Source organism: uncultured Acinetobacter sp. (assembly GCF_947626835.1).
GTDB lineage: Bacteria > Pseudomonadota > Gammaproteobacteria > Pseudomonadales > Moraxellaceae > Acinetobacter.
In genome coordinates this window covers 229,225-286,895 of the sequence record NZ_CANQTS010000001.1, presented here as the reverse complement: position 1 = coordinate 286,895, position 57,671 = coordinate 229,225, and the positions used below count along the sequence as shown (strand labels likewise).

The 57,671-nt window shown below is 41.9% G+C and carries 54 protein-coding genes (2 of these 54 only partly in view); 26 read left to right on the top strand and 28 right to left on the bottom strand.

The annotated features are described in order from the left end of the window. The 10 genes from Q0Z55_RS01450 to Q0Z55_RS01405 all read right to left on the bottom strand — a co-directional run. A protein-coding gene (locus tag Q0Z55_RS01450) for a hypothetical protein (protein ID WP_297423203.1) crosses the window boundary here: on the bottom strand, nucleotides 1–124 show its 5' end (the start). It extends 518 nt beyond the left edge of the window; 124 of the gene's 642 nt are visible here — the first part of the coding sequence; it begins with the start codon at nucleotides 122–124; its stop codon lies beyond the left edge, outside the window. Between the two features lie 96 nt (nucleotides 125–220). Continuing rightward, entirely contained in the window at nucleotides 221–2,110 is a 1,890-nt protein-coding gene (locus tag Q0Z55_RS01445) for a peptidase M48 (protein WP_297423200.1), read from the bottom strand. A gap of 88 nt (nucleotides 2,111–2,198) precedes the next feature. Further along, the gene (purF, locus tag Q0Z55_RS01440; protein WP_297423197.1) at nucleotides 2,199–3,737 is read right to left on the bottom strand and encodes an amidophosphoribosyltransferase; all 1,539 of its coding nucleotides are present in this window, start codon (nucleotides 3,735–3,737) and stop codon (nucleotides 2,199–2,201) included. 24 nt (nucleotides 3,738–3,761) lie between these two features. Further along, on the bottom strand, nucleotides 3,762–4,316 hold the full coding sequence (locus Q0Z55_RS01435) for a CvpA family protein (protein WP_297423194.1): 555 nt from the start codon (nucleotides 4,314–4,316) through the stop codon (nucleotides 3,762–3,764). Nucleotides 4,317–4,322: 6 nt separating this feature from the next. Further along, nucleotides 4,323–5,324, bottom strand: coding sequence for a quinone-dependent dihydroorotate dehydrogenase (locus Q0Z55_RS01430; RefSeq protein ID WP_297423191.1), 1,002 nt, complete (start codon nucleotides 5,322–5,324; stop codon nucleotides 4,323–4,325). 89 nt (nucleotides 5,325–5,413) lie between these two features. Next, nucleotides 5,414–5,872, bottom strand: coding sequence for a type II secretion system protein GspM (gene gspM, locus Q0Z55_RS01425; RefSeq protein WP_297423188.1), 459 nt, complete (start codon nucleotides 5,870–5,872; stop codon nucleotides 5,414–5,416). Next, entirely contained in the window at nucleotides 5,872–7,011 is a 1,140-nt protein-coding gene (gene gspL / locus Q0Z55_RS01420) for a type II secretion system protein GspL (RefSeq protein ID WP_297423185.1), read from the bottom strand. Before gspL ends, gspM begins: the two co-directional genes overlap by 1 nt. A 10-nt stretch (nucleotides 7,012–7,021) precedes the next feature. Continuing rightward, nucleotides 7,022–7,477, bottom strand: a complete 456-nt coding sequence (locus tag Q0Z55_RS01415; protein ID WP_297423183.1) for a phosphoglycerate mutase family protein — start codon at nucleotides 7,475–7,477, stop codon at nucleotides 7,022–7,024. Nucleotides 7,478–7,537: 60 nt separating this feature from the next. Beyond that, complete coding sequence (locus tag Q0Z55_RS01410; protein ID WP_297423180.1) at nucleotides 7,538–8,611, bottom strand: NAD(P)H-dependent glycerol-3-phosphate dehydrogenase; 1,074 nt, start codon at nucleotides 8,609–8,611, stop codon at nucleotides 7,538–7,540. A gap of 9 nt (nucleotides 8,612–8,620) precedes the next feature. Next, entirely contained in the window at nucleotides 8,621–9,199 is a 579-nt protein-coding gene (locus Q0Z55_RS01405) for a nitroreductase family protein (protein ID WP_297423178.1), read from the bottom strand. A gap of 182 nt (nucleotides 9,200–9,381) precedes the next feature. On the opposite strand from Q0Z55_RS01405, the gene Q0Z55_RS01400 reads away from it, so the two are divergent. Then, nucleotides 9,382–9,756: a hypothetical protein gene (locus Q0Z55_RS01400; protein WP_297423175.1), complete on the top strand. Its 375-nt coding sequence runs from the start codon at nucleotides 9,382–9,384 to the stop codon at nucleotides 9,754–9,756. 47 nt (nucleotides 9,757–9,803) lie between these two features. Here Q0Z55_RS01400 and rhlB read toward each other — a convergent pair whose 3' ends face one another. Together rhlB and Q0Z55_RS01390 are read right to left on the bottom strand one after the other, a co-directional pair. Next, nucleotides 9,804–10,955, bottom strand: a complete 1,152-nt coding sequence (gene rhlB / locus Q0Z55_RS01395) for an ATP-dependent RNA helicase RhlB (RefSeq protein ID WP_297423172.1) — start codon at nucleotides 10,953–10,955, stop codon at nucleotides 9,804–9,806. A 95-nt stretch (nucleotides 10,956–11,050) separates the two neighbouring features. Then, nucleotides 11,051–11,263 (bottom strand): cold-shock protein, encoded by a 213-nt coding sequence (locus Q0Z55_RS01390; RefSeq protein ID WP_004648643.1) that lies wholly within the window; start codon nucleotides 11,261–11,263, stop codon nucleotides 11,051–11,053. 363 nt (nucleotides 11,264–11,626) lie between these two features. Between Q0Z55_RS01390 and Q0Z55_RS01385 the strand changes: the two genes are divergently transcribed. From Q0Z55_RS01385 to Q0Z55_RS01375, 3 genes are all read left to right on the top strand, one after another. Continuing rightward, nucleotides 11,627–11,851 carry a sulfurtransferase TusA family protein gene (locus Q0Z55_RS01385; protein ID WP_297423157.1) on the top strand — a complete coding sequence of 75 codons (225 nt, stop codon included), beginning with the start codon at nucleotides 11,627–11,629 and terminating at the stop codon, nucleotides 11,849–11,851. Nucleotides 11,852–11,974: 123 nt separating this feature from the next. After that, complete coding sequence (rpoH, locus tag Q0Z55_RS01380; RefSeq protein ID WP_297423155.1) at nucleotides 11,975–12,844, top strand: RNA polymerase sigma factor RpoH; 870 nt, start codon at nucleotides 11,975–11,977, stop codon at nucleotides 12,842–12,844. Between the two features lie 75 nt (nucleotides 12,845–12,919). Then, nucleotides 12,920–13,282, top strand: coding sequence for a DUF423 domain-containing protein (locus Q0Z55_RS01375; protein ID WP_297423152.1), 363 nt, complete (start codon nucleotides 12,920–12,922; stop codon nucleotides 13,280–13,282). 34 nt (nucleotides 13,283–13,316) lie between these two features. On the opposite strand, the gene Q0Z55_RS01370 is transcribed toward Q0Z55_RS01375, so the two are convergent. Further along, nucleotides 13,317–13,928, bottom strand: a complete 612-nt coding sequence (locus tag Q0Z55_RS01370) for a glutathione S-transferase family protein (RefSeq protein ID WP_297423149.1) — start codon at nucleotides 13,926–13,928, stop codon at nucleotides 13,317–13,319. A gap of 178 nt (nucleotides 13,929–14,106) precedes the next feature. Here Q0Z55_RS01370 and Q0Z55_RS01365 point away from each other — a divergent pair, with 178 nt between their 5' ends. From Q0Z55_RS01365 to Q0Z55_RS01350, 4 genes are all read left to right on the top strand, one after another. Beyond that, nucleotides 14,107–15,552: a SulP family inorganic anion transporter gene (locus tag Q0Z55_RS01365; RefSeq protein WP_297423276.1), complete on the top strand. Its 1,446-nt coding sequence runs from the start codon at nucleotides 14,107–14,109 to the stop codon at nucleotides 15,550–15,552. 113 nt (nucleotides 15,553–15,665) lie between these two features. Beyond that, complete coding sequence (gene trmB, locus Q0Z55_RS01360; RefSeq protein WP_297423146.1) at nucleotides 15,666–16,382, top strand: tRNA (guanosine(46)-N7)-methyltransferase TrmB; 717 nt, start codon at nucleotides 15,666–15,668, stop codon at nucleotides 16,380–16,382. Nucleotides 16,383–16,450: 68 nt separating this feature from the next. Then, complete coding sequence (locus tag Q0Z55_RS01355) at nucleotides 16,451–16,858, top strand: surface-adhesin E family protein (protein WP_297423143.1); 408 nt, start codon at nucleotides 16,451–16,453, stop codon at nucleotides 16,856–16,858. A gap of 112 nt (nucleotides 16,859–16,970) precedes the next feature. Continuing rightward, complete coding sequence (locus Q0Z55_RS01350) at nucleotides 16,971–17,363, top strand: hypothetical protein (RefSeq protein ID WP_297423140.1); 393 nt, start codon at nucleotides 16,971–16,973, stop codon at nucleotides 17,361–17,363. Between the two features lie 38 nt (nucleotides 17,364–17,401). On the opposite strand, the gene Q0Z55_RS01345 is transcribed toward Q0Z55_RS01350, so the two are convergent. The 3 genes from Q0Z55_RS01345 to Q0Z55_RS01335 form a co-directional block, all read right to left on the bottom strand. Then, nucleotides 17,402–18,910, bottom strand: coding sequence for a succinate CoA transferase (locus Q0Z55_RS01345; RefSeq protein ID WP_297423137.1), 1,509 nt, complete (start codon nucleotides 18,908–18,910; stop codon nucleotides 17,402–17,404). A 75-nt stretch (nucleotides 18,911–18,985) separates the two neighbouring features. Beyond that, a complete protein-coding gene (locus Q0Z55_RS01340; protein ID WP_297423134.1) occupies nucleotides 18,986–20,155 on the bottom strand; it encodes a thiolase family protein in 1,170 nt (389 codons plus the stop codon). A 73-nt stretch (nucleotides 20,156–20,228) separates the two neighbouring features. Beyond that, entirely contained in the window at nucleotides 20,229–22,010 is a 1,782-nt protein-coding gene (locus tag Q0Z55_RS01335; protein ID WP_297423131.1) for an acyl-CoA dehydrogenase C-terminal domain-containing protein, read from the bottom strand. Between the two features lie 572 nt (nucleotides 22,011–22,582). Between Q0Z55_RS01335 and Q0Z55_RS01330 the strand changes: the two genes are divergently transcribed. Further along, nucleotides 22,583–23,182 (top strand): TetR/AcrR family transcriptional regulator, encoded by a 600-nt coding sequence (locus tag Q0Z55_RS01330; protein ID WP_297423128.1) that lies wholly within the window; start codon nucleotides 22,583–22,585, stop codon nucleotides 23,180–23,182. Between the two features lie 61 nt (nucleotides 23,183–23,243). On the opposite strand, the gene Q0Z55_RS01325 is transcribed toward Q0Z55_RS01330, so the two are convergent. The 4 genes from Q0Z55_RS01325 to Q0Z55_RS01310 form a co-directional block, all read right to left on the bottom strand. Beyond that, nucleotides 23,244–24,041, bottom strand: coding sequence for a thioesterase family protein (locus Q0Z55_RS01325; protein WP_297423125.1), 798 nt, complete (start codon nucleotides 24,039–24,041; stop codon nucleotides 23,244–23,246). Nucleotides 24,042–24,054: 13 nt separating this feature from the next. Continuing rightward, entirely contained in the window at nucleotides 24,055–24,726 is a 672-nt protein-coding gene (locus Q0Z55_RS01320) for a class I SAM-dependent methyltransferase (protein WP_297423122.1), read from the bottom strand. Nucleotides 24,727–24,778: 52 nt separating this feature from the next. Next, entirely contained in the window at nucleotides 24,779–26,470 is a 1,692-nt protein-coding gene (locus tag Q0Z55_RS01315) for an AMP-binding protein (protein WP_297423119.1), read from the bottom strand. A gap of 68 nt (nucleotides 26,471–26,538) precedes the next feature. Further along, nucleotides 26,539–27,174 carry a TetR/AcrR family transcriptional regulator gene (locus tag Q0Z55_RS01310; protein ID WP_297423116.1) on the bottom strand — a complete coding sequence of 212 codons (636 nt, stop codon included), beginning with the start codon at nucleotides 27,172–27,174 and terminating at the stop codon, nucleotides 26,539–26,541. Nucleotides 27,175–27,333: 159 nt separating this feature from the next. Here Q0Z55_RS01310 and Q0Z55_RS01305 point away from each other — a divergent pair, with 159 nt between their 5' ends. The 8 genes from Q0Z55_RS01305 (at nucleotide 27,334) to Q0Z55_RS01270 (ending at nucleotide 36,820) form a co-directional block, all read left to right on the top strand. Beyond that, entirely contained in the window at nucleotides 27,334–28,530 is a 1,197-nt protein-coding gene (locus Q0Z55_RS01305) for an isovaleryl-CoA dehydrogenase (RefSeq protein WP_297423113.1), read from the top strand. Nucleotides 28,531–28,599: 69 nt separating this feature from the next. After that, nucleotides 28,600–30,249 carry a carboxyl transferase domain-containing protein gene (locus Q0Z55_RS01300; protein WP_297423274.1) on the top strand — a complete coding sequence of 550 codons (1,650 nt, stop codon included), beginning with the start codon at nucleotides 28,600–28,602 and terminating at the stop codon, nucleotides 30,247–30,249. A gap of 10 nt (nucleotides 30,250–30,259) precedes the next feature. Beyond that, nucleotides 30,260–31,054 carry an enoyl-CoA hydratase/isomerase family protein gene (locus Q0Z55_RS01295; protein ID WP_297423111.1) on the top strand — a complete coding sequence of 265 codons (795 nt, stop codon included), beginning with the start codon at nucleotides 30,260–30,262 and terminating at the stop codon, nucleotides 31,052–31,054. 24 nt (nucleotides 31,055–31,078) lie between these two features. Continuing rightward, on the top strand, nucleotides 31,079–33,070 hold the full coding sequence (locus tag Q0Z55_RS01290; protein ID WP_297423108.1) for an acetyl/propionyl/methylcrotonyl-CoA carboxylase subunit alpha: 1,992 nt from the start codon (nucleotides 31,079–31,081) through the stop codon (nucleotides 33,068–33,070). After that, nucleotides 33,067–33,969 carry a hydroxymethylglutaryl-CoA lyase gene (locus tag Q0Z55_RS01285; protein WP_297423105.1) on the top strand — a complete coding sequence of 301 codons (903 nt, stop codon included), beginning with the start codon at nucleotides 33,067–33,069 and terminating at the stop codon, nucleotides 33,967–33,969. Before Q0Z55_RS01290 ends, Q0Z55_RS01285 begins: the two co-directional genes overlap by 4 nt. Before the next feature lie 22 nt (nucleotides 33,970–33,991). Continuing rightward, entirely contained in the window at nucleotides 33,992–34,693 is a 702-nt protein-coding gene (locus Q0Z55_RS01280; RefSeq protein WP_297423103.1) for a CoA transferase subunit A, read from the top strand. A gap of 3 nt (nucleotides 34,694–34,696) precedes the next feature. Further along, complete coding sequence (locus Q0Z55_RS01275) at nucleotides 34,697–35,326, top strand: CoA transferase subunit B (RefSeq protein WP_297423099.1); 630 nt, start codon at nucleotides 34,697–34,699, stop codon at nucleotides 35,324–35,326. Nucleotides 35,327–35,407: 81 nt separating this feature from the next. Then, nucleotides 35,408–36,820: a TIGR00366 family protein gene (locus Q0Z55_RS01270; protein WP_297423096.1), complete on the top strand. Its 1,413-nt coding sequence runs from the start codon at nucleotides 35,408–35,410 to the stop codon at nucleotides 36,818–36,820. Nucleotides 36,821–36,866: 46 nt separating this feature from the next. Here the strand turns inward: Q0Z55_RS01270 and Q0Z55_RS01265 are convergent, their stop codons facing one another. Together Q0Z55_RS01265 and hrpA are read right to left on the bottom strand one after the other, a co-directional pair. Continuing rightward, nucleotides 36,867–37,973 carry a beta-ketoacyl-ACP synthase III gene (locus tag Q0Z55_RS01265; RefSeq protein ID WP_297423094.1) on the bottom strand — a complete coding sequence of 369 codons (1,107 nt, stop codon included), beginning with the start codon at nucleotides 37,971–37,973 and terminating at the stop codon, nucleotides 36,867–36,869. 31 nt (nucleotides 37,974–38,004) lie between these two features. After that, nucleotides 38,005–41,889, bottom strand: coding sequence for an ATP-dependent RNA helicase HrpA (gene hrpA / locus Q0Z55_RS01260; RefSeq protein ID WP_297423090.1), 3,885 nt, complete (start codon nucleotides 41,887–41,889; stop codon nucleotides 38,005–38,007). A 327-nt stretch (nucleotides 41,890–42,216) separates the two neighbouring features. On the opposite strand from hrpA, the gene ahpC reads away from it, so the two are divergent. Both ahpC and Q0Z55_RS01250 read left to right on the top strand, forming a co-directional pair. After that, the gene (ahpC, locus tag Q0Z55_RS01255) at nucleotides 42,217–42,780 is read left to right on the top strand and encodes an alkyl hydroperoxide reductase subunit C (protein WP_297423086.1); all 564 of its coding nucleotides are present in this window, start codon (nucleotides 42,217–42,219) and stop codon (nucleotides 42,778–42,780) included. A 125-nt stretch (nucleotides 42,781–42,905) separates the two neighbouring features. Continuing rightward, the gene (locus tag Q0Z55_RS01250) at nucleotides 42,906–43,376 is read left to right on the top strand and encodes a hypothetical protein (RefSeq protein ID WP_297423082.1); all 471 of its coding nucleotides are present in this window, start codon (nucleotides 42,906–42,908) and stop codon (nucleotides 43,374–43,376) included. A 3-nt stretch (nucleotides 43,377–43,379) separates the two neighbouring features. On the opposite strand, the gene Q0Z55_RS01245 is transcribed toward Q0Z55_RS01250, so the two are convergent. After that, on the bottom strand, nucleotides 43,380–44,465 hold the full coding sequence (locus Q0Z55_RS01245; protein ID WP_297423080.1) for a putative zinc-binding metallopeptidase: 1,086 nt from the start codon (nucleotides 44,463–44,465) through the stop codon (nucleotides 43,380–43,382). A gap of 258 nt (nucleotides 44,466–44,723) precedes the next feature. Here Q0Z55_RS01245 and Q0Z55_RS01240 point away from each other — a divergent pair, with 258 nt between their 5' ends. After that, nucleotides 44,724–44,930, top strand: a complete 207-nt coding sequence (locus Q0Z55_RS01240; RefSeq protein ID WP_297423076.1) for a KTSC domain-containing protein — start codon at nucleotides 44,724–44,726, stop codon at nucleotides 44,928–44,930. A gap of 75 nt (nucleotides 44,931–45,005) precedes the next feature. Here Q0Z55_RS01240 and Q0Z55_RS01235 read toward each other — a convergent pair whose 3' ends face one another. Next, nucleotides 45,006–45,218, bottom strand: a complete 213-nt coding sequence (locus tag Q0Z55_RS01235; RefSeq protein WP_297423072.1) for a DUF1653 domain-containing protein — start codon at nucleotides 45,216–45,218, stop codon at nucleotides 45,006–45,008. A 229-nt stretch (nucleotides 45,219–45,447) separates the two neighbouring features. On the opposite strand from Q0Z55_RS01235, the gene ahpF reads away from it, so the two are divergent. From ahpF to Q0Z55_RS01220, 3 genes are all read left to right on the top strand, one after another. Continuing rightward, complete coding sequence (gene ahpF / locus Q0Z55_RS01230) at nucleotides 45,448–47,013, top strand: alkyl hydroperoxide reductase subunit F (RefSeq protein WP_297423068.1); 1,566 nt, start codon at nucleotides 45,448–45,450, stop codon at nucleotides 47,011–47,013. A 143-nt stretch (nucleotides 47,014–47,156) separates the two neighbouring features. After that, on the top strand, nucleotides 47,157–47,480 hold the full coding sequence (locus tag Q0Z55_RS01225; protein ID WP_297423065.1) for a hypothetical protein: 324 nt from the start codon (nucleotides 47,157–47,159) through the stop codon (nucleotides 47,478–47,480). Nucleotides 47,481–48,057: 577 nt separating this feature from the next. Next, entirely contained in the window at nucleotides 48,058–49,104 is a 1,047-nt protein-coding gene (locus Q0Z55_RS01220; protein ID WP_297423062.1) for a nitronate monooxygenase, read from the top strand. 60 nt (nucleotides 49,105–49,164) lie between these two features. Here Q0Z55_RS01220 and dusB read toward each other — a convergent pair whose 3' ends face one another. Continuing rightward, complete coding sequence (gene dusB, locus Q0Z55_RS01215; protein ID WP_297423060.1) at nucleotides 49,165–50,187, bottom strand: tRNA dihydrouridine synthase DusB; 1,023 nt, start codon at nucleotides 50,185–50,187, stop codon at nucleotides 49,165–49,167. An 81-nt stretch (nucleotides 50,188–50,268) separates the two neighbouring features. On the opposite strand from dusB, the gene Q0Z55_RS01210 reads away from it, so the two are divergent. Beyond that, a complete protein-coding gene (locus Q0Z55_RS01210) occupies nucleotides 50,269–51,459 on the top strand; it encodes a DUF1615 family protein (RefSeq protein ID WP_297423057.1) in 1,191 nt (396 codons plus the stop codon). Then, nucleotides 51,426–52,067: an HAD-IB family hydrolase gene (locus Q0Z55_RS01205; RefSeq protein ID WP_297423053.1), complete on the top strand. Its 642-nt coding sequence runs from the start codon at nucleotides 51,426–51,428 to the stop codon at nucleotides 52,065–52,067. The genes Q0Z55_RS01210 and Q0Z55_RS01205 overlap by 34 nt, the downstream gene beginning before the upstream one ends. A 35-nt stretch (nucleotides 52,068–52,102) precedes the next feature. On the opposite strand, the gene Q0Z55_RS01200 is transcribed toward Q0Z55_RS01205, so the two are convergent. Both Q0Z55_RS01200 and Q0Z55_RS01195 read right to left on the bottom strand, forming a co-directional pair. Beyond that, nucleotides 52,103–53,197: an acyl-CoA desaturase gene (locus Q0Z55_RS01200; protein WP_297423050.1), complete on the bottom strand. Its 1,095-nt coding sequence runs from the start codon at nucleotides 53,195–53,197 to the stop codon at nucleotides 52,103–52,105. A gap of 17 nt (nucleotides 53,198–53,214) precedes the next feature. Next, entirely contained in the window at nucleotides 53,215–54,279 is a 1,065-nt protein-coding gene (locus Q0Z55_RS01195; protein WP_297423047.1) for a ferredoxin reductase, read from the bottom strand. A 158-nt stretch (nucleotides 54,280–54,437) separates the two neighbouring features. Here Q0Z55_RS01195 and fabR point away from each other — a divergent pair, with 158 nt between their 5' ends. Continuing rightward, nucleotides 54,438–55,130, top strand: coding sequence for an HTH-type transcriptional repressor FabR (gene fabR / locus Q0Z55_RS01190; RefSeq protein WP_297423044.1), 693 nt, complete (start codon nucleotides 54,438–54,440; stop codon nucleotides 55,128–55,130). A gap of 45 nt (nucleotides 55,131–55,175) precedes the next feature. Here the strand turns inward: fabR and rapA are convergent, their stop codons facing one another. Then, nucleotides 55,176–57,671: the 3' portion of an RNA polymerase-associated protein RapA gene (rapA, locus tag Q0Z55_RS01185; RefSeq protein ID WP_297423041.1), read on the bottom strand. The gene runs 342 nt beyond the window's last position; 2,496 of the gene's 2,838 nt are visible here — the last part of the coding sequence; the start codon falls outside the window, past its right edge; it ends in the stop codon at nucleotides 55,176–55,178.

The following is a 57,671-nucleotide window of genomic DNA, read 5'->3' as shown; positions in this document are numbered from 1 at the left end:
CCGTGTTATCAGGACGCTCGTCACGCCAAATGGAGTCTAAATCTAAATTTTGGCATGCAGCATCCCGTGGAATCCATAAATCAATTCCAAGTTCGGTTAAAATTTGACGTTGCTGGCCAATCATGACTACTACTCTCGCACTAAGCGGGTATTCTAACGAGAATACGCAAATTTTGCTGTAGTTTATCGCGCCTTTATGTTTATTTGACGCGCATTTATCTTAGACAATCATCAGACTATTTTTCTTTTGCATTTGCTCAATAATTTCATAGGTATCAAATCCTAAACGCCAATAAAGCAATTCCAATACATCTAGCTCATCTTGAGTAATGACACGATCATGCCACAAGCAAATTTCCGCAATCCCCAAGATACTTAAACGCTCACGCAACAATAAACCGGCAATATCATTTAAAATTTCTGCCAAGTCTAAAGGTTCATCAGATACTTCTTCAAATTGCTGGAGTTCCTTCGTTGTTAAAATACGCGCCAGAATCTGCTCACGTACTTGCATTTGGTTGTCGCTGTTAATTTGCTGCACATGCAATAAAGCATCCACCAAACGTACAATTTGTGGCTTTACTTCTGTTAATGCAGTCGGACGTTGCTCAGGCAATAAAGCCAAATGCGCTTTAACCCGCTCTAGTAATAGCGCATCTAGCAAACCAATTTCACCATCTTCTTGGATAATTTTAGCCAGTTTGGTTAAAAATTGCCGTGCAATAGTTTTAGGCAGCGTGCCCATATGTTGGCAGGCATCCAGAAAAATTGCGATATGTACTCGCCCATCTAGATGTAACAATGCATCGACAATAGCACGACTCACTTCGGCATCGGCCGGAATAAATTCGCGATATTGACGAATCATTAAAATTGCCACCATGACCTCGCGTGAGCCGGTCGCGGTTTGCATGGCACGCTCAAGCAATTCTGGACGTGGCATATTGCTGCGTCGTTCAGGATTAAGCGGTTTAATAGCATCTTTAATGGCAAAGCTAATCGGGGATAAACGTAATAATGGCAAAGGTTCAGGCGAAGTCCATGGCGCTGAAAATTCGCCATCGGTTTCTTCTAAAGAACGGAATAAACTATATAAAGGCTGAGTACGTAGTTTTTTAAGGTTATCTAGCTGTAACTCTTGAATTAAACTGGGATTAAGCTCAAAAATACGTTGCTGAATACTCGGGTGAATATTCAGCCAACTTTGTGGGCTGAGCGAGTTGGCAAAACATAAATGTGAGATACTCTCTGAATATTCACTGTGAATTTGTGAACCAGCATGATGTACATCAATACGTAATAAAGTATGCGTATTGGCTGAACTTTGCATCAGTTGTTGGGTGGCTAAGTCATTTTTAAAAGTATTGCCACTGAGCATCATATACTTAAATAAACGCGTGACTAAAACGCCAAGACTCCCCAACAGCCAAATCATGCCACCGATAGCCACATAAAAGGTGGCAAAATGCCGTAACCGATTGGCACGATGGCGCTTAAAACCTTGCTTTGCCACTTTACTGCCTATTTGGCTAAAGCTGGTTAAACCACTATAAAGAATTTTTAAACGCGTGTTGTAACGAGTATCGCCAATTAAAATTTGCTGGTAGGCATGTGCTAATAGACCATAAAGTTCTGTTTGATCTAAGTTTTGTAAAGCGCCCCACGTTAAAATAATCACCGTATCCTGTGCTTTAAAGCCTGCACTGAGTAAATTCACCCCAACTTCATCGGGTAACACATATAAGGTCGGCGCGGTATTTAAAAAGCGCTCTGCCAATTGTTGATTAATGTTTAAAGCGCTATATTCTTCGGGGGTACTCTCGCTTAAACTTAAGCGACGGGCACCAAGCTGCTGAGCTAAACTATGTCCACCTTGGCGCAATACATAGCATTCGTACAGCATTGAGCTGAGCATAATAATAATTAAAATAACACTGCAATACGGACTTAAATGATGCCAATAAATTGACTGCGTGGGGTCAAAGTAATACACCACAAAACCCAATAAGGTATTTAAAATAAATAGACTGAGCCCGATTGCAAATAAGCTTACACACAAAGACCAACAGATATTTTTATTTTCGATCTCAATTACGCCAATGTCTCGCAATTACTCGTCCCTTAGATGACATGGTGAGCCACATCATAAAGCAAAAAAGCGGGAAATTCCCGCTTTTTCACTGAAAATTTAACTGCAATTACGCTTCTTTTACGCCAGTTAAATCCACTGAAGCTGCATCGATGTTGACATCAATATAACCATCTTTTTTCTTTTTCGCGCTGTCGCTACGGCTTTGTTGCAAGTTGTCCAAGTAGGCTTCATCAATGTCACCTGTGACATACACGCCATCAAATACTGAACAGTCAAACTCTTGCACTGCCGGTACTTTCTTGGTACGAATTGCAATTTTTAGATCTTCTAAATCTTGGAAAACTAAACGATCAGCACCAATAATGTCACGAATCTCTTCCACACTACGATTCGATGCAATGAGCTCTGACTTAGCTGGCATATCAATACCATACACGTTTGGATATTTCACCATAGGTGCAGCAGATGCAAAGAAAACTTTTTTCGCGCCTGAATCTCGTGCCATTTGAATGATTTCATTACACGTCGTACCACGTACAATTGAGTCATCTACCAGCAAAACATTTTTACCACGGAACTCAAGTTCTACAGGGTTAAGCTTTTGACGCACTGATTTTTCACGTAATTGCTGACCTGGCATAATGAAAGTACGACCGATATAACGGTTTTTCATAAAGCCTTCGCGGAATTTAACCCCAAGCGTATTAGCTAACTCTAATGCTGAGGTACGTGACGTGTCTGGAATTGGAATCACCACGTCGATGTCATGCTCTTCACCCCACTCACGTAGGATTTTTTGAGCCAATTGCTCACCCATTTTAAGACGCGCTTTATACACCGAAATCCCATCAATAATGGCATCTGGACGTGCAAAGTACACGTATTCAAAAATACATGGGCTATATTTTGGTGCAGCAGCACATTGACGGCTAAACAAGTTACCATCCATGTCAATGAAAATTGCTTCACCCGGCTCGATATCACGCTCAACTTTAAAACCAAGCGCAGTAATCGCCACCGATTCAGAAGCAATGATATATTCCATACCTTGTTCTGTTTCGCGTGAACCATAAATTAATGGGCGAATGCCGTTTGGATCACGAAAACCGACCAAACCTTGGTTAGTAATCATACTCACCACAGCATAACCACCACGGCAACGCTCATGTACACGACCAATCACATGGAAGATATCATCTGCCACTGGGCTTAATTTACCCAGCTTTTGTAATTCATGCGCTAAAACGTTGAGTAACACTTCAGAGTCTGAATTGGTGTTCATATGACGTAGGTCAGTTTTGAACAAGTCATCATGAATTTCTTCAGCATTGGTCAGGTTACCATTGTGTGCAAGGGTAATCCCGTATGGAGAGTTTACATAAAAGGGCTGTGCTTCTGCACTGCTTGACGAACCGGCTGTTGGGTAACGCACATGACCGATGCCATAGTTCCCTTGTAAAGCGCGCATATGACGTGTATGAAACACATCACGTACCATGCCGGTGTCTTTACGTAAGAATAGACGACCTTCGTGACAAGTGACGATCCCCGCGGCATCTTGTCCACGATGTTGTAACATCGTTAATGCATCAAACAACATTTGGTTAACCGCTGTTTTACCAGCAATACCAACAACTCCACACATAGCAACCTCGCAGACAAGCTAGGATTAATTAAAAGGATTTTTCGTTGCAGCCTCTGAACGCTGTGGTTCAGAAGATAAAGAAGATGTATCTTCTTCAAAATGTTGTTTTGCCTCAGTGACGACTTTTTTCGATTGCTCGGTCGCCCATGGGGCATAAGGTAATAAAGTTTGCACCCAAGTTGAGCGTTGCCAAAGTGGCGAACTTCCCACCCAGGGTGATACAGTCTGTAGCAAAATTAAGATGACCAAAACAGCTTTTACAGTCCCAAAGGCAGCACCGGCTAAACGATTGAGCGGACCGAGTTTTAAGCGATTTAAAATACGCTGTAAAACACCACTTAAGAACCATGTCACCATCATCACAGCGACAACCATTAAAGCAAAGGCACTGACTTTTTGAACCACTGGATCATTGAACATGGTCAACATTGGCGCAAGACTTGTGGCATATTTAATGGCCACAAAAAAAGCCACTAACCATCCAACCAAATTGGCAAATGCCTGTATAAAGCCTTGTCGAAAGCCATTTAAACCACTGATCAACACCACAATCAGCAGCACAATGTCCAATCCATTCATATGCAATTACAGCGCAGCAACACACTGCGCAATGAGTTTCGGTCCAGTATAGATGAGGCCACTATACACTTGTACAAGGCTTGCACCGGCATCTTTTTTGGCTTTGGCATGTTCACCCGCTAAAATCCCACCCACACCAATTAAAGGAATCTGACCTTTAAGTGCTTGTGAAAATGCAGCTAAACATGCAGTGCTTTTCTCAAACACAGGCGCACCAGATAACCCACCGGCTTCTTCAGCAAATTCTAAACCTTCAACGCCTTCACGCGACAAGGTGGTATTGGTCACAATCAGACCATCAAATTTAAATTGGATCAGTTGTGCTGCAATAAATTGAATATCTTCGGCTTCTAAATCTGGAGCGACTTTTAACACAATCGGCACGTAATGTTGGTGCTCTTGTGCCAATTCAAGCTGACGATTTTTTAAGGTCTCGAGTAATTCAGTTAAGGCATCACCGCTTTGTAAAGTACGTAAGTTTTTTGTATTGGGTGAAGAAATATTGACAGTAATATAAGAGGCGTAGTTATAAACTTTTTCTAAACAAATTAAATAATCATCTACTGCTTTTTCAACAGGCGTATCGGCATTTTTACCAATATTAATCCCTAACACGCCTTTAAACTTAGCCGCTTTTACATTTTCAACCAATTGATCGACGCCATCATTATTAAACCCCATACGGTTAATAATGGCATTGGCTTTTGGTAAACGGAATAAACGTGGGTGTGGATTGCCGGCTTGTGGACGTGGAGTAATGGTGCCAATTTCAATAAAACCAAAACCCAAAGCAGCTAAAGCATCAATATAAGCGCCATTTTTGTCTAAGCCTGCGGCAAGTCCCACCGGATTTGGAAATTCAATTCCCATACAAGTGACCGGTTTAGGCTCGACATTTTGACGCATTAGCCCCATAGCATGGGCTGATTTTAATAAGGATAATGTGAGCTCATGTGCACGCTCCGGTGCGAAAGAAAACAACAGAGGACGGGCAAGAGAATACAACATATCTACAAAAGTCTACAGCTTTTAAGTCGCCGTATTATAGGCATGGATTTTAGAAAAAACCATGCTTTGCCGATGTTTATTTTTACCATCTAAGCCACTAACGCTGTTAATTTAAGCGTCTGCCCTTCTTCAAGCAATTGAATCTTTTTTAGATTTAAACCGTCTTTGGCCATCTGGGTTAAAAGATTGGCAAGTACAGCATACTCCGCATGCATCACAACAATTTGAATCTGCTCACCTTGTTGTGAAACACTTAAACTCAAGCCGTGTTGCTGACCCAAACGTTGAATTTTTTCACTTACTGACAATTGCTGATCTGGCGCAGCTTTCATGGTGACAGCATGACTTTGCATCCACACCATTTTATCTTTTAATTCATTGACCCGTTGTTGCTCACGTTCGGCCGCTTGATGCATCGACCATAAGGCACTGCCCAACAGAGCCAGTGTTACAACAACCACGCTGACCATTACCATGACTCTTTCACGCACAGATAAACGTGCTAAAGCTGTGTCGCATTGTTGTTGAAGCTGTGTCCATAATTGCATTATTGAATACTCAACTGTCCAAGCACAGCATTGCCTTGGCTGCTGATATTGCCAAGCTGTACTTTAAAACCTTGTTTACCCAACTGCTCACTCAGCTGTTGCAAATTTTGACTCGAACCTGCGCTAAGCGCTAGATTTAAACCTTGCTCGTCGTAGTTCAGTTGCTGTGCCACCACTTGATGTTGCATTAATATTGGTGCGACACGACTAATCAAAGTTAAAGCTTCGGTATCACCATTTTGGCTTAAACGCAGTTGGCTTTCAAATTGGCTTTTTAGATTTTGTTCACTGACCCGACTGTGTGCCCCAAACCAAGCTTTATATTGCTCAACGGCTTGCTGGGCAGTTTGCTCAGCCACTTGTTTGGCTTGATACCAGCGTAACCCATCGACAGCCACTTGAGTCACTAAAACTGCTGCAACTAACCCAGCACACATTCCCCAATACCCACTCGCTTTATGCTGTGCTTTAACAGGGGTGAGCATATTCCACACATGCCGCTGTGGTTGTTTGAGCCAATCAAAGTTGATATCCAAAAGCTGATACTGTGCTTGGGTTTTGCTCGCAGCTATGGCCTGTAGATGATCTGCATGCAGACCCATACAGCCATATTCACGCGTTTCATCTTGATAATCTAAATACACATTTAAATCATCAATAGAACCACCGCTATAGCCACTTTCACGCACCAAAAGACGTCCTGAAAATGCCAACAGTTGGCTTTGATTTTCTTCAGGTTCAGGCACAAGTAAAAAATCAGGCAATAAAGCCTGCACTTGAATAGGCAGTAGGCTTAAAGCATGTTGCATGGTTTCAACTGTAGTTTTAGCGATTGCCATTAAATACAGCTGATCGGGTTGCACAAAATGCTGTTTAACCAACATGGCATCTAAAGGCAGCACCACATATTCTTCCAGTAAATAGCTTGCCCCTACTACACCTAACTGTTTGTAGTGAGATTTGCTCATTTGCTGTTGTAACAACTGCACGTGGCGACTTGGAAAGTACACCACTGCTGCTTGCCCTTGATAGACACTCAGCTCACGAATCAATTGTTCTAAAGCGATTGCTTGTGACCACTGTCCATCTTGCGACCAATGCCATAGTCCATCATTTTCCGGCATCCATATATGCAACATCAATTTCGCCTTATGCCTGTGGAATAAATTGCTGCGTACGGGTTGAGAGTCCTGCTGCGATGACCGCTTGCTCATAGACTCGTGCCTCTGCCAATTGAAAAGCATGAAACGGCTGTTGCAGTAAAATTTGTTCCATATAGGCCACCACATTCATATGGCACACCACCGCAATTGATTCATACGGTAAATGTGACAACCACTCAATTGCTACTTTTGCATCATCTTCAGGTTTAATGGCATCACATACCACTACAGGTACATTTGGAAAACAAGTTTGCAAATAAGCTAAGGTTTGCTGCGCACGAACCAAAGGACTTACCACAAATACTTCAGGTTGAATCCATGGATGAATTGCCGCAGCCGTTTCTTGTGCTTGCGCGTGACCACGTTCGGTTAGGGCACGTTTTTCATCAGGTTCATGTTGTGCAGGATGGGCTTCGCCATGGCGTACTAAAGTCAGTTGCATGCAAAATTCCTTTTATTTTTCATTGTGCTTAAGTGTATAACGCAAATATGACCGTCTGATTTAAACCGCATAATGCGGTAAAACAAACTCAACATCGCTGCGTTGTCCGGTCTTCATCATCGACACTGCCACACTCAAAGGTGGTGCACCTTCAAAGACTACAGCATACAAAGCTGCGGTGATTGGCATATAGACATCTAATTCTTCAGCGCGTTTACGCACCTGAATAATGGTATTGATGCCTTCTGCGGTTTGCCCAAGCTCTGTGGTGGCTTGTTCTAAGGTTTTACCTTTACCTAATGCATAACCGACTTGATAATTGCGACTTAACGGACTATTACAGGTGGCAAACAAGTCACCCACGCCAGATAAACCTAAGAAGGTTAAAGGATTAGCACCAAGTTTAACTGCAAAACGGCTCATTTCTGCCAAAGCACGGGTGAGCAACATGCTTTTGGTGTTTTCACCCACGTTATACGCTGCTGCAATGCCCATAGCCACGGCATAAATGTTTTTAAGCGCACCGCCCAATTCCACCCCATGTACATCATCACTGGCAAAGACACGAAATAAAGCACTGTGTAAGGCTTGTTGTACCGCATAACGCACCAATTCAGATTGACTGGCAATCACGGTGCCTGCCGGCTGCCCTGCCACAATTTCTTTCGCTAAATTAGGACCTGAAAGCACCCCATACGGTACTTCTGGCAATTCGGCACGGATAATATCACTCATAAAGCTAAAGCTTTGTGCTTCAATGCCTTTGGTTAAAGAGATAACTGCCTGCGAGGTAATAAAAGGTTTAATTTGCTGCAACACACTACGAAAAGAATGGCTTGGAATTGCCACCAAAATAATATCGCGATCACGTACTGCCGTTTGTAAATCCGACTCAGCACGTAAATTTTGCTCTAAGACAAAATCAGGCAAATAGTGCTGATTCAAATGCGTTTGGTTAATGGCATCTGCCACATCCGGATTACGAATCCAAATCATCGTATCGCAGCCATTACGTGCCGCAGTATTAGCCATGGCAGTCCCAAAACTTCCCCCACCCAGCACTGTCACTCGCAAGGCAGTTTTAGGGTTGGTTACTACAGGATCAAGCAAGTCGGTAAATTTTAATTCACTCATAATACAGTCCTATTTTGCTTGCCAAGTGCTGACATAATCACTCAGCTCCACAGGCTGACGTGGTGCAATACTTTTGGCTGCGCTGCCAATATAAATAATTCCTGAAATCAAATCCGTCGGTTTTAAGCCCAAACTGGTTTTAAAATGTTTGGATTCAATCACCGCGCCACTGCGCCACATGGTGGCAAAACCTTGGGCTTGTAAGGACAATAAAAAGTTTTGAATCGCAGCCCCTGAACTTAAAGTTTGTTCAAAATGTGGCACTTTGGGATGATCTTGAAACTCAGTTAATGCCAACACCAATAAAGGCGCACGAAATGGATGATTCTTGACGCGTTCAATCTGTGCAGCTTCACTTTCACCTAAATCGGTTAAGGCTTGTGACAATAGCTCACCAAATGCTGCACGCTGTTCAGGTTCAATCACCACAAAACGCGTCGGCTTTAGACGATGATGATCAGGTGCAGTCAAAGCTGCGGCAAAGGCCTGTTGTAATTGTTGTGCATTCGGCGCAGGCTCAATCAACTGTCCAATCGACTGGCGTTGGTGCATATTTTGATGAATTAAATCTTGGGTTGAGTCTGTCATTGCAGCTTAAAGTCTATGTTTCTAACCAATCTTTTAAGATTAGCATAAACTGATAAATTTACTCTATGTTTCGCGTTGCTGTTTTATATTGTTCAAGGTGCTATTGCAATTTCTATACAAGCGCTTGCATGTGATTGAGATATTTTATGCTGCAATAGGCTTTTACATAAAAAGGACAACTCATGAAACTTGCTACATTATGTGTCACGGCCACTGCCCTTGTGTTAAGCGCATGTGCCTCACAACCGACCACCTCACTTGCCATTCAAAATATCAACAATGAATATGAAGTGATGGGCTTAGGTAAAAGCCAAGTCATTGCTAAAAACAATGCCATTACGGCAGCCAATAAAACCTGTGGCAGTAAAGCCGCGCCCATTTTAGTCAATGAAAAGAGCAGCTATAACGGTGCATTTAAAGGGGTAGTTAATGAAAAGACCGGTCAAGTCATTCAAGCCGCAGCGGATATGATTGGTGGATTAGCCGGTAAAAGCGCAGGCTTATCACGCGATGATGATTACCAAACTGTGCTGACTTTTAAATGTGTCACACAATAGAGGTATAAAAAAACCGCTCAATCGAGCGGTTTTTTTATACTTTTAACTTAGCAATAGCCGTCTAAACGCGTCAATGGGAGTTTTTGACCAATGGCTTTTTCAATTTCAGGGAGATAAAACGCATCATCTTCTGATAAGAAACTAATACTCACCCCTCGTGTCCCTGCACGTCCTGTACGTCCAATACGATGCACATAATCATCTGATTGTTCCGGTAAGGTAAAGTTCACCACATGCGATACGCCATCGACATGAATACCACGACCTGCCACATCGGTGGCGATCATAATATGATGTTGCCCATTTTTAAATTGATCGAGCATTTTCAGGCGTTTGTCTTGAGCAATCTCACCTGAGAGCATCACCACTTTATAACCATCTTGTTTTAAATGGTCATACAGTTTACGCACTTGGTCACGACGATTGGCAAAGATCATGACCTTTTCAATTGGCTCATCACGTAAAATTTCTTGCAATAATTTATATTTATCTGATTTAGCCACCATATACACACGTTGCTCGACGTCTGCATTGGTTTTCTTTTCAGGTTCAATTTCAACTGTGACAGGTTCAAATAACCATTGCTGAGCGAGGTTTAACACATCATAGCTAAAAGTAGCTGAGAACATTAAGGTCTGACGTTGTTCTTTACGTGGTGAATAACGCACAATACGCTTGACCGATGGAATAAAACCCATGTCCAATAAGCGATCGGCTTCGTCAATCACTAAAAATTCAATTTGATCCAACCAGACTTCTTTTTGCTCTACAAGGTCAATTAAACGACCCGGTGTTGCCACAATAATATCGACAAAATTAGCATCGAGTTGCGCTTTTTGCTTTTCAAAGTCCACACCACCTAAGAGCGTCACCACATTTAAACCACAAAAGCGGGTTAACTCTTTGGCATCACTTTCAATTTGCAGCGCCAATTCACGCGTTGGTGCTAAAATTAAAGCACGCGGCTCACCGCGGTAACGTTGTCCTTGCACTGGATTTGTCAGTAAATCATTGATGACGCTTACTAAAAATGCGGCTGTTTTCCCTGTACCAGTTTGTGCACGGCCAATCGCATCATGGCCTGCTAAGGTAAACTTTAAAACCTTTTCTTGAATTGGCGTCATAGAGGTGAAGCCAAGGGCATCAATCGCCTGTTTCAATTGCGGATGGAGATTTAAGGTTTCAAAACCAGCTGACATAGAGTTGCTCTAATTGAAAATGGACAAATTTAGACGATTATAAACAAAAAACGCCCCAATAGATATTGGAGCGTTTCGACGTCAAGCAAAATCGCTTAGTCTAAAGGTTGTACTTCTTCCGCTTGGAAGCCTTTTTGACCTTTAACTACGCTGAACTCAACACGTTGGCCGTCACGAAGTGAACGGTGGCCGTCGCCTTGAATTGCACGGAAATGAACGAATACATCGTCGCCGCCGTTGCGTTGAATAAAGCCAAAGCCTTTAGTATCGTTAAACCACTTCACAACGCCTTGTTCACGAGCTGTCATAAGTTAATCCTCAATTTAGTTCTTTCAAAAGAAGGACCACCCGGTGTTGCAAACAGCAGAGCAAACAAGTTAAAAACATTTATTATTTCTAAGCTTGTAATCATTCTGTAAAACTATCAACAAAATCCCGGTACATCCACTTGTAGAGCGGTGTTTAAAACAATTTTTATTTGTTGTAATACATCCTCAACGGCATCGAGCTTATCATGGCTTATCTTTGATTGGTAGGTTTTTTTTGGATTTATCTGGTTTTAAATTTAATTTTTTATCAAAAATATATCGGCAAAAAAATGCTTTTAACTTGGGCTTTGAGCGCAATTTTGTTAAGCTTTACTTTAAGTTTTTATTGATGTAAAGCTGTGTATGTCTCAAATTGCACGCGTGATTGATGCTATGGGGCAACCCTGTCCGATGCCTCTATTAATGTTAAAGCGCGCCCTAAAACAACAAGCCGCTGGACAATGGATTTTAAAATCCTCAGATCCACATTCACAAACCGACGTAAGCCGCTATTGTGCGCTACATGATTTTCAATGTGACGTGGTGCAAATCTCAGCACAAGAATTTCATTATCACATTGAAACATAATTGGTTTTAACCAATATCATGTAGATTAATTTACATATCTCTACCCAATTGTCCTTAATGATGAAGGCAATTGGCTTTAAGATAAAACCATTGCAAAGACAACTTGTCTTATAAGGAGTATCCATGAGTGACAGCCGCAATCAATTGATGCCCCTGTCATTATCAGCGCCCGGCGTTAATCTTGGTGCTTATATTAGTACTGTGAATCAAATTCCAATTCTGAGCGCTGAACAAGAAAAAGAGCTTGCAGAACGTTACTACTATGACCAAGATTTAGATGCTGCCAAAATGTTGGTAATGTCACATCTGCGTTTTGTAGTACATATTGCCCGCAGTTATGCAGGCTACGGTTTACCGCAAGGCGATTTAATCCAAGAAGGTAACTTAGGCTTAATGAAAGCCGTGAAACGTTTTGACCCGAATATGGGCGTACGTTTGGTGTCTTTTGCTGTGCATTGGATTAAAGCCGAAATTCATGAATATGTGATTCGTAATTGGCGTATTGTTAAAATTGCCACTACCAAAGCGCAGCGTAAATTGTTCTTTAATCTACGTAGCTTAAAAAAATCGAGTAAAAAACTCACCCTCGATGAAGCGCAATCGATTGCCAATGACTTAAATGTGACGCCTGAGCAAGTCTTAGAAATGGAAGGTCGTTTAACCGCGTATGATGCTGCCTTTGAAGCACAAGGTGATGACGATGATGAAGGTTCAACTCACGTTGCACCCGCGCTTTATTTAGAAGACAACCGCTATGATCCGGCACGTTTAGCCGAAGATGAAGATTATGAGCAACAAAGCACCTCGGCTTTACACGATGCGATGGAGCAACTTGATGATCGTTCACGTAATATCTTACAACGCCGCTGGTTAGATGACGACAAATCAACGCTGCATGAATTGGCAGCGGAATATAATGTTTCTGCTGAACGGATTCGTCAGCTTGAAAAAAATGCCATGGAAAAGATTAAAGTTGCCATGTCATCCAATTAAAAAAAGGGCAAAGTTGCCCTTTTTTTAATTGCTGTATTATGATGAGTAAACTATTTTTCCCTGTATGACATCAGCATGTGGATCACAATTTCTGCAGTTAATTTAGCGCTTGCCGTCATGGTAGGTGCATTTGGCGCACATGGCTTAAAAGCGCGTGCCAGTGAGATACAACTTGGTTGGTGGCAAACCGCCACAGACTATTTCTTTTATCATGCTTTAGGCATGTTATTGATAGCACTCTTAATGCACATGAAGCCTCAATTAAATATCAAACGTAGTTTTATCTTGATGCAACTGGGCATTGTTTTATTTTGTGGCTCGTTATATATCATGGCACTTGGCTTACCGCGCGGCTTAGGTGCAATCACCCCAATTGGTGGGGCACTCATGATTTCAGCTTGGCTAGATTTGGCGTGGAAAGCCCGAAAAGTTGTATAAAAAAGGACGCTGCAGCGTCCTTTTTAAAATAACTTTATTTAATTAAACCTTCATCACGTAGTGCAATTTCTACTGACTGACGTTGACGCACTTTTTTGCGTAAGGCCAAAACATGCGGATATGGGGTGAGATCATGCCCAATCAGCTTAGACCAGTTGGTCAGCACAAAAAAGTAAGCATCGGCAGGACCGAAGTTATCATCGACTAAATATTCATGTTCATTTTTGGCAATAGCACTGTCAATATAGGTCAATAGACGGTCAATTTCAGCATAGCCTTTTTGTTTGGCGGCATCATCTAGCTCACCTTGGAAAAACACCGCATAAGCATCATGCAATTCTGAGTTTAAATAACCTAACCACTCTAGTACTTTGGCACGTCCAAACCCTGATGGTGGAATCAAATCTTGTTTTGGGTCATGCTGCGCCAGGAACGGCAAAATTGCGACAATTTCGGTCAAAATTAAACCGGGATTAATTTCTAGTGCCGGCACATAACCTTTGGGGTTGATTTGATAATAATCTAGCCCTTTTTCGGTTTGATGAGTTTTTAAATCCACGCGTACTAAATCAAAGTCGACGTTAATTTCATTTAAAATAATATGTGCCGCTAAAGAACACGCACCGGGTGCATAATACAGTTTCATCTTTGATCTAATCCTTGTATTTTTTTTAGTTTAAGCTTGGCCAAGCCCAATCTTATGGCTTGTTCGACTACACTCATTGACTATCGGGGATATTGATTGATTTTTCAAGTCATTTACAGGTGCTTTTTGCAATAAAGCTGTTTTACCATAGCCACTTTAAAGTTTGATGAAATTTGTTGTGATTGGCTTGAAAAAACAAGAATGGTTTTCCAACATTCGTACTGATATTTTGGCCGGTTTAGTGGTCGGCTTGGCCCTAATTCCTGAATCGATTGCCTTTTCTGCCATTGCTGGGGTGGACCCACAAGTCGGTTTATATGCCTCATTTTGTATTGCAGTGAGTATTGCCTTTTTAGGCGGTCGCCCTGCCATGATTTCAGCAGCCACTGGGGCTATGGCGCTATTAATGATCACTTTGGTCAAAGTGCATGGTTTACAGTATTTATTAGCAGCCACCATTTTAACTGGTGTGATTCAGGTCATTGCCAGCTACTTCCAAGTGGCAAAACTGATGCGTTTTGTCTCGCAAGCCGTGGTCTATGGCTTTTTAAATGCCTTGGCAATTTTAATTTTTATGGCGCAACTCCCTGAATTACGCCAAATGGATACGCTAGCCTTTACTTTAATGGCTTTAGGTCTAGCTTTAATTTATTTGTTTCCACGGTTGCCTAAAATTGGCAAGCTGATCCCCTCGCCTTTAGTTTGTATTGTGGTGTTAAGTTTGATTGCGCTTATTTTAGGCGCAGATTTACGTACGGTGAGTGACCTAGGTCAATTTCCCGAAACTTTGCCTATTTTTTTGTGGCCTGATATTCCTTTAAACTTTGAAACTTTAAGCATTATTTTCCCCTATGCCTTAACTTTAGCCACAGTGGGTTTATTAGAAACCATGATGACCACTACAGTGGTGGATGAAATAACCCAAACCACCAGTGACCGTGACCAAGAATGCTGCGGACAAGGTTTTGCCAACATGATCAGTGGCTGTATGGGAGGTATGGCAGGTTGTGCCATGATTGGGCAATCTTTAATTAATGTCCAATCGGGTGCACGCACGCGTTTATCTACCTTAGTTGCAGGGGTATTTTTACTGTGTTTGGTGGTATTTTTTAAAGAGTGGCTCAGTTATATTCCAATGGCGGCCTTGGTGGCCATTATGATCATGGTGGCATTCACCACCTTTCAATGGACTGCTGTGCAAGAATTTAAATCGCATCCACGCCAATTTAATTTGATTATGATTGCGGTGGTGGCTGTGGTGCTTATAAGCCACAATTTGGCATTGGGTGTATTGATTGGGGTTGTAATGTCAGCCTTATTTTTTATCAACGCGCTTGAACACACCGTACAAGTGAGCCACACCGAGCACCATCAACAACGTCGTTATGTGATTCGTGGGCAAATTTTCTTTAGTAGCAGTACACGTTTTTTCCATTTGTTTGACTTTGATATACACGTTCAACATGTTGAAATTGATGTAAGTGACGCGCATATTTGGGATGTCACTTCATTAAATATGCTCTACAAAGTACGCGATCAATTTGAGCAACGTGGTATAGAGGTCACTTTCATTGGCTTACACCAAGCCGCACAGGGCTTGATCAAGTCGCCTACCCATTCTTAAAGCATTTCGAGCGCCATTTTAATGGCGCTTTTTGGATAGCGGTGAAAATATTTGACTTGTTGCTTGAACGACTTAAAATACCGCATTCGATTTATTTTAGATTTGCCAAAATTATGTCAAACGATCAACTAGAGCAGCCAGTCGTTGAGCTCGAAAATTTAAATGAGCACCGTGAAATTGTGACATTTATGCGCCGTTCAACGCCGCTCAATACCTCACAACGTACTGCGCTTGAGCAATATGGTCACTTAATTTTGGAATATCCAGTGGGTGACTTGCGTCAACATTTTGAACACCCAGAACGTCCCTTAACCGTAGAAATTGGTTTTGGTATGGGTCGTTCATTGGTGTTGATGGCCAAAGCCAATCCCGAACGTAACTATGTTGGGATTGAAGTGCATGTACCAGGGATTGCCCAATGCGTGTATGAAGCAGGTATGGCAGGCTTGACCAACTTACGTTTATTAGATGCTGATGCCATTCAAGTTCTACGTGAAATGCCAGACAATAGCATTAACGCGGTTCAGTTGTATTTCCCAGATCCATGGCAGAAGAAACGTCACTTTAAGCGTCGCTTTGTATCACATGATCGTATGCCATTGGTGGAACAAAAGCTGGAAATGGGCGGTACTTTCCACTCAGCCACGGATTGGGAACCGTATGCCGAATGGATGTTAGATGTCTTAGATAATCGTCCGCGTTTAGAAAATATGGCAGGTAAAGGCAATAGCTATCCTCGTCCAGATTGGCGTCCACAAACCAAATTTGAGCGTCGTGGCTTAGAAGAAGGTCATAAAATCAATGACTTCTTATTTAAGAAAATTAGCTAAGCTCAAAATTTCACAATAGCGCCCCTAAAGGCGCTATTTTTTATAAATTATAAAAATAGAGTAAAACAATGAAAACATTATTATTCAGTCTAGGTTTAATCAGTATAACCACTGTAACTGTGGCACAAGAGTGGCAATTGATTGCCGAAGATGCTTATCATCAAATCAGTTTAAATACCCAAACATTAGCATCTATACAACGTGAACAACAAAATTTACTGAAAGTTTGGACCAATTGGCAAGTGTATACCGAACAAGGTCCACAGGATCAATTGCGTGGTGATTTCACCATGGTGATGTACTACATTAACTGCCAAAGCCAAACGATTGCTGAGAGTTCTCGCACCTCTTATTTTGCCAATGGTTTACAAAGAAGCTCTAAAGCCAGTACATGGCATGACTTACGCCCTGTTGCAGCAAATTCACTGGCTGCCCAAATAATCAAAATTGCCTGCCAAGCTCAGCAAATGAATTAATAACTTGAATAATACGCCACAAGTTAAAATACGTGATATACATCACGTTTTATTTCATATAAAATACAATAATGCTATATTTGTCACACTTTTAATGCCTGCAAGGATTGCAATGAAACGATCTGTACTCTTGTTCTTGATGCTGCTAAGTACATTTGGACATAGCCAAGAAAATTGGATTGAATTAGGTTATAGTGAGCAAGATCAGGTGAGCTTTACCTTTAACACAGCACAAGATGTGCCACATTTAAATATTCACAGCAAGTGGCAAGCGCTTGGCTCAAGTGACTATACACTCAAGTCGTATCAGGTGGATTGTTTAACCCTAGAGGCTAAATTGTATCAACAAGAATATCATAGCCCCTCCTTAAGTATGATGACCACGCATATTACAACCATGCAAACCCCAAACATCAATAGCATGCACTATATGCTCAATTCTACTGCCTGTTTATTTGCACGAGTACAACAGGAGCAAGGCCTGATTTTGGCTCAAACTCGCTAAAAAAAGCCCGCAGATGCGGGCTTTTTAATGCAAATAATTTAAGCGCTTACCGCCTCTTGTTTAAGCATATGACCTTCTGCCACTAAACGTGCATGCCAACTTAAAGCTTCAGTTAAGATATGCGGTGTATGTCCACCTTGCTGTGCCGCACGATCATAATAATCATTCAGTGCATCACGGTAATCAGGATGCGCACAGTTGTCGATAATCGCACGCGCGCGCTCACGTGGTGCTAAGCCACGTAAATCAGCTAAACCTTGTTCAGTGACTAAGATATCCACATCATGTTCGGTATGGTCATGGTGACTGACCATTGGCACCACCGATGAAATGGCACCAGCTTTAGCAATCGATTTAGTGACAAAGATAGACAACATGGAATTACGGGCAAAGTCACCTGAACCGCCAATACCATTCATCATTTTCGTGCCTGTGACATGCGTTGAATTGACGTTACCGTAAATATCAAACTCAAGCGCAGTATTGATGGCAATAATACCTAAACGACGGATAATTTCTGGGTTATTGGAGACGTCTTGCGGACGCATCACAATCTTGTCTTTGTATTTTTCAAAGTTTGCCATCACGTATTCGTTGGTGCTTTGAGACAAAGTCATTGAACAACCTGAAGCAAAAATCATTTTACCTGAATCAATCAACTTAAAGGTACAGTCTTGTAGTACTTCTGAATACATGACCAAATCTTTAAAGTTAGAATGTTCAAAACCTGCAAACACGGCGTTAGCAATTGAACCAACACCCGATTGTAATGGCCCTAAATTGTTCGGTAAGCGACCTTCTGCGACTTCTTTTTCAAAGAAGTTGACCAAATGTTTGGCAATAGCAAGCGTTTCTTCGTCAGCATCTGCCATATCAAAAGTGGTATCAGGCACTTCATTCATGACAATGGCAGAGATTTTTGCAGGATCAACTTGAATGCCGATTTTACCAATACGATCTTGCACTTCAGTTAATGGCACTGGACCACGCTTTGGACGTGATGCTGGCACATAAATGTCGTGTGAACCTTCTAAAATTGGATTTGAAGTTAAATCAATTTCCACAATCACATGATCGGCCATTTCAGCAAATTGCGCTGAGTTACCACATGAGTTGGTTGGAATGATTAAACCGTCTTCGGTAATGGCAACTGCAGAAATCACTACAACTTGTGGCGCAGGCAACATTTTATGGCGCATTTTATCGGCCATACCTGATAAATGTTGGTCGGTGTACATCACTTCGCCATTGTTAATTTGCTTACGCAAACCGGGATCGGCTTGATAAGGTAAACGACGTGAAATGACTTTGGCTGCACCTAATTTGCCATCAATTTGGTTACCTAAACTGGCACCTGTAGCAAAGGTAATATTTTTGACTTTGGCTTGTGCTGCTAATGCCAATGGCACAGCTTTAGCATCGCCTGCACCACCAAAACCACTGGCGCCAAGCACTGCGCCATCTGGAATTAAATCTAAAGCTTGTTCTACTGAAACAATCTTGTCATGCAAGCTCGCTAAACGAACGCGATCTAAACCTTTTGTCATTTTCAATCTTCCCAACATTAACGCTTTTTGTTATCTCTCATTACACCATAAAGGTCATGATTTATGAGCAATCTCTTAGACCAATTCCACAGCAATCGCAGTGGCTTCACCACCACCAATACACAATGCCGCGACACCTTTTTTACCGCCTGTGCGTTTAAGGGCATGAATTAAGGTCACAATAATACGTGAGCCTGATGAACCGAGTGGGTGACCTAAAGCACATGCACCACCACTGATATTGACTTTGGCATCATCTAAATTTAAGCCATCAATGGCAAGCATTGCGACCATGGCAAATGCTTCATTCACTTCCCATAAATCTACATCTTGTGCTGACCAACCTGCTTGTTGCAGCACTTTTTCAATCGCACCCACTGGCGCAATGGTAAATTCTGTTGGATGTTGTGAATTGGTTGCATAAGCGACAACCTGAGCAAGCGGTGTTAAACCTTTTTCTCGTGCAATAGCATCAGAGGTAATCACCAATGCAGATGCACCATCTGAGATTGAGCTTGAGTTGGCCGCAGTAATGGTACCGTCTTTTTTAAAGGCAGGACGAAGGGTTGGAATTTTGTCAATTTTTGCATTAAACGGCTGTTCGTCGTGATCAACCACCACATCGCCTTTACGGCTCGACACAGTGACTGCTGCAATTTCGTCTTTAAAGTAACCGTTATTTACCGCATCGACTGCTTTTTGTAATGATGCAATGGCATAGGCATCTTGTTGTTCACGCGTGTAGCCTTTTTTGTCTGCCATTTCTTGGGCCAACACACCCATCGATAGACCCGACTCTGCATCTTCTAAACCATCTTGGAACATATGGTCAATAATTTTGCCATGTCCCATACGTAAACCACCACGTGCTTTGTCAAGCAAGTAAGGCGCATTACTCATCGATTCCATGCCGCCTGCGATAATGATATTAGCACTGCCCGCTTTAATGGCATCGGCCGCTTGCATTACCGCTTTCATGCCTGAACCACAGACTTTATTGATGGTGGTTGCACCCACAGTATCAGGTACCCCAGCTAAACGCAGAGCTTGACGTGCAGGGGCTTGTTTTAAGCCTGCAGGTAACACACAACCGAAAATCACTTCATCAACGTCAGTCGCTGCAATACCTGCACGCTTGATGGTTTCTTGAATCACAGCGCTACCCAATTGTGGTGCGCTTAAAGATGAGAGTGAACCTTGAAAGCCACCCATAGCAGTACGTACTGCATCTACAATTACGATCATTATTTTATATCCTATAGTATTGCAGAAGCTAGATCGTCCAATCTGAGCTAGCTTCGTGATTTTGGTCTAAAAATTAAGACTGTGCGGTAAAGTATTCTGCACTAAAGTCCATCATAACGTCAGTTCCTGTTTTGACACGTTGCACACGCGCTGCAAAGTCCGCTAAGACTTTATTGCTATAGTATTGTGCCAACGCCAATTTATTTTGGTAGAAACTCTCGGCTTTACCTTGTGCAGCAGCAGTGATACGTGCATACATATATACGAAGCTCAGCATACCCACAGCGTGTAAGTAATCTACCGCAACGGCACTTGAGAAATCAGGATTTTGTTTTGATTGCTCAACAATAAACTGGGTTAATTCTTCAGTTTTTGCAGCGATGTCTAAGGTTACCGCTTTAATGCTTAAGCTGTCGTCTAGACCATTGGCGAATGCGCGAATTTCTTCTAAATATTCAGCCAAGAAAGCACCGCTGGTTTTAATGGTTTTACGACCAATTAAATCAAGGGCTTGAATGCCGTTGGTGCCTTCATAAATTTGTGAAATACGTAAGTCACGGATACATTGCTCCATGCCCCACTCACGAATATAACCATGACCACCAAAGCACATTTGTGCTTCTAATGTTGACTCTAACGCTTTATCGGTTAAGAATGCTTTGGCAATTGGGGTTAACAGCGCCACACGGTTATTGGCTTTTTTCACTGCTTCTGCGTCATTTGAGAATTTAGTGATATCAAGCTGTTGACCCACATAGGCTGCAAAGGCACGGGTCGCTTCATTGTTTGAACGCACGTTGAGTAGCATACGACGTACATCAGCATGCACTAAAATAGAATCCGCTGGTTTTTCAGGTGATTTCACCCCTGTGGCACTGCGACCTTGTAAGCGATCTGTGGCATATTGCGCCGCATTTTGATAAGCGTATTCAGCAGCACCTAAACCTTGAATGCCCATCGATAAACGCTCGTAGTTCATCATAATGAACATTGCAGCAAGACCTTCGTTTTCCTTACCAATCATGTAACCTTTGGCTGCGTCAAAGTTCATGACACACGTTGCGGAACCTTTAATGCCCATTTTGTGCTCGATTGAACCTGCGGCAACCGTGTTACGTTCACCTAATGATCCATCTTGATTGACCAAGAATTTTGGCACAATAAACATAGAAATACCGCGTGAACCTGCTGGAGCATTGGGTGTTTTTGCCAAGACTAAATGAATGATGTTGTCGCATAAATCATGCTCACCACTGGTGATAAAGATTTTTGTACCAGTAATATTATAGCTGCCATCTTCATTCGGTTCAGCTTTAGTTTTAATAATGCCTAAATCTGTACCTGAATGTGGCTCGGTTAAGCACATCGTGCCTGACCATTCGCCAGTATAGAATTTTGGTAAATAGGTTTCTTTTTGCTCTTGTGTACCGGCTTGATCAATCGCCATACCTGCGCCCACCGTTAACAGTGGATATAGCATAAATGATGGGTTAGTGGCCCAAATCATCTCATCTGCCAATACAGTGAGCATTTTTGGCATGCCTTGACCGCCCCACTCTTCAGATGCACCCAAACCAATCCAACCGCCTTGTGCGTATTGGTCAAATGCTTCTTTAAAGCCTTTTGGTGTAGTGACAACGCCTTGATTAAATTGCGCGCCGCCTTCTTCATCGCTTGAGCGATTTAAATCTAAAATGACATTTTTTGAAAATTTGGCCATTTCTTCTAAAATGGCATTGGCAGTTGCCTGATCTAAATGCGCAAGACCTTCTGTACTTTGCCAGAACTGTTCGGCTTGAAACACGTCATTTAAGATAAAGTCCATATCTTTTAGTGGTGCATTATAAATTGGCATTGTTACTTTCCTTAAATTAATCTGCTTGATTACAACATCAGCAGGTTTTTCACTGTTTTCATTCCTTCAGGTCATTGGCCTAATATTTTTTAAACCACGACGCAAATATTGTTTTATTTGTTTGTGTTCAGCTCGTCTTATGTTGATGAAAACTGCAACACAACCATTATTTTTAATCTGGGGCAATACTGCCATGTTTAGATTGCCGTTGTGTGAAATACTTTGAAACTTCACCACATTATTTGTATAAAAAATAATTTTATTTCAAATATTTACACTAAAAATCAATCTATGTTTTATAACAGGTTTGAGCGTTTATACTGCACACTGTAATCTTATAAAACGCAATGACAATAGAATAAAAATGGCAGAATTGGAAATGATTGATCTCTACGGTTCCCATTGCTTGACATTGTTTTATTTGTATGATCAAAATTGATATTTTGCGTATGTCGCCAAGTGACCATTTGGTTGTTTACTAATCAAAATCAAGACTTTGGTTTAATTTCAATCTCAGCACAGGTGGTTTAATTTGCATCAAGTAGTTTTGATTGTCAGATGGAACGAAGAAGATGAATTCAGAGCGCCAACAAAACTTTTTGCTGCGAAAAGAAAAGATTTTAAGCATGGCAGAAAAGTTGTTATTGGATAACAATCAAGATATTACGTTAGGTGAATTGGCCTCAGAGCTTGATATTGCCAAAGGCACGATCTATAAACATTTCAAAAGCAAAAATCAGTTGTATTTAGAACTTATTATTTTAAACGAACGCCGTTTGTTAGACATTTCACAGAAAAATCAAAACAATATCAAAAGTTATGTGTCGCAATATATGCTGTACAACATGCTCAATTCTAATCGCACCATTTTGCTACACGCCATTGAAGAGCGCTTAACCAACAACGAACGTCGTTTAAAAGATTTGTTTGAAGAGCTGTATCAAGTACGTGAGCAACGCATTTTATCCATTAAAGACATGACCGGCGATTATTTAAAATCCTTAAATAGTGCCATGTCGATTCGTGATTATTTGTCTTATATTTGGACGGTGACCTATGGTGCATCTTTGTTATTAAATTCAACCCATTATCAAAAAGCCATTGGCTCACGCGAGCGCTTAATTAAACTGTATATTAACCAAGCCTTAATGATTCCAGATAAAGTCTCTTAAATCTTAAAGTAATTTAACACTGTGCCCAGCAAAGCCTGCTAGCACAGTGTACCGACAATTGTTACATAGCACGCAAAGTTAAAATTTGTTCGCTGCGTCCAAATGGGCCAGATTGATCGTGTAGCACAGCACTGGTTAGGCCTATGCCATCGGTGCCATATTGTTGGGTGGCTTCAAGCCCCAACCATTGCCCTTGTGGTTCACGATACAGATGAATTTGTAAATCTAAATTTGGAAATGCCCAACCTTGTCCCGGCTCCACACGCGGCACTACGCCATTGGCCGTGTCTACCATGCCCATTAAACGCACAAAATCTAAGGTGTTTTCACCTTCTACCATCTCAACTTGGCTATTGAGCCACACGATGCCACAACCAGCACGGCGATCAGCATCGGCACGTGCCGTAATACTTTGAATATATCCACCCGGCCAGCATTTCATTCCTTCCCAAAGCGGCAATTGTTCAGGCGGTGCGACAAAACCATCTTCTAAGCCTGCAATATGTTGTGTATCTTGGGTTTGCATACGCCATGCACGTGCCACAATACAAGGGCGACCATTGGCGACCATAGTTGATTCAAGTAATTCAATGGTTTTACCTCCACGAATCACTTTGGTTTCGACCGAAAATTCACCGAATGGAATTAAACCTAAAATATCATAGCCAATTCGTCCAATGCGTAGCTCAGGACGTGGATTAAAGCGCGCTAACTCATGCGCCAAAATACCACCTGCGGGCGCCATATGCTGTTCATTTGGATTCCATGCCCCTTGGCAATGAATGTGGCATTGATAATAAGAAATGACACTGCCATCTTGTAAATGTTCACGTTGCTTAAGCTGATAATACGCGGCCATAGTCCCTAACCTGTTATTTTTGTGCTAAAAAACCAAAATAGTTGATCACTTTCATATAAGTAAATACCTGCTCAAACCCCACATCCTTGAGTATAGTGCAGTAATCTTGAGGAGATACTAAAGCAAAATCATCCTCTAAACGCTCAAGCATTTGTTCACTTTGACGCACGCTTAAACCTTGTACTTGGCATAAATGCTGTAAAGTCTTAAGTTCATCTGGATGGCTTGGCAACAGCATGTCATACGTCATTAAACAGGCTTTTGGTTTAAGATGCTGATAAATCTGCTGAAAAAATTCAGGTTTTTGTTGATTGGTAATAAAATGCGCCACCAATAAACATAAAGCGGCATCAAATTGTGCCTCTAGCTTTAAATCCGCCGTTGTACCATGTATCCAATTCACGCGTGACTTACCTGCGTACTCAACCATTTTTTGTTGAGCTTTTTGCAACATGCTCAATGAAGGGTCAACCGCTGTAATCTGAATCTCCGGAAAATCTGCCAGTAAATATTCGATCTCATAGCCTGTACCACAGCCGACAATCAAAATATGTGCGTGTGCAGGTAAATGTACGCTTAACGTTGCACGCACTTGGGCATGCATGAGTTCATAGCCTGGAATGAGTTGACGAATATGGTCATCATAGCCTGCCACCACTTTGGGATGACAAAAATCTTTAGCCACCTTCGCTCCTTAAAAAAATTTGCCCACGAGCATACTCGTGGGCATAGTGGGTTTATGCAATATCTTCGAGTAAATTGAGTTCTTGGCGCATCAATTCTTGTAGTTTGAATTTTTGTGCTTTACCTGATGCCGTCATTGGGAACTCACGGAAGAAGCGCACATAACGTGGGACTTTGTTATGTGAGATATTCTCTTTGCAATATTGACGAATCACTTCTTCATTGCAGGTTTCACCGTCGTGTAAAATAATGCAGGCACAAAGTTCTTCACCATAACGTGGATCAGGTAAACCAATCACTTGTACATCCATCACCGCAGGATGGGTATAGAGGAAGTCTTCAATTTCTTTGGGGAATAAGTTTTCGCCGCCACGAATCACCACATCTTTAATACGGCCTTTAATTTTAATAAAGCCCTCATCGTCCATCGATGCAATATCACCAGTATGCATCCAACGAGCTTTATCAATCACATCAAAGGTTTTATCTTCATCTTCCCAGTAACCTAGCATCACCGAATAACCACGTACACACAGTTCGCCTAAGCTGCCGCGTGGCACGACTTTACCTTGCTCATCGACAATTTTAATTTCAAGATGTGGATGAACACGCCCCACAGTCCCCACACGTTGTTCAATACTATCCGTCACGGCGCTTTGTGCACTGACTGGTGCAGTTTCGGTCATACCGTAGCAAATGGTGACTTCTTGCATATGCATACGGTCAATGACACGTTGCATAATTTCACGCGGACATGGGCTACCTGCCATAATGCCGGTGCGTAAACTACTTAAATCAAATTGTTCAAATTGTTCATGCTCTAACATGGCAATAAACATGGTCGGTACGCCATAGGCCGCAGTACATTTTTCTTGCTCAATGGCTTGTAAGCTCGACAGTGGATTGAACACCCCTGCTGGATACACCATGGTTGAGCCATGCGTGATGCAGGCTAAATTCCCCATCACCATACCAAAGCAATGGAACAATGGCACCGAAATACAGACACGATCTTGTGGGGTTAAACGAATTGCTTCACCCACAAAATACCCATTATTTAAAATGTTATTGTGCGTGAGCATAGTACCTTTAGGGTTGCCTGTGGTGCCTGAAGTAAATTGAATATTAATGGTTTCATCAAATTGCAATTCACTGGCCAATTGCTCTAACTGCGCCAATTGCTGTGCGCTTGGCTCAATCAATAAGTCACTAAAACGATGAATAGCACCTTGTTGTTCGTCTGAGATTTTAATGACATGTTTTAAATGCGGCAGACGCACACAGGACAGAATTTTTTCATTAGAATTGCACAGCTCTGGCGCAATCTTACATAAAATTTCTTGATAATCTGAGGTTTTAAAAGCAGGTGCAATCACAAGCCCAACGCAAGAGACTTTATTGAGTACATATTCAAGTTCACTGCTTTTATACGCAGGATTGAGATTGACTAAGATGATACCGGCTTTAAAGGCAGCAAATTGGGTAATGGTCCATTCGACACAGTTGGGTGACCAAATTGCCAAACGATCGCCTTTTTTTAGGCCTAATTTGAGCAAGCTACATGCAAATGCATTCACTTGCTGTTGTAACTCTTTATAGGTCAAACGAATATTTTGCTGCACGCTCACCACAGCATCCTGCTCGGCGTATTGGGCACAGGCTTGGTCAAATTTTTCACCAATGGTGGTGCCCAATAAAGGTTGACCACTTGCGCCATAGGCGTAACTTAAACGGACTTGTGTCATTGAATCGATCTCCTTGATTCTTTTTAATTTTGTTTTTTATGCTTTGCCCACAAACCGTTGTGTGGAATTTAAACGCGTGCTTCTTCCTCAATCATCACCGCATTTAAACAAAAATCAGCGATTTGTTTGACAAAGTAATCCTTATAATTTTGATCAAACATCATATTACGTGACGGATTTAAAGGCTCAATTACCACAAAGGTCATGGTACCCACCACACACAATGCTGCGGTATTTAAATCCTCAAACCCAAATTCGCCGTTAATTTTCCCTTCGGCTAAAATCTCCTTAATACTTTGTTTGAGTAATTGTTTACTGCGAAAACGCTCATGCTCAACCGAAGGGTCAATCGGTTCAAACATTAACGAATACGCCAATTGTGGACTATTTAAAGCACGCTTTACAAAGGTGGTGACCGCCTTATGTAATTTTTCCGTTGCGCGTAAATCTTGACGTTTGGCAATTGAGTCTAAAATTTTGATTTCATGCGCAATTGCTGCAACCAGCACCTCAATTAACACCTGACTTTTGTTTTCAAAGTAGCGATATACCAAGCCACTTGAAACGCCTGCCCGCTCTGCAATCGGTTGAATTTGCGCTTCTTTTAATCCACCTTGTGCAATCAATTCTCGCGCGGATTGTAAAATCGAAATACGATTTTGCTCCATACGCTCTTGCATCAGTGATGATCTTTTATAACTCATAATTTTATTCTCAACAAGATAAAAATGAATTTTAAATCAATTTATGAATTTGTATTCACTTTTTTAAAAAAACATTGTATGTTAGTTTTAAAAGCACAAAAACAACCGCTTTTCACCAAGTGATTTGGGAAAAATAAATACAAATTCAGGATGAATAACATGAACGTACATATTCCGTTACAACTTAACCTACAAACCCTTAATTTTGGTCTAGACGAGACTTTACTCGCTCTACGCGATTCTGTTGCAGCATTTTGTGCCAAAGAAATTGCCCCAATTGCTGCAAGTGTGGACCGTGACAACGAATTCCCTGCACATCTTTGGAAAAAAATGGGCGACATGGGCTTACATGGTTTAACGGTGAGCGAAGAATACGGTGGTTCAGACTTGGGTTATTTAGCACATATTATTGTGATGCAAGAAATTTCACGCGCATCTGCCTCAATTGGCTTGTCTTATGGTGCACATTCAAATTTATGTATTAACCAAATTAAACGTAACGGTTCTGAAGAACAAAAACAAAAGTATCTCCCAAAACTCATCTCAGGCGATTATGTCGGTGCATTGGCAATGTCTGAACCAAATGCCGGCTCAGATGTAGTAAGCATGAAATTACGTGCTGATGATCACGGCGATCACTATGTACTCAATGGCTCAAAAATGTGGATCACCAACGGCGGTGATGCCGATGTATTGGTGGTGTATGCCAAAACCGATACCCAAGCCGGTGCTAAAGGCATGACTGCCTTTATTATTGAAAAAGGCATGCAAGGCTTTAGTCATGGTACCCATTTAGACAAATTGGGGATGCGTGGTTCAAATACTTACCCACTGTTTTTTGACAACGTAAAAGTGCCAAAAGAAAACGTGATGGGTGGCGTAGGCAATGGCGTTAAAGTCTTAATGAGTGGTTTAGATTACGAACGTGCGGTTTTAAGCGCAGGCCCGCTTGGCATTATGGATGCTTGTATGGACAGCGTGATTCCATATTTACATGAGCGTAAACAGTTTGGTCAAGCCTTAGGTGAGTTCCAACTGATGCAAGGTAAAGTTGCAGATATGTACTCAACATGGTTGGCATGTAAAGCGCTTGTATATGCCGTTGGCGCAGAATGTGACAAAGCTGATCATCGTCGTAGCTTACGTAAAGATGCCGCCAGTGCCATTTTATATGCCGCAGAAAAAGCCACATGGATGGCAGGTGAAGCCATTCAAACCTTAGGCGGTAATGGCTATATCAATGAATATTCAGTCGGTCGTTTATGGCGTGATGCCAAACTCTATGAAATTGGTGCAGGTACCTCAGAAATTCGCCGTATGCTGATCGGTCGCGAATTATTTAACGAAACCAAATAATGCCTTTGGGCACATCAGTGCCCACATCCGCTTAATACAACAACAAGATTCAATACAAGGATGTTTATGATGAATGTATTACGTCAATTTAGCCGTAGCGAAAATAACAATGACCAATTAAACGTACTTTGCACCAAGCTGAATGTACGTAGCGAAGATTTTAAAAACAACCAAGCTGCAATGCAAAACTTGGTAACTGATTTAAAAACCCTTGCACAAAAAATTGCCTTAGGTGGCGGTGAAAAAGCCCGTGAAAAACATATTGCCCGTGGCAAATTACTGCCTCGTGAACGTATCGATCAACTGATTGATGCAGGCAGTGCATTTTTAGAAATTGGTCAATTGGCAGCTTATCAAGTCTATGCCGATGATGTACCTGCTGCGGGTGTTGTGGCAGGGATTGGTCAAGTCAATGGCGTGACCTGCATGATTGTAGCCAATGATGCCACAGTCAAAGGTGGAACTTACTATCCATTAACCGTGAAAAAGCATTTACGTGCCCAAGAAATTGCCGAGCAAAACCATCTGCCATGTATCTATTTAGTCGATTCAGGCGGTGCGTATTTACCAATGCAAGATGAAGTCTTCCCTGATCGTGATCATTTTGGTCGTATTTTTTACAACCAAGCGCGTATGTCGAGCCAAGGCATTGCACAAATTGCCGTAGTGATGGGCAGTTGTACGGCAGGCGGTGCGTATGTACCTGCCATGTCAGATGAAACCATTATTGTACGTAACCAAGGCACGATTTTCTTAGGTGGCCCACCGCTTGTGAAAGCTGCAACAGGTGAAGTAGTGTCTGCTGAAGATTTAGGTGGCGGTGATGTGCATACACGTCTGTCAGGTGTGGCTGATCATTTGGCTGAAAACGATGAACATGCGATTGCCATTGCACGTAATATTGTTAAAAACTTAAATAAAAAACCAAATGTATCTGTCGATCAAATTGAGCCACCACGCTTTGCCGCAGAAGAACTGTATGGCGTGGTGCCAAGCGATACCCGTAAACCGTTTGATGTACGTGAAGTGATTGCACGTATTGTCGATGGTTCACGTTTTGATGAATTTAAGGCACGTTTTGGAACCACCTTAGTCACAGGCTTTGCTGAACTGTATGGTATGCCTGTGGGAATTATTGCCAACAACGGAATTTTATTTTCAGAATGTGCGCAAAAAGGTGCCCATTTCATTGAACTATGTACGCAGCGTAATATTCCCCTGCTGTTTATTCAAAACATTACTGGCTTTATGGTCGGTCGTGAATACGAAAACGAAGGTATTGCTAAGCATGGCGCTAAATTAGTCATGGCTGTCGCGACTGCCAATGTGCCTAAAATCACCCTGATTATTGGTGGTTCATTTGGTGCAGGCAACTACGGCATGTGTGGCCGTGCCTACTCACCACGTTTTTTATGGACATGGCCAAACTCACGTATTTCAGTGATGGGTGGCGAGCAAGCCGCAAGCGTACTTTCAACCTTAAAACGTGACCAAATTGAAGCACGTGGCGAACAATGGTCAGCCCAAGAAGAAGATCAATTTAAACAACCTTTCCGTGATCAATTTGAGCGTCAAGGTCATCCGTATTATGCCTCATCACGCCTTTGGGATGACGGTGTGATTGACCCTGCACAAAGCCGCCAAGTGCTTGGCTTAAGTTTAGCGGCAGCCATGAATGCACCGATTCAAGAAACCAAATTCGGCGTGTTCCGTATGTAAGGGGTGTGACATGAGCTATCAATTTTTACAACTCGAACAACAAGGCGCTGTGGCAACGGTTTGGATGAATCGTGCAGAATTACACAATGCCTTTAATACCCAAGTGATTGAAGAATTACATGCGTGTTTTGCTGCAATTGATCAACGTGATGACATTCGTGTGGTAGTTTTAGCCGGTCGTGGTAAGAGCTTCTCTGCCGGTGCAGATTTGAACTGGATGAAACAAGCAGGTAGCGCATCACGCCAAGAAAACGAAGCGGATGCACTCAAACTTGCGCAAATGTTGCATCAATTGGCAAGCTTAAAACAGCCCACCATTGCCCGTGTGCATGGTATAGCCTTTGGTGGTGGCATGGGCTTAGCTTCTGCCTGTGATATTTGTGTGGCAAGCACTGAAGCGAAATTTGCGACATCAGAAGTGCGCTTAGGTTTAGCTCCATCAACCATTAGCCCGTATGTGATTCGTGCCATTGGTGCACGTCAAGCGTCGCGTTATTTCTTAACGGCTGAGCGCATTAATGCTGAACAAGCCCTCAACATTGGCTTAGCGCATGAAGTGGCCAGTCCTGAAGCTTTAGACCAAACCATCGATGCCATTGTAGATGCGCTGTTATTGGGTGGCCCCGAAGCCCAAGCAGCCTCTAAACAATTAATTCAAATGGTCAATCAACAAGAATTAACGCAAGATTTATTGCTACAAACTGCACAACATATTGCACATGTACGCCAAGGAACAGAGGCGAAAAATGGTTTGAATGCATTTTTAAACAAACAAAGTCCAAGTTGGATTCAAACCACTGCATAACAACAAAAATAGAAGGATACTGCTATGTTTAACAAAATTTTAATTGCCAACCGTGGTGAAATTGCTTGTCGTGTGATTCGTAGTGCAAAAAAACTTGGCATTGCAACCGTTGCGGTCTATTCAGATGCCGATGCTCAAGCCCAGCACGTCAAACAAGCCGATGAAGCCGTGTATATTGGTGAATCGCCTGCTGCACAAAGTTATTTACAAGTTGAACGCATTATTCAAGCTGCACTTGATACAGGCGCTCAAGCGATTCACCCCGGCTATGGCTTTTTATCAGAAAATGACCAATTTGCCGAAGCCTGCAAAAAAAATAATATCGTGTTCATTGGCCCGCCAGTGGATGCCATTTTAGCGATGGGCTTAAAAGCGACCTCTAAAGCTTTAATGGAAAAAGCGGGCGTACCATTAACACCGGGTTACCACGGCACCAATCAAGATTCCGAGTTTTTAAAACAACAAGCCGATGCCATTGGCTATCCTGTTTTAATTAAAGCCAGCGCAGGTGGTGGTGGTAAAGGCATGCGCTTGGTTGAACAAAGCGAAGACTTTTTAGCGGCCCTTGCCTCATGTAAGAGCGAAGCCAAAGCCAGTTTTGCCAATGATGATGTGTTAATTGAGCGCTATGTGGTACAACCTCGCCACATCGAAGTGCAAGTCTTTGGCGATACTCACGGCAACTATGTGCATTTATTTGAACGTGATTGTTCGGTACAACGTCGTCATCAAAAAGTTTTAGAAGAAGCGCCTGCGCCAAAAATGGCCGAACCAAAACTCGAAGCCATGCGCCAAGCTGCACTTGATGCTGCCCGTGCGGTCAATTATGTGGGTGCAGGTACGGTTGAATTTATTGTTGAACAAGATGGAACGGCGTACTTCATGGAAATGAATACCCGTTTACAGGTTGAACATCCTGTGACGGAAATGATTACCGGGCAAGATTTAGTCGAGTGGCAATTACGTGTTGCCTATGGCGAGCCTTTACCAAAACAACAACATGAACTCAGTATTCATGGTCATGCCCTAGAAGCACGTGTTTATGCCGAAGAACCAGAAAAAGGCTTTTTGCCCGCCATTGGTAAGATTCACTATTTAAGCTATCCAACTCAAAATGCGCATGTACGTGTCGATAGCGGCATTGTTGAGGGCGATGAAATTACCACCTACTATGATCCAATGATTGCCAAACTCATTGTATGGGGTAAAAACCGTGAAGCTGCACTCACACAAATGCATCATGCCTTAAGCCAATTCCATGTCGATGGTTTAGGCAATAACATCGCCTTTTTAGATCGTTTGGTGCGCTGTGAATCTTTTGCAACGGCCCATTTAGATACCGGTCTAATCCAACGTGAAGAAGCATTTTTGCTTGGGCCACAGCCGCAGGTCTCGCCAGAACTTGTGGTGTCTGCAGCACTGACTGAATTGTTATCTCGTTTTGCCAACAACAAAACCGCCAACAATCCTGTGTGGCAGGCCGAATCGTTATGGCGTGTTAATGTAAATGCACGCTATGCAGTAAAATTTGCCCTTAACGGCATTGAAAATGTGGTGCATTTTACCGCGCAAAATCAGGGCTATTTAGCTGAATATGAAGGTCAAAGCTACACCATTAGCGGCCAACTCATGGATGCCCATCATGTCAAAATTGAGTTGGCAGGTCGTAAAACCAACTATGCGTTTAGCTTTAGCAACACTGGCTTAACGGTATATCACAACGGTCAAAGTCATCACTTTGCCCATATTCAACCAAGCTTTAACAGCGAAGATGATGCAGCGGATGCCGGCAACTTAAAAGCCCCGATGCCGGGTGTGATTACCCAAGTCTTGGTGCAACCCAATAGCCAAGTGAAAAAAGACGATGTGTTATTAACACTTGAAGCCATGAAAATCGAATATTCGATTCGTGCACCGCAAGATGGTGTAGTGGCTGCCGCCTACTTCCAACCGGGCGATCAAGTCAAAGCCGGTGATGAATTGGTGGAATTTGTGCTGTTGGAGGATGTGGCATGAGTGAGTTTGTCAAAATCGTGGAGGTCGGGCCGCGCGACGGCCTGCAAAATGAAAAAACACCACTCACCTTATTAGATCGTAAGAATCTAATTCTAGATTTAATGCAAACAGGTCTAAGCAGCATTGAAGTGGGTTCATGTGTATCGGCCAAATGGGTACCGCAAATGGCCATGAGCGACCAGTTGTTTGCTGAATTACCTAAACACCCAAACATTAGCTTGAGCCTGCTTACGCCAAATATTAAAGGCTTTGAGGCAGCTTTAGCAGTCGGTTGTCAGGAAATTGCGGTGTTTACCGCAGCCTCCGAAAGCTTTACGCAAAAAAATATCAATTGCTCAATTGAAGAAAGCTTTGCCAAATTTGCCGATATTTTTGCCGCAGCCAAACAGCACAATATTAAAGTACGTGGCTATGTATCCTGTATCGTCGATTGCCCTTATGAAGGTGCAATTGATGCCAAAGTGGTGGCTCAAGTGACCGAGCGCTTACTGAACATGGGCTGCTATGAAGTGTCTTTAGGTGAAACTATCGGCACAGCCACGCCAGATCGAATTAAAAAAGTTTGGGATGCGTGTTTGGCGAGTACAGATGCCAGTTTATTGGCCGGACATTTTCATAATACCTATGGCATGGCAATTGCTAATATTTATCAATCCTTGCAACAAGGCATTCGCGTGTTTGATTCATCGATTGCAGGTTTAGGCGGCTGCCCATATGCCAAAGGTGCTTCAGGCAATGTCTCCACCGAAGATTTATATTATCTGCTCTCCAATATGGGCTTGAACACAGGCATTAATCTAGATACATTAATGACCGCAAGTCAAAATATTAGCCAAGTGTTGCAGCGTAATAATCCTTCTCATTATGCCAATGCTTACTGGCAACAGCGCTGTGCTTAAATATAAATTAAGAGAATAAAAAATGAATAAAGTCTATGCAAGTGCAGCCGAGGCGCTGCGCGATATCGTTCAAGATGGGCAAACCTTAGCAGTAGGTGGTTTTGGCTTATGCGGTATTCCTGAAGCCTTAATTGCGGCCTTAAAAGACACAGGCGTGAAAAATTTAACCTGTATTTCAAATAATGCCGGTGTGGATGGTTTTGGTTTAGGTGTATTACTTGAAACTAAACAAATTAAAAAAATGATTGCCTCTTATGTGGGTGAAAATAAAGAATTTGAACGCCAATTTTTAAGCGGCGAGCTTGAAGTTGAACTTACCCCTCAAGGCACTTTGGCAGAAAAACTACGTGCCGGTGGTGCAGGTATTCCGGCCTTTTTTACTGCAACAGGTGTGGGTACGTTAATTGCCGAGGGCAAAGAGTTACGTGAATTTAATGGCAAAGAGTACATTTTAGAACACGCTTTAACTGCCGATGTTGGCTTAGTCAAAGCCTATAAAGCGGACAAAGCCGGCAACTTAATTTTTAGAAAAACCGCACAAAACTTTAATCCTGTGTGTGCCACAGCCGCCAAAGTCTGTATTGCCGAAGTTGAAGAAATTGTCGAGATTGGTGCTTTAGATCCCGACGACATCCATCTACCGGGTATTTATGTACAACGCATTATTTTAAACACAACCCCTGAAAAACGTATCGAACAACTGACTTTAAAAGTGGAGGCTTAAACCATGGCATGGACGCGTAATGAAATGGCGCAACGCGCTGCTTTAGAGTTACAAGATGGTTTTTATGTCAATTTAGGTATTGGCTTGCCCACACTTGTTGCCAACTATATTCCTGAAAATATGAATGTGTGGCTACAGTCAGAAAATGGTTTATTGGGCATTGGCGAATTTCCCACCCAAGAGACTGTCGATGCCGATTTAATTAATGCCGGCAAACAAACCGTGACTGCCCGTCAAGGTGCGGCATTTTTCTCCAGTGCGGATTCTTTTGCCATGATTCGCGGTGGGCATGTCAATATTGCGATTTTAGGCGCGATGGAAGTCTCTCAAACTGGTGACCTTGCCAATTGGATGATTCCAGGTAAAAAAGTCAAAGGGATGGGCGGCGCCATGGATTTAGTCGCAGGGGTACAAAAAGTCGTGGTGCTGATGGAACACAGCGCCAAAGATGGAACACCGAAAATTGTTGAACAATGTGCCCTACCTTTAACGGGTAAAGGCGTGGTGCATCGTATCATCACCGATTTAGGCGTCATGGATGTGACACCTGAAGGTGTAAAATTGGTGGAACTGGCCCACGATGTGACTTTAGATGAGATTCAAAGCTTCACAGGGGTCAAACTGATCGCTTAAATAAAAAAAAGTACCTACTAACCCTTTAAAACTTTGGTTTTAAGGGGTTTTTTAATTCAAACAATAATCATGGAATAGAATATGGAACAACAAAACTTTATGCAACGCTTTGCCTTAAGGGTCAGCGATTGGTCGGAAAAATGGTTTCCTGACTCTTATATTTTTGCCTTACTGGGTGTGGTGATTGTCGCGATTGCCGCAATTTTAATTGGTGCACCGGCACAATCTGTAGCATTGTCTTTTGGCGACGGTTTTTGGAGCTTAATTCCATTTACCTTACAAATGTGTATGTTGATTGTGGTCGGCTATGTGGTTTCGGTGTCCAAACCCGTACAAGCATTGATTCGCGTCTTAGCGCGTCTACCGCATTCAGGCCGCGGTGCGATTGTCTTGGTGGCTACAGTCAGCTTACTTATTTCTTTGGTCAATTGGGCCATGAGTACCGTTTTAACTGCGCTATTGGTGATTGCACTGGCTCAGCGTAAAGAACTGAATATGGATTATCGTGCCGCCGCCGCAGCAGCCATTATTGGTATGGGTGCTACATGGGCACTGGGGATTAGTTCATCGGCTGCGCAAATTCAAGCCAATAAAGCCAGTCTGCCTGAACCTATTTATAATTTGACCGGTGTAATTCCCTTCACCGAAACCATTTTTTTACCGCAATCGATGATCATGACAGCCGTATTGATTGTTGCGTCTATTGCGATTGCTTTTTGGTCTGCCCCCAAAGGTCAACATATTAAAACCATTGAGCAATTTGATATTCAATTGGATGAAGAAAAAGCAGTTGATCCTGAAGCGCCAAAACGCCCGGGCGATTGGCTCGAAAACTCACCCATTTTGAGTATTTTAATTGTGCTTTTAGGCTTGGTATGGATGATCAACGAATTTGGCAAAAGTAATCCGATTTTGGCCATTTCAAGCCTCAATACCTATAACTTTATTTTTTTAATGCTTGGAATTGCCTTACATGGCACACCACGTAATTTTTTAAATGCGGTGACCAAAGCTGTACCTGCCGTGTCTGGTGTGCTGATTCAATTTCCGTTGTATGGCAGCATCGCTTTTATGATGACCAATGCCTATAACGCCCAAGATTTGTCGCTATCGCACTATATTGCTGAATTTTTTGTCTCGATTGCGTCACAAGAAACCTTTGCGATTGTGATGGGCATTTACTCTGCGATTTTGGGCTTTTTTATTCCATCGGGTGGAGGTAAATGGATTATTGAAGCGCCTTATGTTATGCAAGCTGCTAATGATTTAAAAGTGCATTTAGGTTGGTCGGTACAAATTTATAATGCCGCCGAAGCCCTACCTAATTTAATCAATCCATTTTTTATGTTGCCAATGCTTGGTATTTTAAAACTTAAAGCCAAAGATGTGATTGGCTTTACTGTCACCCAACTGATTTTTCATATCCCACTGGTCTTATTTTTACTGTGGTTTTTAGGTCGCACTTTAACCTACAGCCCACCGGTATTTTCTTAAAAAAAATGGCGCTTAAAAGCGCCATTTTTCATCTAAGTTTTAAAACTTAAACCACAACTTTTTTCACTAAAATTGAACCGACTGAATAACCTGCACCAAATGAACACAATACGCCATATTCGCCGTTATCCACTTGATCAGCTGTTTTATGCAAAGCAATAATTACACCTGCCGATGAAGTATTGGCAAATTCATCCAAAATAATAGGCGCACGCTCAATTGGCGCTTCTTTACCTGCCACGTATTTTAAAATTAACTCGTTCATATTCACATTGGCTTGATGCAACCAAAAACGCTTGATGTCATCTGGCGTTAATTCATTTTTTGCCACTTGGTTTTTAATGATTTTTGCCACCAAAGGACATACATCTTTAAACACTTTGCGTCCATCTTGACGGAACAGTAAATCTTTACCACTTGCTTCTTCAGCAGGATTTAAATAACCAAAGTTATTACGAATGTTGTTTGAGAATTGGGTAAATAAATAAGTATCTAAAATCTCAAAACCTGTTTTGGTCTCGGTGTTTTCAATAATTGACGCTGTTGCCACATCACCAAAAATAAAGTGCGAATCACGTGAGGTATAATCTAACTGACCTGACATAATCTCTACATTGACCAACAATACACGGCGCGCACCGGCTAAGATTGCATCATAAGACTGCTTTAAACCAAAGGTCGCTGCAGAACATGCCACATTCATGTCATAGCCATAGCCTTGAATGCCCAATGCAGATTGGATTTCAATGGCGATTGCCGGATAGCCACGTTGTAATTGCGAACATGCCATAATCACAACATCAATATCTTCAGCCGTTACGCCGGCATTGTCCATGGCTTGTTTGGCAGCTGCGACACCCCACTCGGCTTGGAGTGAGATTTCATCATTGCTACGAATATTAAAACGTGGACGCATACGGTCGATATCTAAAATACCTGACTTTTCTGCTACATAACGGCTTTTAATGCCTGAGGCTTTTTCAATAAATTCCGCACTTGAGGTACGTAACTCTTCAATTTCACCCGCGGCAATTTCGGCTGCGTGCTCGGCGTTATAACGTTCTACATAAGCATTTAAACTTTGAACTAATTCTTCGTTCGTGATGGTTTCAGCAGGTGTATATAACCCTGTGCCTGTAATACGGATGCCCATGTAAAACTCCTATGGAAAAATGGTGAGTATATTAACGGATTCCTAAACGTTCCCAAACTTTTTGCAATCGCGTGGCTGAAATTGGCATCTTGGTTTTCATTGGTTGTGAAAACAACGAGATACGTAGCTCTTCGACCATAAAGTAAAGTTCCTTTAGGCGCGGGTCATTTTTAAAAGTGAACAATTTTTCCATCCAAGGGTCAACTTGATCAATGGCAGAATCATCCCTTTGTAAATTATTTGGTAAGCGATCAAGGCGCATAAGCAAAGCTTTTAGGTAGCGTGGGAACTCAAGCCACACGTCATGTGGCTTGATATAGACAAAATTGGCCAATGACATTAAATCCAATTGATCTTCAATATCATCCATATTTTTGCCAAACACCGCTGCATTTAAGCTATTTAAACGCTGACGGATCTCTTGCCATTGAATATAAATCTCTGACATCACCTGTAGCGCAGTTTGACCATGGGTTAAGAAGCTTTTTTTCACCTCAACCAAAAGGCGCTCAAATTCAGCTGAATTGACCGGCAAATCAGTAATCGCCATTTGTAAAGTGGCATAGACTAACATTTGCTCCAATTGTGCCTTATCACCTAAAGGGGAATAAGCCAAAGCCAGAGGCTTGGAAATCTGCTTTTTCAACTGACGAATCAAATCCCCCAATTGCAAATGTACCAAACGAATCACCCCATCACGATGCTGTTTCATGGCTTCTTGGGCATCATTAAAGGTTTGAATCACTACACCCGATTCATCTTTTTGTGCTAAATCGGCAAACTTCTTATTTACCACCAAAGCTTGATATTGCTTAACCACCACACCTGAGACTTTTTGTGAAGCTTCAAACACAAATTTCTCTGGGAAAGTTTTAAATTCACCTTTGAGCTGTTTAACCGGACTATGGGTTTCTGCACGGCAACGAGCTTTTAATTCGCTTAAGTTACGCCCTTGCTCAAGTACCCGACCTTTTTCATCCAACACTTGAATAAAAGGCAGCAAGTATTGCTCAATGCGCTCAAGATTAAAGTCCTGTGCGCCAACCTGTTCAGCGCGTAACTGAAAACTCAAAAATGTTAAAATATGTTCACGTAAATGACTGGCATCAATACGTTGTACTAATTTACGTGCTGTATCAGGAATGGGCACTAAATTGCGACGTTTATCTTTGGGTAAACTTTTTAGCAAAGCTTCAATTAAATCATAGCGCCAACCCGGAATTCCCCACGACCATATGTTTTCGTCCACTTGAGCCAAAGCTTGCAATGGAATTTTCACGGTAGCGCCATCTTGATCATGACTTGGGTCAAAGCGATAGCTGGCGGCAAGTCTTAAGCTGCCATTGTGTAGATAGTCTGGAAATTGTTGTGTGGTGGGACGATCATTCAGCCACAGCGCATCATCCTCAACAAATAAATAGCGTGGCTGTTTTGGCTCAACTGTGGCACGCCAATCTTCAAAACTACGACGGCTTGCCACCTCAGGTGGCACTTTACTGGCATAAAATTGGTAAATGGTTTCTTCATCCACCACCAAATCGCGACGTCGCAATTTATCTTCAACGCGTTCAACTTCTTCAAGTTTAAGTAAGTTGTGCTTCAAAAACGGTGGGCTAATACCCAAATGACCGGTGGTTAAGGCATCGCGCAAGAAAATTTCATGCGCTGCGGGCAAATCCACTTTTTCGTAATTGATTAAACGGCGCGGCTCTACAATCAAACCAAACAATGAGATTTGATCATAAGCATTGACAATACCGGCTTTTTTCGACCAATGCGGTTCAAAGTAGTGATGTTTGAGCAAATCACCTGCGGCCAGTAAAATCCATTCCGGCTCAATCTTGGCAAGCGTGCGTAAATATACCTGTGAGGTTTCCACCATCTCAAAGGCCATCACCCACGGGGTATTGGTTTTATGTAAGGTAGAAGCAGGGAAAATACGTGCTTTTTGCTGCCGCACTGCCATAAAGACGTTGCGCTCATCGGTTTTATTGGCAATAAACGACAATAAACCCGTCAATAATGCCCGATGTAGGTTTTCATAACTGGCCGGTTTTTCGTTAAAAGAAAGCTTTAAGCCTTTGGCTAAGTCGACCAACTGTTCGTGGGTTTTTTTCCATTCACGTAAACGTAACCAACTTAAAAAATGCTGACGCGCAAAGTTACGGCGTTTACTTTCGCTCATGCTGTCACGATTGGCGTTTAGCGTGTCCCAAAGCTTAATATAAAACAAGAAATCTGAATCGCCTTCACGGAACAAAGCATGCTTTTGGTCGGCTTGGACTTGTTTATCGGCCGGACGTTCACGCGGGTCTTGGACTGCAAGCGCCGCCACAATCACTAAAACCTCATTGAGTACACCAAAATGCGCGCCACCTAAAATCATGCGTGCTAAACGCGGGTCAATCGGCATTTTTGCCATTTGTTGACCAATTTTAGTTAAAGCCGCTGCTTTTTTCTGAGCAGCTGCTGTAAGGGCTTTTTGATCACGCATAGCCCCCAATTCAATCAGCAGCTTGCGCCCATCATTGACCAAACGTAAATCAGGTGGTTCAATAAAATCAAAGTCTTCAAGCTCACCAAAGCCCAAACTTTGCATTTGCAAAATCACCGACGCCAAGTTGGTACGCTTAATTTCAGGTTCGGTAAATTCAGGACGACTTAAAAAATCTTCTTCTGAATACAAACGAATACACACACCCGGCGCAATACGACCACAACGTCCTTTACGCTGATTGGCAGCTGCTTGAGAAATCGCTTCAATCGGTAAGCGTTGTACACGTGAGCGATAGTTATAACGCGACATACGCGCAAAACCACTGTCAATGACGTAGCGAATATTAGGTACGGTCAGCGCCGTTTCTGCCACGTTGGTGGCAATAATAATGCGTCGCCCACCCGCAGATGGGTTAAAGATTTTTTGTTGCTCAGCAAGTGCTAAACGCGCATACAGCGGCAGTACTTCGGTATGGCGTGGCCCAAATTTTTGCAAGGTTTCTTGGAGTTCACGAATTTCTTGTTCAGTCGATGCAAATACCAAAATATCGGCATGTTCAGGATGGCCTTTGGCTTGAGCATCGGCAAAACATTCTTCAACCGCAGCCACCACAGCACGCGGTAGGTTTTCTTCAAAGTCATCAAATTCATCGTCATCACTGCCCCCAATCGACAGCTCAGAGATGGGACGATAACGTACTTCAACAGGAAAACTACGTCCTTCTACTTCAAAAATCGGTGCATTGTTAAAGTAACGACTAAAGCGATTTACATCCAAAGTAGCCGAGGTAATAATGACTTTTAGGTCTTTACGTCTAGGCAAAAGCTGCTTTAGATACCCCATGATAAAGTCAATATTCAGCGAACGCTCATGCGCTTCATCAATAATAATGGTGTCATATTTGGTTAAAAAGCGATCGTTCGCCAGTTCTGCCAACAAAATACCATCGGTCATTAAACGTAAAATTGAATCTTGTGAACCTTGCTCATTAAAACGGACTTTAAATGAAATGGATTCACCGAGTTTCTGCCCCACTTCTTCAGCAATACGTTGCGATACGCTACGTGCAGCTAAACGTCGTGGCTGAGTATGCCCAATTAAACCGGTTAGGCCTCGACCTGCCAACATGGCAATTTGTGGCAATTGGGTGGTTTTACCCGAACCAGTTTCACCTGCCACAATAATCACTTGATGTTTTTGTATGGCAGCAATCAGTTTGTCGGCATATTGGGTGACTGGTAAATCTTGATTTAAAGTAATATTGGGCAAGCGCTCAACACGTTGCAGCACTTTGGCATGCGATTGTTCCCAAAGTGCTTGATATTGCTGTGGATTGGCATCCTTTCCTTGACGTAGTCGATTTAAACGATGAAGGTCACGTGCCATCACCAATTGCTCTACATTTAAATCACGCTGCACTGAAAGGTATTCCTAAAACACACAAATAAGCAGGCTATTTTACGCTGTTCTTCAAGTTTACGAAAGGCAATGTGTTTTGAATATTTTTGACTTTTTTTTAAAATGACCCTTGAATTGTCTAGATAAATCCCCATGTTTTAAGCAGCTTACAACATGCAAATTAATTGTCATTTTTTGATGTTATGATTTGCCAAAGCGTGACACAGAACTTATGCGGTGAATTCGGATTTTCCGATTTTGATCATGCAAAAATTCTGTTTCAGCCCCAAGCATAATTTCTATATTCTTATGGAAATCAAATTACAAACCTCAATCATGGAGACTATGATGAGCTTAATTAATACTGAAGTTAAACCGTTTAACGCAACTGCATACCACAACGGTCAATTCGTTGAAGTTTCTGAAGCTGATCTTAAAGGCAAATGGTCTGTAGTATTCTTCTACCCAGCTGACTTTACCTTTGTTTGCCCAACTGAATTGGGTGACTTAGCAGACAACTATGCTGAATTCCAAAAATTAGGCGTAGAAATCTACGGCGTGTCGACTGACACACACTTCACGCACAAAGCTTGGCACGATACTTCTGATGTGATTGGTAAAATCCAATACCCATTAATCGGCGATCCAACTTGGACGTTGTCTAAAAACTTCGAAGTATTAATTGAAGCTGCTGGTCTTGCTGATCGTGGTACATTCGTTATCGATCCTGAAGGCAAAATCCAAATCGTTGAAATCAACGCTGGTGGTATTGGCCGTGATGCATCTGAATTACTTCGTAAAGTAAAAGCTGCTCAATACGTACATGCACACCCAGGCGAAGTTTGCCCTGCAAAATGGAAAGAAGGCGAAGCAACACTTGCTCCTTCAATCGACTTAGTTGGTAAAATCTAATTTTTATTAGATTCAACTGATCAAAAAACCACGCAAATTGCGTGGTTTTTTTATGCCTAAAATTTAGTCTTGAGTGTTTTTTAAGCTACTATATCAACATCAACATAATTTTTTAAGGAACATCTATGCGTGCTGCCGTATGTGTATTGGGCTGTTTATTTGCAGCCACCAGTTTTGCAGATTCAGTGATTTGCCAAGGGCATTTACGCAATCAAAGCATTAATGGAAACGTCGTGGTTCATCAAAAATGTATTTTAGACAACGTCAAAATTGCTGGCAATATAGAGGTTAAGGCCCAAGGCAGTTTGACTTTAAAACGCAGTCAAGTGGCTGGCAATGTACACGCGGGTGATGATTTTGGTGGTTTAAATTTGGTTGAAAATCACATTCAAGGCAATCTTGAAATCTTTTCTGGTCATAAAGCAGAATTAATTCGTAATCAGGTAGCAGGCGCAATTGATATTCAAAACAATATTGGAAAACTAGTCCTCAAGCATAATCAAAGCCAAAGTTTAAGCTGTATTCATAACCGCATTGCGCCTATAGGCAGCCACAATGAAGCTACCCATAAGCATGAACAATGTCGCGATTTATAAGGCTTATTGAGACTGTGCCTGAGCATAGTGTTGAATCACCTCATGAATAAAGCGCAATTTATTTTGTACTTGGCTATTAATCACAAAAGGATAAAAATCATCTTGCCCCATACTACGATTTAAGCTGTTCATGGCAAAGGCCACTGGTAACCATGCTTGATAAATATCATCAAAGTCTTCGGTGGTATAGGGCTTAAGTGGTGTAGCTAAAGTCATCATATGCTTATGCTGATCTTGCACCACTGGTGGGCGAATTTGAATACCAAAGGCATCTGCTGTTTCTAATACATCTACAATATGTAAATAATGCGCCCATGTTTCCGCCCAATCTTCCCAAGGATGCATGCTGGCATAAGGGCTAATATAACGTGACATCCAGTCTGGTGCTGGCCCATTTTGATAATGACGATCAAGTGCGGTTTGATAGTCGATACGCTCATCGCCAAACAATGCGCGGCAAGGTTGTAAAAATTCCGTGCCATCAACCAAAACATCCCAATAATAATGTCCAATTTCATGGCGAAAATGACCAAGTAAGGTACGATAGACTTCATTCATTTGGTCACGGGCCATAGTACGCTCTACATCATCAGCTTCAGCAATATTTAAGGTAATTAAGCCATTGTCATGCCCCGTCATCACTTTAGCTTCATTTGGGCAATTGAGATCAGCTTTAAAATCAAATGCTAAACCTTGAGTTGGATTTTGAACCTTATTTTCAAGCGGCAATTGCCAGCGCAATAAACTATAGACCAAACGGTGCTTGGCCAATTCAATTTTATGCCAACGTTGCCGATATTTTAAATCACTTAAATCAGGGATGATGCGATTTAAGCCACACGCCAAACAAAAATCTTGCGGATCATCAAAACTTAAGACCCAATTACACACCTCATACTGTTTATTCATACAAAACTTATAATTTTTTTGTGTTTGCGTTTCAGTAAAAGCCCATACAGTATTTGGTCCTGTTAAAGCCAGCATCTGCTGTTTTTTAGCATCAAATCCCAAAATATGCTGACAATGCATACAGATGCAATTGTCAAAATATACTGGTTGCTGACAACATGAACATTGAAAAAGCTGCATTATTATTCTCGTTATTATGGCAATTGACGAGAAGTCTAAAGCAGTTTAAAGATGGGGCTTGAACAAAATTGTTAATTTTTTAATTTTGCGCATGATTTTTGCAAGACTCAATGCACTGCTCTGTAGCAAATCTCGCTGTTTTAAACCATGCTGATGTTTACAATACTGCTATATAGAAAAGCCAATATTTCAAGTAATTTGAAATAAAGTTGCAACGCAATAAAATTATAAAAAACCTTGTTAAATAAGGAGTTGCTTATGGGAGTTGCCATTACAGTCACATCATGGAAGTATAATTCCACTTCTCGACATTTGCATATTTTTTACGACAATGGTTCTGCCGAGCTGTATTATTCGGTGCCTAAATTTATTTATGCCAATTTGCTACGTCGTACCGACAAAGCTGCTTTTGTACACAAATATTTAGAATACGATGTGCATTTTACCTGTGTCAGAATCATGTAATTGAGCTTATATAAAGATAAAAAAATCATCACCGTGCAATGAGTAACGATAAATGATCGTTACTCATTTTTTTATTTATAGTGCCTGAATTAATTTAAAACGTGGCACCACCTGCCCGTCACTCTCGATGCTTTCCATAAACATCGCTAAAGGTCGTACCCACATCGAGTAATCTCCGTAGAGGCACTGATAGACCACTAACTTTTCAGCGGTTTCACTGTGGGTCGCCACATGAAAAACCTGATAATGCTTACCTTTATAATGCTCATAAATTCCGCGCTGTAGCATATCTATTCCTTAAATCATGTTAAAACAGCACCACTTTGTGCTGCATTTTGATCATCTTACTTGAAATATAAAATAAAGCCTGCATATAGGACACTGAAATAGTTGATGAAATGAAAATTTAATCTAATTTTCCGATTATATTTATAAAAACTAAATGTTTTACCTATTAAGGGAATCCATTTAATATCATCTCATCAAATACATATTTACTCCTTTGGAGACGTTAGCCATGTTAGATCAAAATACTTCAGCGCAATTAAAAACCCTTTTAGAACGCCTAGAAGGTCCCATCGAATTGGTGGCAACCTTAAATGACTCAGACAAATCTGCCAAAATCAAAGAATTGGTCGAAGAAGTGGCAGCATTATCTGATTTAGTCACTGCACGTTTTGATGGCAAAAACAGCCGTGCACCGAGCTTTGGTGTGGCTAAACAAGGCGAAGAACCGCGTGTATTCTTTGCAGGCTTGCCAATGGGCCATGAGTTCACCTCATTGATCTTAGCATTGCTACAAACTTCAGGTTATGCACCTAAAGTCTCTGATGAAGTGTTAACGTCAATTAAAGAACTGGGTGTGAACTCTCATTTTGACGTATTTGTGTCATTAAGCTGCCACAACTGCCCTGATGTGGTGCAGGCATTAAACCTGATTGCCATTTACAATCCGGGTGCAACGGCCACCATGATTGATGGTGCCTTCTTCCAAGACGAAGTTGAAGAACGCAAAATCATGGCCGTTCCAATGGTATTCCAAGATGGTCAACATATCGGTCAAGGTCGTATGACTTTAGAAGAGATCGTGGCGAAACTGGACACTAATGCAGCACAAAAAGATGCAGCGAAACTCAATGCCAAAGAGGCGTTTGATGTGTTGGTGATTGGTGGTGGCCCTGCGGGCAACACTTCTGCAATTTATGCGGCACGTAAAGGCATCAAAACCGGTATTGTGGCAGAGCGCATGGGCGGTCAAGTGATGGACACTATGGATATTGAGAACTTCACCTCAATTCAAAAAACCCAAGGTCCAAAATTTGCTGCAGAAATGGAAGCACATGTTCGTGAATACGGTGTAGACATCATGAACTTACAACGTGTTGCTGACATCAAAGGCGCAGATGAAACCAGCAATGGTTTGGTGGAAGTGACCTTAGAAAATGGTGCCAAACTTGAATCTAAGACTGTGATTTTATCAACTGGTGCACGTTGGAGACAAATGAATGTACCGGGTGAAAAAGAATATGCCACCCGTGGTGTAGCATACTGCCCACACTGTGATGGTCCATTGTTTAAAGGCAAACGTGTTGCGGTGATTGGTGGTGGTAACTCAGGTGTTGAAGCGGCAATTGACTTGGCAGGAATTGTTGAGCATGTGACTTTGGTTGAATTTGATACCAAGCTACGTGCAGATCAAGTATTGCAAGATAAATTAAACAGCTTACCGAACACCACAGTGATTAAAAATGCCTTATCTACCGAAGTTGTCGGTGATGGTTCACAAGTCACAGCCTTGAAATATAAAGACCGTGCAACTGATGTGGAACATACCGTTGAATTGGCAGGGATCTTTGTACAAATTGGTTTGTTACCAAACACCGATTTCTTAAAAGACACAGCGGTAGAACTTTCAAACCGTGGTGAGATTGTGATTAACGAGCGCAACGAAACCAATGTGAAAGGTGTATTTGCTGCAGGTGACTGTACCACCGTGCCGTACAAACAAATCATCATTGCTACAGGTGAAGGTGCTAAAGCATCACTGTCGGCATTTGATTATATTATCCGATCTGGGCAATAATCTTTAAGCAACCTAAAAGGTCAAGTACTTCGGTACTTGGCCTTTTTTACATTTAATGAACAAATTATACGCTTTATTTTTTTGCTTTTTCAGCATATATTGCCTGTCATCCGGTATGGATCAATAATGATAAGGAATACAATATGAATAAATTAGTTTTGGCCTTAGGTTTAGCAGCAACTGTAGCGATGGTGGGCTGTAGCAAAGAAAAAGCCCCTGAAACAGGTGCAACCACAGGTCAACATTTAGAAAATGCGGCTGAACAAGCTGGTCACGATGTTAAAGATGCCACCCAAAATGCAGCAAATGCCACAGCAACAGCAGTTGACAATGCTGCAGAAACCACTGAGCAAGCTGCTGAAAATGCTGCGCATAGTGCCAAAGAAGCGGCTAAAGATGCCACTGTGGCTACAGCTGCTGCGGTCGAACAAGGCGCGGCAAATGTAAAAGAAAAAGCACAACAGTAATTTTTTACTTTTTGCTGATAAAAAGCCTCTGAATATTCAGAGGCTTTTTCTATTTTTGATCATAGTTCGCTCACATTGCATTTTACATCTTTATATTTTTCTATACATTTGCTTAATATGTGTGCCTTATTTGGCTAGATACTCTTGTATCTGCATCATATAAAGCGTTGTGCTTTGCTGTTATTTTTACTCGATTGTCTTTAGGAATGAGCTTTATTATACCTGATGAGGTTTTTAGCTTTAATTGGCGGATATTTGTGCACTAAGTTCGTGGCATAGCTGCCCAAATCAGCATGTTGACATTGACTATACTGCTCTTCTTCTTAGGCTGAATGCTTGATTTTCGCCTTGTATTGCTCATAGCTTAAAGTATTCAACTGTGCCCAATCATGTTGCCTAATTAAAAAGCATCACCTCAAAAATGAACAGTGTGTTTATCAAACAGCCTATTTCAATGGGCTTTTTTAGTGCTATAGCTTTACTATTTAACACCATGATATTGATTATTTTGTGCGACAGATGCGTTGCTTAATCGCCTAAATATTGGCAAAGTAAACCACGACACAGGAGCATTGATATGACTTTACAAGAATTATTACAATTCAAACATCCCATATTTTTAGCCCCCATGGCAGGTGTTACCACGCCGCAACTTGCAGCCGAAGTGTGTAATGCTGGCGGCTTAGGTGCCTTAGGTTTAGGCGCCAGTACACCCGCCCAAGCTTTACAACAAATTTTAGCTACCCAAGCCTTAACTGACGCGCCTTTTCAGGTTAATTTTTTTTGTCATCAAAGCACTGAATTAGATGCCGCACAAGGACAGGCTTGGCTTGATTATATGGCGCCTTTTTTTAGCCGTTATCACGTTACGCCACCTACAGCATTATCATGTATTTACCCCAGTTTTTTAGACAACGATGATTATCTCAAAGTAGTCCTTGAAACACGCCCCAAAGCGGTCAGTTTTCATTTTGGTCTTCCGCATCCCCAACAAATCCAAGCACTCAAAGCTGCAGGTATTGTCACCATGGTTTCAGCGACCAATTTAATTGAAGCCAAAGCCATTGAAGCAGCTGGAATTGATGTGATTATCGCGCAAGGGATTGAAGCAGGTGGACATCGTGGTGTGTTTAATCAGGCTGTGGATAGTGCCATCACCACCAAGGATTTAGTGCAGTTATTTAAAGCCCATTGTCAATTACCCATTGTGGCAGCGGGCGGTATTATGAATGGTCAACATGCTGCCAAAATGTTAAATCTTGGGGCAAGTGCTGTACAAATGGGCACTGCTTTTATTCAATGTAAAAGTTCAAATGCAAGTTTGGCTTACCGTGAGGCCTTATTTCAACAGCCGATTACCCAAATTACCAGCAGCATTTCAGGCCGTCCGGCGCGTGGTTTAGTGAATCATTGGCACACCCAAGTTGACCAACCTGAACGACCTACAGTGCCTCCTTATCCATATACCTATGATTTAGCCAAGCAACTTCATCAAACGGCAAGCGCGCAAGATGAGCACCATTTTGCAGCGTTTTGGGCAGGCACACGTGTGGCACATATTCGTGCTTTAGAAGCTGCTGATTTAATTAATTTGGTAATGTTGGAAATGAAAATGCCATCTTGAACTTAATCAAGCTACCTCAGGTATTGCGTAAAAAAACCGTCTCTATGACGGTTTTTTGACTTAAGGTTGAAGTAAATCTACAGATTCGACCTGCACATCACTCATAATTTCACCATAATCAAGGAGTTGATTAAAATAGGCTTCTACCACTTTAAATTGATCTTGGGTATTTTCAACTTGATACATCTGTTGGCGAAACTCATTACTTGAGCGTAAACCTTTGGTGTACCACGCAATATGTTTACGTGAAATACGACAACCTGAATATTCACCGTAAAACTCATATAGTTCTTGTAAATGTCCAAGCAATACGTGTTTAACTTCTTGAATATTCGGCGCTGCCAATTCTTTACCCGTCGCTAAATAGTGTGCAATTTCACGAAAAATCCATGGGCGGCCTTGCGCTGCACGGCCAATCATCACCGCATCGGCTGCGGTATAATCCAGCACATATTTGGCTTTTTGTGGGCTATCAATATCACCATTGGCAATCACAGGAATACTTAGCAAGCTTTTGACTTCTTTGATTAAATCATAACGCGCGGTGTTTAAATACATATCTTCACGGGTACGCCCATGTAAAGCTAAAGCTGCAATACCAGCTTGTTCGGCACGCTTGGCAACACGCAAAATATTTTCATGCCCATTTAAATAGCCCAAACGGGTTTTTAGGGTCACCGGTACATCCACCGCTGCCACCACAACGTCTAAAATACGTGCCACTAAATCTTCATCTTGTAATAAGGCAGAACCTGCCAATTTATTACAGACTTTTTTGGCAGGACACCCCATGTTGATATCGACAATTTGTGCACCATTGGCCACCTGGTAACGTGCTGCCTCTGCTAAATCACGTGGATCAGAACCAGCAATTTGTGCGGAAATCGGCGCAAGTTCGCCATCAAAATTAGCACGATACAAGCTCTTTTTACTCATGCGTAAGGTTTTATCTGAGGTCATCATTTCGCTGACCGCATGCCCTGCACCAAAATATTTACATAGTGTACGAAAAGGTCGATCGGTCACACCTGCCATAGGCGCTACGATCAAATTGTTTGACAGTTGGTAGGGACCAATATACATATATATTCTTAACTTTTGCGATATTGTCAGTATACTGCATCTACCTTTTCAGCTCACCTGTTTTACCGTGTGTTTGTACTTATGAAAAATGCTTATCTCCCTATTGTTGTCACAGCCCTGAGTTTGAGTTTAGCTGCCTGCGGTGATCGTGCATGGTGGAGCAATAACGATGAACCCACCTTAAGCAGTGCGCAAATTGCGAAACTCATTCCAACACGTGTGCAACAACGTGAGTCTTGGGCCAAAGATATTCATGACATTAGCAAGCAATTTGGCATTCCACAGAGCAAAGACAATATCTGTAGCATTATTGCTGTGGTTGACCAAGAATCGAACTTTATTGCTGATCCACAAGTAGCAGGTTTAGGGGCGAAAGCAGTCAAGGAAGTTGAAGAGCGTTTAGATGAAAAGTTTACTGAAAAATTAGGCGAGAAAATTGGTGGTACAGTCGCGGGATATTTCCAAGATGTCTTAAAAAATCAGCCTAGTCCTGAAAACAACTATTTAAGTCAAATGCGTAAAGTCAAAACCGAACGCGAATTAGATGAATTATACCGTGAAATTTTTGCTTATATGGCGAAGCATTACCATGTCAGTGCCTTAACAGGAGCGGCTAAATTGGTGGGGCAAGACATTGGTGAAAAGCTCAATCCCATCACGACTTTAGGCTCTATGCAAGTGCATATTAGTTATGCCAAAGCGAATAAACGCCAAGGTGGCAATATGGCAGCCTTACGCAGTGATTTATATACCCAATATGGTGGTTTGTATTATGGTATTCATCGCTTAATGATGTATCCTGCCGACTATGATCGTGCCATTTATCGTTTTGCCGACTATAACTCAGGCATGTATTCAAGCCGTAATGCCGCATTTCAAAAGATGCTCAATCTTGTGGCAGATCTAAAATTAGATTTAGATGGTGATTTATTGCTTTACACCAAAGATGGTTCAGAACGTGCGCAAAAAAGTCAGTCAGAAATGGCATTAATCCATTTATTTGCCCTTGAAAAAGTGCTGATTACGCCACGTCAAATTCGTGCTGACCTAAAGAAAGAAAAAGAAAAGAAATTTGAAGAAACAGCTACCTATCAAGAAATTGTGCGCTTGTACCAAGAAAAAACCGGCAAAGCGCCTATGTATGCCATTATGCCTGAGGTGGTGATTTCAGGACCAAAACTGAGCCGTGATTACAACACCAATTGGTTTGCTACTCGAGTCAATGGACGATACGATACATGCATGCAACGCGCCAAACGCCTCAAGCTCTAGCCCTATTTGATTTTGATGGCACCTTGTGCCGCCAAGACAGCTTTACCGGTTTTATTTTTTATGCCTTAAACAAACGGCACATCTTGCGTCGTGGTGTCAAAATTTTGCCACAAATTCAAGCTTATTATCGCAAGCGCTATCCAGCCAATCAAATGCGTGCCACTTTGTTTTATCATATGTTTAAAGATCAAGACGCACAACATATTCAAGCCATAGCGCGTGATTATGCACAGACTTTAATTCCTAAGCTTGATAGTCAAATGCTCATTCGGCTTAAACAACATCAACAGCAAGGCGATGATGTGGCTTTGGTGTCTGCCTCACTAGATGTATACCTACGCCCCTTGTGCGAGTATTTCCACGTAGATTTAATCTGTACCCAAATCCAAATTCAAGATGGCCGGTTCACTGGCCATTATCACAGCCCCGATTGTAGCAGTTTGCAAAAAAGTCTACGCGTGGCTGCGCGTTATGATTTAAATCACTACAGCCATATTTATGCTTATGGCAATAGTGAAGAAGATGAAGCACTACTTAATCTGGCCACGCATCCATTTATGCTTGGACGTGATCTTACTTTGCCCAAGTTATATGTTCAATCGGCATAAAAAAAACCACCCATTTGGGTGGTTTTTTTTAGTGCTTATTTTTTAAATGGAAAAGCATATTTCACAATACGCTTTAATACGCTGCCATATTGTTTCACTAAGCTGGCATTGTTGTAATTTAAGCCGTATTTTTCACACACTGCTTCAACTTTTGGCGCCATTTGACGATAGCGACGCGCTGGAATATCCGGAAATAAATGGTGTTCAATTTGATGACTTAAATGACCGGTTAAGATATGAAATGCTTCAGAACCCGTTAAGTTAGACGAACCACGAATCTGACGCATATACCAATGACCACGGCTTTCATCTTGTAGTACTGTTTTTGGGAACACTTCAACGTCTTTGGTAAAGTGACCACAGAAAATAATACTAAAAGTCCATACGTTACGAATTCCATTCGCCACCATGTTACCAGTAAATACCGGTAGCGCAGCAGGTCCTGCAATCAGTGGAAAGAATACATAATCTTTAAACAATTGTTTCGAGATCTTTTTCTTTAATGGCTGCCATTCTTCTTTGAGCTCTTGCTTGGTTTTACGACCCATCCATACCTTACCAATTTCAAGGTTTTGAATCGCAACCCCCCATTGGAACAAGGTACAAAATGGCACACTGTAAATGGGTTGCAGCAAATGCCCCGGCTTCCAACGTTGTTCTGGGAACAAACGTAATAAACCATAGCCAATATCATCATCCATACCTTTAATATTGGTATAGGTATGATGCTTATAGTTATGGGTTTGACGCCAGTTGTCTGCCGTACCCACAATATCCCACTCGTAGGTTTGACCATTGAATTTAGGATCATTCATCCAGTCATATTGACCATGCATGACGTTATGACCCAATTCCATGTTCTCTAAAATTTTAGACACACCCAATAAACTTGTACCCAAGACCCATGCTGGTGGGAACCAACCAGCAAATAAGCAAGCGCGTCCGGCAATTGATGTGTAACGAATGGTTGAATAGACTTTACGAATGTATTTGGCGTCTTTTTCGCCAAGGTCATCTAAGACTTCTTGTTTAATCGCATCAAGTTCTTGTGCAAGTTGGTCCAGTTCGGCCGGCGTTAATTCACGGTTTTTTGGATTCTTAAAATATTCAAATTTAACGGGCATATTCATAATAATTTGGGCTCCATTTACAGATCAATAACCAGATCAGACTGCGCAGAATTGACACAAATTTTTAATAAGTTGCCCGGTTCAGCATTTTGCTGACCATTGACAATATTTTGCGTGTGACCTTCTACCTTATGACATGCGCATTTATTACAAATACCCATGCGGCAACCATGTTTTGGTTTAATGTTTTGCTGCTCAAGACTGACTAAAATCGATTGACCTTTAGCAATACTGAGCACTTGCTTGGATTGAGTTAAGGTGATCTGAACAAAGCCTGTATCTGCAGTGTCTTGCAAGGTCATACTAAAGGCTTCGGTTTTGATCTCTTGGGCATGAGCAAACAGCTGTTCAGCACGTTGTGCAAAACCAGATGGTCCACAGGCATACACCACAGCTTGCTCAAGCTGTTCAACTAAAGCCACATGACTTTGATCTAAACGTGCAGCTTGTGGGAGGTCTTGAGTACAAAATAATTCAAATTTAAAATTATTGTACTGCTTGGCCCACGTTTGCAATTGCGTTAAAAATGCAGCATCTGCTTGCGTTTTAACCCAATACATTAAAGTCACGGCTTGATCGGTGATTTGTTGGCTTTGAATCAATTCTTGTAACAAACTATACATCGGTGTGATACCGCTACCGGCTGCCAACAACACCAAAGGTGCTGTGGTTTTGGGTAAGGTCATCTCACCAAAAGGCTGACCCAATTCAACAATATCCCCCACTTTTGCTTGCTCAATTAACCATGTGCTGACTTTACCGCCCGGCACTTTTTTTAAGGTTAATAGGACATGTTGATCGTCAATTTTGCTCAAGCTATAGCTACGTTCATAACGGATGCCTTGAACCGTCACATAGACCGGATGATGCTGACCAGCTTGCCCCATTTGAAAATGTGGATTGACTTTTAAGGTGAAGCTCACGGTCTCCTGTGCAATACTATCTTTAGCGACAATTTTGGCTAAAGGCACTTCAACCGACCAAAGCGGGTTGACTTTTTGCAACCAAAAATCGGCATCGCGTGACTCTAATACCACATTCATTAGACGTTTAAGCGGGGATTTTTTTACTGTTGTATGCATACAGATGCACCAAAACCGATGAGACTTTAATTATTATACACATGTATATATATTTGTATATATATTCAATATGGCTTTTTGGCTCAAGTTGAAACAAATCACAACACACCTAGAAAACTCGTTATAATGCCAAAGATGTCTTTATATTCCTAATCATTATGAACCCGTCTTCAATTTATGCCAGTTCCGATGTGCCCACTGCTGAGCCAATCCTTGCAGAGCCGGTTGTTACGCGTTCTGTAGGACGTAAAGCCACCATTACCAAAGAAGAATTATTCCAAGCGGCACTTAATTTAATTGGGCCTAACAAAAGTATTGCATCTTTAAGTTTACGCGAAGTGGCGCGGGAAGCAGGTATTGCCCCAAACAGCTTTTACCGTCATTTTAAAGATATTGATGAACTCGCCATTGAGCTGATTGAACGTGCGGGTATTGTACTGCGCCAAATTTTATATGAAGCGCGCTTAAAAGCGTCTAAACAAAGCAGTATCGTACGTACTTCAGTCGAAGTATTTATTGAGCAACTTGATGCAGATGACGGTAATTTAAGTTTATTGCTACGCGAAGGTTATACTGGCTCACAATCTTATAAAGAAGCGGTAGAGCGCCAACTCAATTATTTTCAGCAAGAATTACAAGAAGATTTAATTGTTTTAGAGCGGCTAAATCGCAGTAAAATTGCCCATCCTGACTTAGTCGCCAAAGCCATTACCCAATTGGTGTTTAATATGGGCGCTAAAGTGATTGATATGCCAAGCGTAGAACGTAAACTGGTGGCTGAACAAACCATGATCATGCTGCGGATGATTTTAGCCGGCGCACGCCATTTAGATGAAGCAAAAATTCGCTAATCTTAAGCATAAAAAAAGCAGCTCGAAAGCTGCTTTTTTTATGTTTTAAGGTTTCACCACCACCATCACTTGGATGGCTTCTGGTGTCATGCTTAAACCATCTAACAGGCTTAAACCTTCTTGTTGCAATTTTTTTAACCGAGCAATTTCGTCTTCACGAATACTTGGATTAAACTGTTTAAGATAAGTTAAACGCTCAATTTCGTATTGCCACTTGCTGCCATACACCTCTTTGGCTTGTTGCTTAAAAGTAGGCAATGCAGCTTTGGCTAAATCTAATGCTTGAGCATAACGTGCTTCAATGACATCACGGCGCGCTTTCACCACTTGACGGCAGCTGTTGCCATCCAAATGATGCAAGTATGGCTTTAACACTTCAGGGGCAACCTTTTGCGATAAATCCTGACCTTTTTCACTGAGCAACACACGCACCAATTGCTGCGGTAAGCTTGCGGGTAAGTTCAAGGCTTTGGGTGCGACTACATCTACTTTAAACCATACTTCGACCAACATCGAACCTTGTGGTAGTGCCGCCGATTTTAAAATCGCCACGTTGGTACTACCAAAGCCTTGAGTATTAATCATTTCCATCACACTTTCGGTAAATGGATGCTCAAGGGTTAAGTACTGTGCGTCTTCACGAATTTGGGCTTGGTCACGATAGAAGGTCGCGGTCATGCCTTCTTCATCTAAGGTCAAACCTTGCACTTGCATTTGATCCGTTGGCTTAATGATGACCGTACCATTGCTTTGCTCATCAAAATCAATGTTAGTGGATGCCATAAAGCGTTTCATAAACATAGGCAACGTGGTGTTGTCATCGTAGTCTTCAAGCGCATTGACAATCTCTTGTGCCACCATTGGACGACATGAGTTGTATTCTAATAAGCGGTCACGCCCTGCTTGTAATTCATGCTCCAGTGCTTCACGCTGCACGCTGACCTGTTCAAGGAAATCTTCAAAACGCTGACCTTGGTCGCTGAGTAAACAGTCTTTGAGATCAACAATAAAGTTTTCTTGTAAGGTTTGTGCCGTCGGTGAGATATTACTAAAGATATTTAAACCTTCGTTATACCAACGGAACATACGCTCTTGCGCTGTACCGATTAAATAAGGCACATGAATCTGAATACGATTTTCTTGCCCAATACGGTCTAAACGACCAATACGTTGCTCTAACACATCGGGATTGGCCGGTAAATCAAATAAAATCAGGTCTGAGGCAAACTGGAAGTTACGTCCTTCTGAACCAATTTCTGAACATAAAAGAATCTGTGCACCATAAGAATCTTCAGCAAAGTAAGCCGCAGCTTGGTCACGCTCAAGTAAAGTCATACCTTCATGGAACATTGCCGTACGAATACCGGCATGTAAACGTAACACATTTTCTAAGGCTTCAACCACAGGCCCACTGCGTGCAATGAGCAATACTTTTTTATGCTTTAAATCAACACGCAGTTTTTCCATGAGCCACATCACGCGTGGATCATGTTCCATCCAAGCACCATCTAGCTGTGCTTCTTCAGGCCACATTTGTTCGCGTAACTTACCGTCTTTTGACCAATGCTCAGGTGCAGGCAATGCCACAGGTTGGCAATCACGCCCCGGAAAGCCTTGAATCGCTTCACGCGTGTTACGGAATAAAATACGCCCTGTACCATGACGGTCTAATAATTCATGAATGGCACGGAAACGCTGTTCAGGTTGATCTTCAATGCGATGACCCAATAAACCTTCCAGCGCAGTTAAATGTTGTTCTTCAAGCGGCAAATCCGACATCAAAACTTCAGCAATTTTCGCTGTGTGTTGATATTGCTCTTCTTCATCTAAGAAACGATCAAGTGAGCTAAAGCGCTGTGGGTCTAGTAAGCGTAAACGAGCAAAATGACTCTCAACACCCAATTGTTCAGGCGTCGCAGTAAGTAACAACACACCGGCAGTTTGCTGCGCTAACTCTTCCACCAAGTCATAACGGTCATTACCACCGTCTTCTTCGCTCCACATCAAATGATGCGCTTCATCCACCACCAATAAATCAAAACCAGCTTCTAAGGCTTGTTCACGTAAGTCATCGTGGTCAATCATTAAATCGACTGATGCAATAATGCGTTGTTCGGTTAAAAATGGATTTAAATCTGGATCATGTTCTTTAATAGACGCAGTACGAGTTAAATCAAACAATGAAAACTCAAGATTAAAACGACGACGCATTTCAATCATCCACTGATATTGCAGTGAATCAGGCACCAAGACCAAAATACGTTCTGAACGACCGGTTTTGAGTTGTTGATGAATAATTAAACCCGCTTCAATGGTTTTACCTAAACCCACTTCGTCGGCCAATAACACACGCGGTGCAAAACGCTGTCCTACTTCATGGGCAATATACAACTGATGCGGAATTAACCCCACACGCGAGCCCACTAAACCACGCAATGGACTACTTTGCATATTGGCTTGCATCAACATCGCTTCAATACGCAGGTCATACCACTCTTTATAGTCAATTTGACTGGCCAATAAACGCTCTAATGGTTTTGA

Excerpts from the sequence above, each read along its gene's own strand:
- purF (WP_297423197.1), bottom strand. The coding sequence starts at position 3,737 with ATGTGTGGAGTTGTTGGTATTGCTGGTAAAACAGCGGTTAACCAAATG.
- Q0Z55_RS01435 (WP_297423194.1), bottom strand. The coding sequence starts at position 4,316 with ATGAATGGATTGGACATTGTGCTGCTGATTGTGGTGTTGATCAGTGGT.
- Q0Z55_RS01430 (WP_297423191.1), bottom strand. The coding sequence starts at position 5,324 with ATGTTGTATTCTCTTGCCCGTCCTCTGTTGTTTTCTTTCGCACCGGAG.
- gspM (WP_297423188.1), bottom strand. The coding sequence starts at position 5,872 with ATGCAATTATGGACACAGCTTCAACAACAATGCGACACAGCTTTAGCA.
- gspL (WP_297423185.1), bottom strand. The coding sequence starts at position 7,011 with ATGTTGCATATATGGATGCCGGAAAATGATGGACTATGGCATTGGTCG.
- Q0Z55_RS01415 (WP_297423183.1), bottom strand. The coding sequence starts at position 7,477 with ATGCAACTGACTTTAGTACGCCATGGCGAAGCCCATCCTGCACAACAT.
- Q0Z55_RS01410 (WP_297423180.1), bottom strand. The coding sequence starts at position 8,611 with ATGAGTGAATTAAAATTTACCGACTTGCTTGATCCTGTAGTAACCAAC.
- Q0Z55_RS01405 (WP_297423178.1), bottom strand. The coding sequence starts at position 9,199 with ATGACAGACTCAACCCAAGATTTAATTCATCAAAATATGCACCAACGC.
- Q0Z55_RS01400 (WP_297423175.1), top strand. The coding sequence starts at position 9,382 with ATGAAACTTGCTACATTATGTGTCACGGCCACTGCCCTTGTGTTAAGC.
- rhlB (WP_297423172.1), bottom strand. The coding sequence starts at position 10,955 with ATGTCAGCTGGTTTTGAAACCTTAAATCTCCATCCGCAATTGAAACAG.
- Q0Z55_RS01390 (WP_004648643.1), bottom strand. The coding sequence starts at position 11,263 with ATGACAGCTCGTGAACAAGGCGTTGTGAAGTGGTTTAACGATACTAAA.
- Q0Z55_RS01385 (WP_297423157.1), top strand. The coding sequence starts at position 11,627 with ATGTCTCAAATTGCACGCGTGATTGATGCTATGGGGCAACCCTGTCCG.
- rpoH (WP_297423155.1), top strand. The coding sequence starts at position 11,975 with ATGAGTGACAGCCGCAATCAATTGATGCCCCTGTCATTATCAGCGCCC.
- Q0Z55_RS01375 (WP_297423152.1), top strand. The coding sequence starts at position 12,920 with ATGTGGATCACAATTTCTGCAGTTAATTTAGCGCTTGCCGTCATGGTA.
- Q0Z55_RS01370 (WP_297423149.1), bottom strand. The coding sequence starts at position 13,928 with ATGAAACTGTATTATGCACCCGGTGCGTGTTCTTTAGCGGCACATATT.
- trmB (WP_297423146.1), top strand. The coding sequence starts at position 15,666 with ATGTCAAACGATCAACTAGAGCAGCCAGTCGTTGAGCTCGAAAATTTA.
- Q0Z55_RS01355 (WP_297423143.1), top strand. The coding sequence starts at position 16,451 with ATGAAAACATTATTATTCAGTCTAGGTTTAATCAGTATAACCACTGTA.
- Q0Z55_RS01350 (WP_297423140.1), top strand. The coding sequence starts at position 16,971 with ATGAAACGATCTGTACTCTTGTTCTTGATGCTGCTAAGTACATTTGGA.
- Q0Z55_RS01345 (WP_297423137.1), bottom strand. The coding sequence starts at position 18,910 with ATGACAAAAGGTTTAGATCGCGTTCGTTTAGCGAGCTTGCATGACAAG.
- Q0Z55_RS01340 (WP_297423134.1), bottom strand. The coding sequence starts at position 20,155 with ATGATCGTAATTGTAGATGCAGTACGTACTGCTATGGGTGGCTTTCAA.
- Q0Z55_RS01335 (WP_297423131.1), bottom strand. The coding sequence starts at position 22,010 with ATGCCAATTTATAATGCACCACTAAAAGATATGGACTTTATCTTAAAT.
- Q0Z55_RS01330 (WP_297423128.1), top strand. The coding sequence starts at position 22,583 with ATGAATTCAGAGCGCCAACAAAACTTTTTGCTGCGAAAAGAAAAGATT.
- Q0Z55_RS01325 (WP_297423125.1), bottom strand. The coding sequence starts at position 24,041 with ATGGCCGCGTATTATCAGCTTAAGCAACGTGAACATTTACAAGATGGC.
- Q0Z55_RS01315 (WP_297423119.1), bottom strand. The coding sequence starts at position 26,470 with ATGACACAAGTCCGTTTAAGTTACGCCTATGGCGCAAGTGGTCAACCT.
- Q0Z55_RS01310 (WP_297423116.1), bottom strand. The coding sequence starts at position 27,174 with ATGAGTTATAAAAGATCATCACTGATGCAAGAGCGTATGGAGCAAAAT.
- Q0Z55_RS01305 (WP_297423113.1), top strand. The coding sequence starts at position 27,334 with ATGAACGTACATATTCCGTTACAACTTAACCTACAAACCCTTAATTTT.
- Q0Z55_RS01300 (WP_297423274.1), top strand. The coding sequence starts at position 28,600 with ATGAATGTATTACGTCAATTTAGCCGTAGCGAAAATAACAATGACCAA.
- Q0Z55_RS01295 (WP_297423111.1), top strand. The coding sequence starts at position 30,260 with ATGAGCTATCAATTTTTACAACTCGAACAACAAGGCGCTGTGGCAACG.
- Q0Z55_RS01290 (WP_297423108.1), top strand. The coding sequence starts at position 31,079 with ATGTTTAACAAAATTTTAATTGCCAACCGTGGTGAAATTGCTTGTCGT.
- Q0Z55_RS01285 (WP_297423105.1), top strand. The coding sequence starts at position 33,067 with ATGAGTGAGTTTGTCAAAATCGTGGAGGTCGGGCCGCGCGACGGCCTG.
- Q0Z55_RS01280 (WP_297423103.1), top strand. The coding sequence starts at position 33,992 with ATGAATAAAGTCTATGCAAGTGCAGCCGAGGCGCTGCGCGATATCGTT.
- Q0Z55_RS01275 (WP_297423099.1), top strand. The coding sequence starts at position 34,697 with ATGGCATGGACGCGTAATGAAATGGCGCAACGCGCTGCTTTAGAGTTA.
- Q0Z55_RS01270 (WP_297423096.1), top strand. The coding sequence starts at position 35,408 with ATGGAACAACAAAACTTTATGCAACGCTTTGCCTTAAGGGTCAGCGAT.
- Q0Z55_RS01265 (WP_297423094.1), bottom strand. The coding sequence starts at position 37,973 with ATGGGCATCCGTATTACAGGCACAGGGTTATATACACCTGCTGAAACC.
- ahpC (WP_297423086.1), top strand. The coding sequence starts at position 42,217 with ATGAGCTTAATTAATACTGAAGTTAAACCGTTTAACGCAACTGCATAC.
- Q0Z55_RS01250 (WP_297423082.1), top strand. The coding sequence starts at position 42,906 with ATGCGTGCTGCCGTATGTGTATTGGGCTGTTTATTTGCAGCCACCAGT.
- Q0Z55_RS01245 (WP_297423080.1), bottom strand. The coding sequence starts at position 44,465 with ATGCAGCTTTTTCAATGTTCATGTTGTCAGCAACCAGTATATTTTGAC.
- Q0Z55_RS01240 (WP_297423076.1), top strand. The coding sequence starts at position 44,724 with ATGGGAGTTGCCATTACAGTCACATCATGGAAGTATAATTCCACTTCT.
- Q0Z55_RS01235 (WP_297423072.1), bottom strand. The coding sequence starts at position 45,218 with ATGCTACAGCGCGGAATTTATGAGCATTATAAAGGTAAGCATTATCAG.
- ahpF (WP_297423068.1), top strand. The coding sequence starts at position 45,448 with ATGTTAGATCAAAATACTTCAGCGCAATTAAAAACCCTTTTAGAACGC.
- Q0Z55_RS01225 (WP_297423065.1), top strand. The coding sequence starts at position 47,157 with ATGAATAAATTAGTTTTGGCCTTAGGTTTAGCAGCAACTGTAGCGATG.
- Q0Z55_RS01220 (WP_297423062.1), top strand. The coding sequence starts at position 48,058 with ATGACTTTACAAGAATTATTACAATTCAAACATCCCATATTTTTAGCC.
- dusB (WP_297423060.1), bottom strand. The coding sequence starts at position 50,187 with ATGTATATTGGTCCCTACCAACTGTCAAACAATTTGATCGTAGCGCCT.
- Q0Z55_RS01210 (WP_297423057.1), top strand. The coding sequence starts at position 50,269 with ATGAAAAATGCTTATCTCCCTATTGTTGTCACAGCCCTGAGTTTGAGT.
- Q0Z55_RS01205 (WP_297423053.1), top strand. The coding sequence starts at position 51,426 with ATGCATGCAACGCGCCAAACGCCTCAAGCTCTAGCCCTATTTGATTTT.
- Q0Z55_RS01200 (WP_297423050.1), bottom strand. The coding sequence starts at position 53,197 with ATGAATATGCCCGTTAAATTTGAATATTTTAAGAATCCAAAAAACCGT.
- Q0Z55_RS01195 (WP_297423047.1), bottom strand. The coding sequence starts at position 54,279 with ATGCATACAACAGTAAAAAAATCCCCGCTTAAACGTCTAATGAATGTG.
- fabR (WP_297423044.1), top strand. The coding sequence starts at position 54,438 with ATGAACCCGTCTTCAATTTATGCCAGTTCCGATGTGCCCACTGCTGAG.